The following is a 57,483-nucleotide window of genomic DNA, read 5'->3' on the forward strand; positions in this document are numbered from 1 at the left end:
AATTGATACAAAAAAAACTTATCTTTAACCGAGCTTGAATATATCGATCACTCTTGTTATTGATTTGCGATCGATTATTCAGCAAGCCCTAATTATGGACTAATGAGGGGCATGGTCTTTCAGAGTATTTGTACTCATCGCATAAGTGTTATGCTCCCGGGCTACTCAACGCGCGATCGCCAGTATTAAATCTTCGCCCAAATCTAAAATTCCGAATATCTCAGCAGCCGCATTATTTTTTCATCATCGTTCAATTCGCCGACAATTCGCCGCACGGGTTTCGGCCAGATTTTAATCAAAGTAGGAGTTGCTGAAATCTGATCTGCCTCAGCTTGTTCTGGATGTTTTAAAACATCAATTACTTTCAAAGTGTAGGGACGATCGAGGCATTGCTCTAAGAACTGGTGTAAAGTTTCGAGGGTGCGTTCGGTGCTGGGATTGCTGCCGGAAACAAAGAGGCGCAAAACGTACCCTTGAGTTTGTGGTGGTGGGGTGAGTGCTGTTTGTTTGGGAAGCGGAGTCTGCTGCGATTGCGGGAAGGATGAGGGAGATACGATCGAACCGATCGAGTCCGATCGAGCTTCGGGGCTGGCATACTGTACAACTAAGTCGTGATTTTCCCAAAGTTCGGGGAATTGTTGGTGATAAGTAGCGATCGCCATCGGTTCGCACATTTCTTCGCTGCGGGGGTGCCACACTAAGTCGCCAGTCCCAAAAATGGCATTCAGCAGGGTTTGATGTCGCAGCACCGGGGGGTAAGCCTCGGCAGCAACCCGCACCTGCCGATCGCCTGGATCGAGCCAGCAGTCAACGGTTGCGGTATAGCAAGGTATCAGAAAATGCGGCGGTTCCGACAAACCGAGGATCTCCTGTAGAGCTACGCACAACTGCAAGTGCCACCGAGTTTGCTTGCGGGAGTCTATGCAATAGATTAAGTCTCCCCCGGGTGTAAACAGCGCAATGCCTTTGAAAAATTCTGGCAAAATCGGGCGATCGACTTTCAAGGAAGTACACCAATTAAAGTTAACAGTTAACAGTTAACTGTTAACTGTTAACACTCCACCTTTAGACTCGACCTCGGAGCATCTGAGCCATTTCGTTCGGGAACGGCGAGTTCTCTACACAAAGTTCTTCAGTAATCCGACCTTCTTGATAAAGACCGTAGAGCGACTTATTCATCGTCGTCATGCCTTCATAAGTATCTTTGATCATGATTTGATTGATTTCCTCATTCTGGCCCTTGAGAATGTATTCCTTAACCACGTCGGTATTGATCATAACGTCGTGGAAAGCAGCCCGCTTCCCGTCTGTGGTTTTGCACAGCAGTTGAGCAATAATCGCCACTAGGGATTCGGAAATTGAAACCCGTATGGCATCCTGTTCTTCCGCCCCGAACATATCAAGAATCCGGTTCAGGGTCTTAACGGCACTGTTGGTGTGCAGGGTTCCTGCAACTAAGTGACCGGTTTGAGAGGCTTTGAGGGCGATTTCCACCGTCTCTCTGTCCCGAATTTCTCCTACTAGCAGCATATCCGGGTCTTGTCGCAGAGCGCCTTTGAGAGCGCTCATAAACTTGAGGGTGTGCCTGCCGACTTCCCGGTGCTTGATCAAGGATTTTTTGCTTTCGTGTACGAATTCTACGGGGTCTTCGATCGTGATGATGTTGTAGGCTTTATTCTTATTGATGTAGTCGATCATCGCGGCCAAGGTGGTAGACTTACCCGAACCTGTCGGGCCTGTCACCAAAATGAGCCCTTTGTGGTAGCCGCATATTTTCCTAAATACCTCCGGCAGTTTCAATTCCTCCAGTGTCATTATTTTGGCAGGAATTAGCCGCAGCACCATTGCCGGGCCGGCCAAGGAGTCCATGCAACTGATCCGAATGCGGACGAACCCGAAGTCGAAAGCGCCGTCAAAGTCTAGAGTTTTTTGGAAAATTTCAATTTCTTCATCGCTCATGCACTCCCGCAACCAGCCAAAAAACGTATCTAAATCCGTCGGTGGATAGCCGATGTCGGCAATCTCGCCCCGGGTGCGGAAGCGGGGAACTTCGTTTACTCCGAGGTGAAGGTCGGATACTCCTTCTTCTTTGGCTCGGATTACTAGCTCTTTCAAAGTCGGAACTCCGCCGCTGCTAGAGTTCGGGTTTTTAGGTGTGGCGAAGGATTGCGGCGGCGGTGCTGGTGCTGGTGCTGGTGCTGGTGCCGGCGGCGGTGCTGGTGGCATTCCTGCTGCTCTGGGGGGCATCCCTGGAGCTGGAGGGCGGGGTATTCCGGGCAGTGGGGGAGCTCCGGGTACGGGCGGGCGAGGAGCTGGCGGATGCTGTTGTGTCATATGCGCTACCTTAAGTTGGTGAGAAGGCTGACTCGAACAGATGATTTGTGGGAGTTGGACAATGCCGATCGCCATTGTGCGGGTCTTGCACAAAAGCTTGACTGTTCTACTCAGTCTATCCTAAGAGGGAGTCATAATGCTTCACTAATAAGGAAATATTATGCCAATTGGAGGATGCGAGCGCTCTCGCTCTACGGCGGAATATGGATTTTCTACATTTTTGGAGAATTTTTTTAATGAAAAGAGTTTTCCGCAACCAGTAAGTATAAATTGATACTTTAGCCCACTATTAAGGACTTAAACCGATGAATTCTGTCGATCGGGCTTTTACTCCAGCTCTGGAGTTGGCGGAGTCGATCCGCACCCTGGAAGTGTCGCCTTTAGAAATTGTCAATCTCTACTTGGAACGGATCGATCGATTAAACCCCGAGCTGGGCAGTTATTTTACTGTAACGGCCGAGCGGGCGATCGCCCTGGCTAAATCTCAAACCGAAAAACTAGCTGGGTTAAACAAGCCACAGGAATTGCCACCTTTTTTCGGAGTGCCGATCGCCATTAAAGACTTGACACCCGTTACCGGCGTTCCCTGTACCTACGGCACTCAGGCTTTGCTGGGTAACATCTCTGCCTACGACGAGTCAGTAGTCTGGCGGATCAAAGCAGCGGGATTTAACATTCTGGGGAAAACAGCAACCTCTCAAATTGGCTCATTACCTTACACCGAACCAGAAGGTTTCCCACCGGCGCGCAATCCCTGGAATTTAGACTATACGCCCGGAGGTTCCAGCGGAGGCTCAGCGGCGGCTGTAGCAGCGGGTTTGTGCGCGATCGCCCAAGGTTCAGACGGCGGCGGTTCGATTCGAGGCCCAGCTTCCTGCTGCGGTTTAGTAGGCATTAAACCGTCGCGGGGGCGAGTTTCCTGGGCACCTGTCGGAGATTACCTCAGTGGCATTTCTGCCAACGGCCCACTGGCGCGCACTGTAGCTGACGCCGCCGCACTTTTGGACGTGATGTCAGGCTACACAACAGGCGATCCGTACTGGCTACCCGATTCAAATCCGACGTTTCTAGAGGCTTCCCGTCAAAAGTCGAGCAAACTGCGAATCGCTTTTTCTACCACTATTTCCCCTGTGGGCGAGGCTTCGGCTACCTGTCAGCAAGCGGTACTCGAAACAGTAAAATTATTGACAGATTTGGGTCATGATGTCGAACCTGGATGCCCGGATTTTACGGGTTTAATCGAACCATTTATCGCAATTTGGCAGTCGGGGGCGGCGGCAAGCGGCATTCCAGGCCCTGCTTTGGAACCGATGAATCGCTGGCTGTTAGAAAGAACTATTTCGGCTGGGGAATATTTGCGGGCGGTGAATCAAATGCAGGTTATTTCACGGCGGATTGTGGGATTCTTTGAAAAATTTGATGTGTTAGTTTTGCCGACTTATCTGCACTCCCCCATCCGGGTTGGGGAGTGGGCGGATTTGAGTTTTGAAGAAACTTTGCAGCGGATCATTCATTGGATTGCTCCTTGTCCGCCGTTTAATGCTAGCGGTTTGCCTGCGATCGCACTTCCTGCTATTTTAGATGACAACGGCTTGCCCGTGGGAATTCAAATTATCGGGCGGCCGGCGGCGGAAGCAACTTTAATTGCTTTAGCGGCGCAGATGGAAGCGGCGAAACCTTTCCCGGTTTTAGATTTTAAATAGGGAAGAGCAAGGGATAAAAGCACGTTTCCCTTTTTTATGGGTATGCCAAATCAGGATTTGTCCGCGGGGAACAAGAAATCCGGTTTTTGGCATAAATTTCTATTGACTGTTGACTGTTTGACATTTGAACAATACCGATGCAACGGCAAACGAGAGGATTGAGAAAGGGGACAAATTTCAGGTTGAATTCTTGTAAAATATAAGGTACTTCTTATTAAATTACTTGAATTTTTTGGGAAAGAGTGTAAAATTTAGTCAAATTCATTCTAGGTCGCGGGTGTATCAAAAAAAATAGCCTATGTTTAAGACAGCAGGACTGTTTGAAGAAAACCCTATTCAGGGAAATGTTGCGGGTGTTTCAGCGGAAATAGTAGACTTATTCAGTAATTTCGATCGCTTAAATCGGATCGGCAAAATTGCCGTCGGCGATACCAATGGTTTATTTGATACCAGCTACGATTTGACTCAAAAACCCGATTGGCCGGCTGCTGCGACTGGTAGTGCGATCGACCTTTTTGAGCCATTCACCGACTTCGGTCTCCAATCGTCAGGAGGCGACAATCTTAAAGTTGATAGTAGTCTAAAATCCCAGACGGCTGTCTCCACTCAAGCTCAGACAGACGAACTGACAGGGATGGATTTTGCTGTTGGCGATAGTGGTGGCGGGCCAGAACTCACCCTATCCCAAACTTCTTCCCTATTTCCTGATGAAAACTGGGCTTTCAATTTTACAGATTACACCATCGAACACCAAGGTTTAAACACCCTAAACCTCAAAGTTGGTTACGGATTAAAACCGGGAATTACCCAGAACGAATATCCCGATTTTGTACCCATTTACCAAAGTATTGATAACTTCCTAGTTAACTACCCGAACGAAACAGATTTTTGGGAAATTGTTAACAAAAATTTGACGGAAAAGGTGCTTAATGAAAATCCGGTACTGACAGATGTTACGATTCAACTTGAAGTTTTGCCAACGGAGATATTGCCCTACGAGCTAGCAAGTACAGTTTTCCGCAGTCGTTCCGGTCAAATCAAAGAAGATGCTAATTTTTCCTTAAAAGACTACGCAATCAATCACCAAGGATTAAATACGCTCAATCTCGATGTCGCTTACCAGTATAAGCCGGGAATCGCTCCTAATGAATATCCCGATTTCGTGCCAATATACAATAGCATTGATAATTTTTTAACCACCTATCCGAACGAAACAGATTTTTGGGAAATTGTCAATAAAAACTTAACTCAAAATATCCTAAACGAAAATCCTGCCTTGGCGGCAATTAAGATAGATTTCAACGTTTTGCCAAGCCAAAACGTGCCCTACAACCAAACCAGCAAAGTTACTCGCACTCAAGCCAGCAATCCTCAAGGAACTTTCCTAGTTGGCAATAGCAGGGGAAATAATGTACTTCGGTTTGACGGCAATACCGGCAATTTTCTAGGCGAATTTATTCCAGCGGGAAGCGGCGGTTTGTCCAATCCAGATACGATCGTTTTTGGGCCAGATGGCAACGGCGATGATAAGTCGGACATTTACGTTAGTAGCGGCGAAAAGCCCGGAAATTCGGGAGAACCGACAGCATCTGCGGTATTGCGGTATGACGGAATTACGGGCGCATTTATTGACAAGTTTGTCGGCGATAATCCGAACACGGCGGTCGATGAAACTGGCGGATTGTTTCGCCCTTACGGTTTAGCTTTTGGCCCTGACGGTAATTTTTATGTCAGCAGTTTTTTGAGGGACCAAATTATCCGATATAACGGCAAAACAGGACAGTTTATTGATGTATTTGCTTCGGGAAATCAGCAAGCGGGAGGATTGAATGGCCCGAACGGTTTACTGTTTGCTCCTGACGGCAATTTGTATGTGACAACGCAGGGGAGTGTTGCGAGCAACGGTAAAGCAGATTTTAGCGCAAGTTTCCCCAGTCAGGTGCTGCGCTACAACCCGCAAACCCGGCAGTCAAGTATCTTTGCTTCGCCCGATCCTTCACCTCGGAGTCAGGGATTTGCAAGTCTTTTGGGAATGGCAATCGGGCCCGCTGACGGCGACCTTTATGTCAGCGATTTTGCTAACGATATCAGGCGCTACAATTTAAAAAGTGGGGAATTGGTCAAGGTTTTATCTACCAATTATACTGATACTTCGCCCAGTAGCAATTATGTAGGTAGTTTGGCCTTTTCGCCGATCGGCAATTTGTTTGCAGTTGGCTTTGACAACCGCGCTAATGCTAACGGTGCCGGCGCGGTTTTGCGGTATAACGGCCAGACTGACGAACCGCTGCCAATATCGGGGAATCCGGGGTCGAGTAACAGTTCTATTTTTGTCCCTCCCGACAGCAAGCTAGAGCGTCCAATAGGAATTGCTTTCTTTCCGTCCGATGCTCAACTGACGGAGAAATGGAATTTTACATTGACAAATTACCCAATTAATCATCAAGGGTTAAACAACCTGAATATTGATGTAAATTATAAGTACCAAGAGGGGATTCAAAATTATCAGTATCCTGATTTTGTGCCTATTTACAAGAGCATTGACAATCTTTTAGTTAACTACCCGAACGAAACAGATTTTTGGGAAATTGTCAACAAAAATCTGACCGAAAAAGTGCTTTCTGACAATCCGGCAATTTTGTCTGTGACGGTTAATTTGGACGTTTTACCGACCAACCAATTGCCTTACGAGCGCAGCAGTACCGTTACTCGCACTCAAGATCGTAAATTAGGCGAAGCCTGGGATTTCAAGCTTCCTAATTACTCGATCGATCACCAGGGTTTGAATAACCTCAATATTGATGTCAAATATCAGTACAAACCAGGAATTACGCAGGATGAGTATCCCGACTTTGTGCCGATTTACAAAAGCATCGACAGTTTCTTGACTAATTATCCCAATGAAACGGATTTCTGGGAAATTCTTAATAAAAGTTTGACGCAAAAGCTGCTAGCCGAAAATCCGGCTTTGGATTCGTTGCAAATTAATCTGGAGGTTTTGCCGACAAACAGATTGCCTTACGAGCGAGCTAGTATTGTGTCAATCGCTTAGCCTATAATTGAAAATTAGATGGACAAATCTTGACAACAAATACATACTTAGCTACCGTAAGGGTACGGTTAAGTAGGTTGCGTAAAAATATGGTTTTTTCGCGTCTAAGACTAACCCATTTAAATAGTCTGTTGTGATGAAAACCCCGGTTTTTTTAAGAAACCGGATTTCTGAATTAGGAGCGAGTTTGCCAAGCTGCATCTGGGGATATATGTCTGTGTCCCTTGCATTTGATACCTAAATAGTGGTGGACGCAAATAGGAGCAAAAACCTGGTTTCGGCGTTAACGTCGATCGCTCACAACCTGTTATTTTGACTCTTAATCGGCTTTTTGTGCCTCCAGACAAAAATATAGTTTTTTTAATCGGAGTTCGCGATCCACCCAATTTCTAGTCATCAAACCCATATTTTACCAATAAACCGACTTACTCGCGCCCAGTCCTACTTATTACCAATTACGCTGTAATATATTGAGAATACCTCTTTAGATTGATAGACATTTTGATTATTTCCTTTTAAATATGGTAGCAGTTCGCTGCCAATATTTAGGGTGAAATTTATGTTAACTTCCGGGCCAATTACCGCCCCCGTTCCCGTTTTTCTAGTTCTTTTAGCAATCATGCTACTCGCGCCGCTGTTATTTGAGCGCTTGCGATTGCCGGGAATAGTCGGTTTAATTATTGCTGGCGTAATTGTCGGGCCCAACGGTCTAAATTTGCTGCAACGAGACGCTACTATTGTTTTGTTAGGTACTGTAGGATTGCTGTTTTTGATGTTCCTAGCGGGACTGGAAACTAGCCTCGACGACCTCAAACTGAATGCGGACAAAGCTGTCATATTTGGGCTGGCTACTTTTTCGCTACCGATGATATTGGGGACGGGAGCGATGCTGCTGTTGGGATATAGCTGGCTGGCTTCAATTTTAGTCGCTTCTTGTTTCGCTACGCACACACTTTTAGCGCTGCCAATTCTCACCAAATTGGGATTGATGCGAACTCAGACTATTACTACGACTTTGGGCGGGACTTTAATTACGAATGTGTTGGGGCTGTTGGTGCTGGCAATTGTTGTCAAAGCTTTCAAAGGAAATCTCACTCTCGATTTTTGGCTGGTTCTGATTCCATCTCTTGCTATCTACACTTTTGGTACTTTGTGGGGAGTCCCCAAAATCGGTCGCTGGTTTTTTAAGAAATTCGGACATGACGAAAATGCCGAATTTATATTTGTATTGGCTACCCTGTTTGTAGTTTCTTACGCAGCAGAACTAATTGAGATTGAGGCAATTATTGGTGCGTTTCTCTCGGGAATTGCCATTACTCAAATTATTCCGAAAATGAGTCCGCTGATGAATCGGATTGAGTTTATTGGCAATACGCTGTTTGTGCCGTTTTTTCTGATTTCTGTGGGGATGTTAATTGACCCGCTAATTTTGGTGAAGCAGCCGCAGTCTTTGTTGGTGGCTGCGGTGATGATTTTAGCAGAGGTGGTGAGCAAGTTTTTGGCAGCTTGGCTACCGGGGAAATTATTTCGTTTTGAGTTTCCGAACATTATGGTAATGTTCGGTCTGTCTGTTGCTCAAGCTGCTTCTACTTTGGCGGCGATTACGGTTGCTTTTGACATTAAATTGGTCGATCGCGTAACGGTGAACGGCATCATTGCCATGATTTTAGTAACTTGTGTCGCTTCTCCTTGGATTGTATCTCGGTGGGGTCAACAAATGCAGCAGCCGGGGTCGAGTTTGCCGACTGGTACTTCGGGAAAGAATTCATGGGGAGATCGAGTTTTAGTGCCTGTTGCTAATCCGAGTACGGAAGATAATTTGCTGCGTTTGGCTTTGATTTTAGCAAAAAGCTCTCAGGGAACTTTGCTGCCACTGCATATTTTGTCCGATCGCGGGGAAGCAATTTCGCCCGCAGATAAAATGCAGCAAACTCAACTTTTGACGGCTGCGGAAACTGTGGCCCATGCTGCTGCTTGTGCGGTTGAACCGATCGCGAGGATAGATGATGCGATCGATCGCGGAATCCTGCGGAGTGCAACCGAACGCGAGGCTAGTTTAATAGTTTGCGGTTGGAAGGGATTTTCCACGACTCGCGACAATTTTTTTGGCAGCATCATTGACAATGTGGTAAGGCGATCGCCCGTACCCGTACTGATTGCTCGATTTCCCGATCCTATCCAGAATACAGCCAGAGTTATTTTGGCGGTCACTGACAGCGAGTTAACTCAGTTTGGATTTCAGGAAACGGTGGATATTGCTAAAAGTTTGGCCGACGAACTCAAGGCGACTTTGCAAGTGGTGTTGGTGACAACAAAACGGGAAAAAAGCAACAAAAGTGCGGCGGAGGTGGAAATTCTTTCTGAGATACCGGTAAATCGGGTGCGGGGAAATTTTATCAAGCTAGTTTCGCAGCAGTTGTTAGAACACGATTTGCTGATTTTAACAGCAATTTCTCACCAACAGAAATTGTGGGAACAACCGGGAGCTCTTAAAGAACCGGAAGCGATCGCTCGGGCTCACCCAGATATTTCCATGCTTGTTGTTTATTTTCCTGTATCTTGAGGAAGATTTTAACCGCAGATGATGTTCTGTATCTGGATTCATCTGCGGTTAAGATTTAATCCTAATGCAACGGAATTGCTAGGATAAATTCCGTTGCTTTCCCCGGTTCGGAAATACACTCGGTTTACCGTATTTTTCGGTAAGAATTTTATAGCGAATCTATAATACCAATTCGGTACTTTTCCCTTGCAGCAATTGGGCTTAATACATTAAGTAAATGGCTATCTTCCTTTGCTTGGCAATTCTATGTAATGAGTTCTCGAACTCCAAGTTTAGCTTTATAGGCGGGCAGGATTCCCACCCCACAAGCTTTTAAACAGACAGCAGCTTATACCATTTGTGCTTTTAGATTAAAGGATTGGGAATGACTGATGACCGTCTGGTTTGGAGCTTACCTACAGTTGCATTATTGTTTTTTTAACTGGTATTAGCAAATATAAAAGTATAAATAGAGACGGATAAAATTAAAACCTCTTTTCACTCCCCAAGTTTGTATTTTTACGGCTGCTGATTAAAAAATCATTCAACTCCTCATCATCATTAGCACCGACAACAGAAGTGCAATTAGGTGCGGAATGGGCGATCGGGAAGTAAATATGCCCAGAGGGCTTGACGATCGCGCCTCAAGTTAGACAATTTTTCGGCATAGGGGAAAATTTTGAGAATATGGTGATATATCTCCTCTAGTTCAATAAGGTAAAAATGAGCATCAGACCAGCTTTCAGATGGTTTTCTTCGGTGGCGAGTGTTTTGGGTTCGATCGCGATGGGTACTTTCAGTGCTGTGACATCTACTGTAAAACCGGCAGAAACGGTTGTTGTTGTCCGCAAAGGTATTTTAGAATTGTCAATATCGGTTGCAGATTTGCGCGAACTCGCAGAAACAGGGAAAGTCCCCGAAAAACTGCAAGCTTACGCCAATCTCCTGTCCTCCGAACAGCGGAGTCAAATCTTTCGAGCGCTGCAAGCAAAAATTCCCCTAAATGTAGTCGGCCTGAGCAACTTGCTAAATACCGGCATCGGCACTGCAATCCTGACGGATTTGACTACAGTCATACCCAGGCGCGACGGTGCCGGTGTGGAAGCGCTGCGATCGGCTCTGGTGCTGGGAGCCAAAGCCCCGGAAGGCTTATCGGTATTGAGTTTCATTGAATCTTATCCCAGCTCGCGCTTAGTGGTGGATCTCGATCGAGCTTTCGCTGTTTTGGGAAATTTGAACGTAAGTTTTTGGCAAACTCAGCGGTTTATGACGGCGATCGCACCTCAGTTAGCAGCGGTTAAACCTGCCCTGAACCTGCCTTTCGACCCGAGCCAGCGCGGCCCTAATTGCGTGCGGGTAAGGGCGCTAGATTTGAACGATAGCGCCCGCAATCGACCTATTCCGGTTGATGTCTACTGGTCGAGAGCTGCGACCGCCGACAAACCGACGATCGTCTTTTCTCACGGTTTGGGTTCTGTGCGCACGGATTTGCGCTACTTAGCCGAGCATTTGGCGTCTCACGGCTATGTGGTAGCAGCTTTAGAACATCCGGGAAGCAATGAAACGAATACTAATGCTGCGATCGCGGGTAAGTCTCCCTTGCTAGCTCCTCAAGAGTTTTTAGACCGTCCCAAAGACATCAGTTTTGTGCTCGACGAACTGACAAAATTGAACCAAACTGATGATAATTTGCAGGGGAAAATCGCGATCGACCGATCGGTAATTATTGGCTATTCCTTCGGCGGCGCTACAGCCTTGTCCTTGGCCGGTGCCGAACTGCAATTGAGCGGACTCAAACAAAGGTGTCAGGGGGATTTGATGGGGTTCAGCTTGGGCGAAGGCATTCAGTGCGCCGCGGCCGCATTGCCTGCTGAACGCTATCAATTGCGGGATGCGAGGATTAAAAGGGCGATCGCCATGAATCCGATCGCATCATTATTATTTGGAGAAACGGGTTTAAGTGCAATTCAAATTCCCACCTTAATAGTAGCATCTTCTGCCGACAAAACAACTCCCGCCTTAGCCGAACAAATTGCCTGCTTTCCGAAAATTCCATCTCCTAAATGGCTAGTCGGTTTTGTAGGAGGAACCCACTTAAGCGTCAAAGATCCGAGTACAACTTTAGACCAAGTTCGCAGGCCTAGTACAGGAATTACTGGCGATGAACTTGTCGGCGACCAAGCTGTTAGCATACGCAATTATATTAAAGCTGTAAGTTTGGCCACGGCCGCTCAACTAACGGCAGAAGCTGACAAATATGCAGTTTTTCTAACATCAGAATACGCGCAATTTGCTTCCACACCGGCAATCCCTGTGCGGCTGGTAACAGAAATTTCCCCGGAAATTAATGCAGTCGTGCAAACTTTTATTCAAGGGAATAAGTAGTCATTAGTCATTAGTCATTAGTCATTAGTCATTAGCTAATAACTAAGGGTTAAGACTTGTACTAAGACGGATAAACCGGGTTTTTCAACAGGAATTACACTTGCATATGTATATTTAGGGTGGGCAATGCCCACCTTATACCAATCCGCACTAAAAACCCCTTTATAAGACTCGGCGATTGAAATCGCACTCTGCACTTGCCTGTCGTCCCTCTCTGCGGACTAATAAATAAAGGAAATATTTAAGCCGGGTGTCGTATTGCGACCTAGCAGCCTTTCCTTTTGTGTGCGCCGCCGCTTAGACCCAGGGTGTATGTTTCTTCTTAAGCTGTTTCTGATATATTTTGTCCGTGCAAGGGCAAAATATAACAAAGCGCTTTCACAAACTCTACTCCCAAACTGCCATGCCTAAAAAAAATTTTATCCCGCTGTTGCTGCTGTTTGCAGTCCTGTTTACCCTTTACGGTGACACTTTAACTTTTCTCCCCAAACCTGTAAGAGATACTAGCGTAGCAAGTCGAAAGTTCTTCGTCGGGTTGTGGCCGAATTGGCTGAGACCGAGAGATTTCAACGAGCAAAGGCAACAGGATATTGATAAATTGCAAAAAAGTCCTAGTCCCAGTCCCTAGTTTTGATTTACTAACAAGAAACCAAGTTTCTCTAACAATACCTAGCCATTTTCTTGTAGGTTGAGTTAAGCAAAGCGAACCCTACGCTTCGCTTCGCCCAACCTTACAATTTTAGATTTTAGATGAGAGATTTTTTATCGACTCTCTAATCTGTAATCGATTAAACTTAAGATTTGAGATTTTCCTCCAAGCGGTAAGGTGCGCAGTGCGCACCCTACATAATTAGGTTCTGCGTTCAGGACTGTTTTAGATTGGTTGTCCCATCTAAAATCTAAAATCTAAAATCTAAAATTGATTAAGCGTGCTTTTTCAACCAGCTAAACATAGCTCGCAAATCTTTACCAACTTCTTCAATAGGATGTTCTGCTTCCTGACGGCGCATGGAGGTAAAGCCCGGTTTGCCGGCTTGGTTTTCCAGAACGAATTCGCGGGCAAATTGGCCGGATTGAATTTCGCTGAGAATTTTGCGCATTTCGGCGCGGGTTTGATCCGTGACGATGCGGGGGCCGCGAGTTAAATCGCCGTATTCTGCGGTATTGGAGATGCTGTCGCGCATTTTGGCGAGGCCTCCTTCTACTACTAAGTCAACGATAAGTTTAACTTCGTGCAAACATTCAAAATAAGCTAATTCCGGTTGGTATCCGGCGTCAACTAAAGTTTCAAATCCAGCTTTAATTAATGCGCTCAAACCGCCGCACAAAACTACTTGTTCGCCAAAAAGATCCGTTTCTGTTTCTTCGCGGAAAGTCGTTTCAAGGATGCCGGCTCTGGTGCCGCCGATACCTTTAGCATAGGCCATTGCCCGATCGCGCGCTTGACCGGAAGCATCTTGATATACTGCAAACAAACTAGGAACACCTTCCCCTTGTTCGTAAGTCCGCCGCACCAAGTGTCCGGGGCCTTTGGGGGCAACCATTACTACGTCTACATTGGCAGGGGGAACAACTTGGCCGAAGTGAATGTTAAAACCGTGAGCAAATGCTAAAACATTTCCTTCTGAAAGGTTCGGTTCGATTTGTTCTTTGTAAATAGTTTTTTGAACTTCATCGGGCAATAAAATCATGATGAAGTCAGCGGCGGCGGCTGCTTTGTCTACCGGGTGAACTGTTAAACCCGCGTCGGTTGCTTTGGCGGCAGATTTGCTACCGGGATACAAACCGACAACGACATTCATGCCGCTGTCTTTGAGGTTGAGGGCGTGGGCGTGTCCTTGGGAACCGTAGCCGATGATAGCAATCGTTTTGTTGGCTAAGAGGTCTAGGTTCGCGTCGGTGTCGTAATACATACGGGCCATAGTGCTTGTCTCCTGAGATGCAAATTGGGTGATATACTGCAAAACTCTCATTTTATCAAAGTAGGGTACTTTTTTTTGCAGAATTTTTCAGATTAAGATTTCGACGGGGGAAAATAAAGGGCGATCGTCCTGAATTTAGCAGGCTTTGTCGCCGAGTCTGCGATCGTCAAATATAATTGTTAATAGCGTGCTGTGCATTTGGAAAAACCTCACATCTTGCACCATTCTCAAGAACAGGCAAGATGCCTGTTTCACAAAGAGTGAATTTTCTCGCTTCACAGGCATCTTGCCTGTTCATAAAAAGCTGATTGAGAATGGTGCAACATCTCAGACAAACGCAACTAACTAACTTTTTTAAGATGAAAATAAAAGCAATACATCATGTCGCGATTATTTGCTCGGATTACGAAGCGTCGAAGAAATTTTATGTAGAAATCTTAGGATGTTCCATTATCAAAGAAACTTTCCGAACCGAGAGGAATTCTTACAAACTAGATTTGCGAGTCGGCAACGGCGACACCATTGAGCTTTTCTCATTTCCCCATCCTCCTGAAAGAGTTAACAATCCTGAAGCTTGCGGTTTGAGACATTTAGCTTTTGCAGTTGAGGACATAGAAGCATCCGTTGCTTACTTAAAATCCCAACAAGTAGAAGTAGAAGAAATTCGCTTTGACGAGATTACTGAAAAACGGTTTACCTTTTTTAGAGATCCAGACAACTTACCGTTAGAAATTTATGAACTTTAGAGCAACAGCCCAGGTAAAAAAGCTTAGCAAGAAAGGGAAATAATGGACAGTATTATCAGAAACACAATCACGATCGGATTGCCTGCTTTAATGCTATTTATAGCTATAGCAGCTACAGGTAAAACAGGTGACGCAGCCGTTTGGTCGGGTTTGGTCAAAGTAGGCGGTTCCTTTGGTATGCTGATCGGTTTAGGTGTGTTGGTATTTGTAGGATTTGTTGCCAATTCGTTTAGTTATTTTGTGATAGATAGCTTGCTGGTGAGATTTTATCAAAAGCGGCGAGAGTTAGAACAGCCAGAACAACTGGTAATAGAAATTGATAAATTGCCGATTACCAACGACCTCAAAATTAAGCTGAAATGGGCGGTAATGCACAGCATACCCAACAAAAACCTTAGCTTAAAGCACGTAATTTTAAAATGGTTTATTATCGCAGCAACTGTAAATGCCCTATTTTCAATAGTCGGTTATTTAGGAAAAATAAACATTTTTTTTGAATTGAGTTCTCATTTTAAACTACAATATCTGCTGGTTAGTTTCTCTACTTTGATATTCTTCGCTCTGGTGCGCTCAAAAAAAAGATGGTTGCTGGTGAGCGCATTTTGCATTATCATTAATTTGGCGGAAATTGTTCCTTGGTACTTTCCAGCGCCAGCATTTGCAGGAGCAACTCCCGCACAAAACTTGCGGATTTTGCATTCAAATGTTTTAACGAATAACCGACGCTATTCTGAGGTGATATCGCTGGTAAAAGCAGAACAACCTGATATCGCGGTTTTTGTAGAAGTCAACCCGTCTTGGGCAAAAGAATTAGCGGTTTTAAGCGAGATATTTCCTTACTCTTGCCGTTATCAAGAATCTGAGAGATTTGGCAGTGCCATCTACAGCAAGCTGCCTTTAGAAAATACTTCTGTTAAAGCCTTTTCCAAGCAAAGAAAGAGCTTGTTGGCGGATGTTCAATTTCAAGGTAAAATCATTTCTCTGATTCTTGCTCATCCGACTGTGCCGATCAAACAGCACAGTTTTATCGATCGCAACCAACAGCTAACAGCCATCGGCGAGTATGCAGCCCAAGTAAAAAATCCGCTAATTGTGGTTGGGGATTTCAATACCACAATGTGGTCGCCATTCTACAAAAATATGGTAAAAACCGGAAACCTGCGAAATGCGCGATCGGGCTTTGGCATTTTACCGACTTGGCCGACTTTTATGCCGCTGGCTTATATTCCGATCGATCACTTTCTAGTCAGCAAAGAAATAGGTGTTTTGAAAATTCGTACTGGCCGAAATGTTGGTTCGGATCATTTGCCATTAATTACAGATTTGGTCATTTGAAAACAGGATTTGATATTTCCTAACAAATTATTGATTCACTTAGGACTAAAGTTAACTGGCAGCATAAAAGTCGATTCCAGTGTGCCATTTGGTCTTAGTCCTAAAAGTAACAACAATGCGAATTTTTGACCTTCAACCGTGATATCCGAAACAGGTTCAAACGAGAGCGCTTTCCTATAGAAATCCTGGGAGCGATCGGCATCTTTCACCATCAATGCAATGGCTCGAATTTTTTGCATTTGTATAGGGGCATTATTCAACAACTTTCGAGTGCTTTATCTAAACTCCAGGCAGCTCCGATCGCAGCCAGATGCGAAAAAACTTGGGGAAGATTTCCCAATTCCTCGCCGCTAGGCTACGTTTGCTCGGCCTCAAGTCTAGATGTGCTAATTAATACAAAAGCACTTATCCTAGCCACGATGGGTTCATTGCGGTACTGTCAAATTGGTTGGTAGTTTTATACAGTTCGTATTGCCCTTTTGCCGCCGCCTCGCGAGTGCGATTCAGCATCGCCGCAACTTGTGCTCGATCCATCGGCTTAAACGTGCGAGCGGCCTCAAACGCTTGATCGAGGAGTTGCATACTATCAATGCCAGTAATCACAACTGAAGTAGGCAGATTCATCGCATAGTGGAGACATTCGATCGGACTTACTGTATTGCTTCTAAGCACGTAAGGGTCGCCCATAGATTTCATCCCCAATACACCTATTTGGTTCTTCACCAGCACCGGCAGAACTTGTTGCTCAAAACTTCTAAAATGAGCATCCATCACGTTTAGCGGCATCTGTACCGCGTCAAAACGGAAATTGTTTTGAGCGGCAATTTCCAGCACTCGTAGATGAACCAAAGGGTCTTTGTGTCCTGTAAACCCGATGTAGCGAATCTTGCCCGCCTTCTGCGCTTCTACTACGGCTTCCATAGCGCCGCCGGGAGCAAAAATGCGATCCGGGTCTTCCATCCGAATAATTTCGTGATGCTGCATCAGGTCGATGCGATCGGTCTGCAACGCCTTCAGCGACTCGTCAATCTGCATCATAGCAGCGCCCTTCGTGCGGCCGTCAATCTTGGTCATCAGGAAGGCCTTTTGCCGGTAGCCATCCTTCAGCGCTTGCCCCATCCAGCGGTGGCTGCGTCCGTTGTGATAATCCCAGGAGTTGTCCATGAAATTGATGCCGCGGTCGATCGCACTGCGAATGAGCTTAATACTTTCTTGCTCCTCTCGAAGCCGTCCGATATGGTGTCCCCCCAAGCCGATCGCAGACACTCGCTCTCCCGTGCGTCCCAGCGTCCTGTAACTCATCTCGCCGCTTTGGGTTTGAGCTTGGGCAACTGCACTTTCAGCGTATACTTGGGTCGGTTCATCTTGAGCTAACAAAGGTTTGAAAAACCCTTCGGAAGCTGCCAGCCCTGCTGCAACTAAACCCGAAGCAGAAGTTACTTTTAACAAATTGCGTCTGCTGATATTCATAAATTTCTCCTTGTAATTCCGTGTGGTTTGAGGATGTTGCAAAAACACTTTTGATGCTGGGCTGCAACCTGTCATCTAGTTAGTTGCGCGATTTCAGGAGTGAGGCGATGATCGTGCGGACGATTCGGCGAAGTCTCACCCAGTAAAGAAATCAGCAGCGCACTGAACCCGATTAAACTAAGAACGAAGTTTGCAGCGTGTGCAGATTCCCACTGGCTACGCAGCCGCAGCCAGTCCGATGGTATAGATTGAGGGGTTGCCTGCTCAATTACAACATTCACAGGCTCGATGAATAGGAAGAAGACCACCGGGAAAGCCAGCGCCAAGCAGATTGTGCCAATTAATGTCCAGTAAAAAACTTGTCGGTGTTTGCGGACAAGGAACGTTAATACGGCTGCCGAGGTCAGCATCCCAAGCGTGATGAACGCACCCGGACCGGGCATTCCAAAGTATCGGTACAGAGTATTTTGGAGCGTCACGTAGAGCGGCCCGTCATACTGCATTTTGGCTGGCAGTTCTAACGCATGGGAGAACTCCAAACCCATGAAAAGTGCAACAAGAATAATAGTAATAAAGCGCCAAATTCTCAGAAACACGGTTAATCCTCTTCTGTTTCATAAAGTAGTTTGTAGGCATTGCCCATAAATCCTTCAAAGTTTAGCGTTTACTACTCTCTTGCGTTAATGACTGGGTAAGCAAAACTGGGCGATATCCGTGAAAGCAGAGCTAAACTTTTACTTTTCCCAACCTCTATCTCAAAGCATCGCCCTCTATTCCTTTCAAAGTTTCAGGTGTGGCAGAAGTTGAGTTGCTAAAAGAAGAATTGGAGCGATGCAGTCTATATCAACTTCGCTACGAAGCTTTTCTTCTAGCTCACCTGCATGAGTATCACTCAACTGAATACGCTGCGAGATTCCTGCATTATTGATTAATAAGTTCAAATTGGGCAAATGAGCAAGAGAAGAGGAGTCGTAGGTATCGAGGTTGGCGATGACCCAACCGCCGTGGAAATAGACAAGCACGGGGAAGGGGCCTTGTCCCTGCAGCTTGTAAATACGCGCCAACAGATCACCCGCTGGGCCTGGTATGAGTTGATGGCTGAGATCGCCAACCATTTCCACTGCAGGTTGTCCGCGTTTGGCAAGCACGCCCATTACTGCATCTGTCGGCGTGGGGTTGTTGCGAGCGTTCATCGGGGACTGTTTCTCAATAGGCGGTGCTTTTTCACAAACTCCTCCAATAAATAATAATGAGCCGTGCGATCGCGTCTTTCCAAAGAACGAGCGCGCTTTGCGTGTTTGAGGCTACTTTTCTAGCATTCCAAGCAACCGCTCGCGCGATCGCCCGGAATGCCAACGCGCTTACTTCACTGGGTGACTGCGGACAGGGTAGTTCACCGCAGTGCTACAGGTTGGGCATTAATCCGAACTCGAAACAGGCTGTAGGGTTTCTGGCGCAAATCCTGACCGTTGTGATACCTGGCTTGGCGATGGAGTTGATTTGCCGTGAAATAAAGATAACCATCCTGCGCCACTGAAAGGGTGTCAGGCCACAGCACTCGCGGGTCATGCACCAGCCGTTCGATCGTGCCGTCTGGCAAACGACGCTGTATCGCATTCTGTTCGTAGTTCGTCAGGTAAATGCGGTTTTGAGCATCCGACTCCAAGCCATCGGAAGCTCCTCCCTTCTCGCCGCGATCCACTACCGTCTTTGCCACCTCTTGGTCAGACAACCGCTCATCCGCTAGCGCATCAACATCAACGCTGTAGAGCCGTCGTCCGGCAAGCGGACAGTAGAACAATTGCTTCCCATCGGCACTAATTGCAATCCCGTCGGCACCCATCTTGATTGGGCTGGGCGGTTGACCCGGTTGACGATTCATAATAGGCATCCCTTCCACACTGGGTAGAAAATTGGGGACTGCTTTCGTGGAAGGATGGTCGTTCAACCGCCGCCAACTTCTGCCGGAGTCCAAGTCAACCACAATAATTCCATTGGGCCCCTTGTCGGACGAGTCGGTGATGAATGCCATTCCAGCCTTACCTCGTCGCAGATCGAAGCGAACATCGTTCAGGTAAGTTGTTGGCAATGCCACATTTGGGGGAAAGACAATGGTTTTGAAAACCTGGTTTTGCTTGAGATCCACTCCGACCAATTTGGCTCCACCGGGCGGAGCTGGTGCAAAGTTGACGCTGCCGGTATCCAAAATCCACAAGCGATCGCGCGGGTCAACCACCACACTTTGAACCGAAAGCAGAGACTTTGATGGGTCGCTTGGGTTCGGGCGATTCATTTCCGGATTAGGATACGCAACAGTCTGACCATTTCTGACTTCGGCAACAGTGTACTCTACGCGATCGCCCCATTTGGGAAAGTTCACGAAGATGCGTCCGCTTTGGGAAACAGTAACACCTGTAGGCATGGGGCCGTTGAAGATCGCGACTGGTTCGATCTCGCCAAGCGTTTGCTCTCTGGGCAGCGTTGTTAGATCGATCTTGGCGGGTTGAGACTGGGCATAAACAGCAGAGCCGAGAAAACCGACGACTGCAAGAAATAGTAGGAGTTTAAGGAGCTTCATAGAATACCTTCTTTATATCGATGCCATGAAATTTACTAAAAGGAGATCGCGGATAAAAAAGCTTTGGACACCCCGATCGTCGATCGAACCATCAGAATCTGTTACCAAAAAAATAATGATGAAATTTCTAGTTTTGAGAGCTACTAGACCCGTCAGCGAAGGCTTTCGACTCAATAGCATCGTGACTGCAAAAAAGTCTCACGTCTTTACTGCGATCGACCTCCATCATCCACTGGTAGGCGCACAGACCCTGCGTGCAGCGTCGGTTAGCGGCATTCAGTAAACTCGCCGCCGACGCCGACACCTGCATGGATCGCGATCGCATCTACGGGTCGTCCTGTCTTGTGAATGTGTTTGTAAAGCGTCTCAACCCCATCGTCAGTGGCGAGGTCAGTCTGTAATGTTTCGACTTTGGCGCCCAGTCCCTTAAAGCTTTTAGTAGCCTCATCAATACTTGAACCTGTCGATGTCACCAAAAGATCGAAGCGGTTTCGGGCAAACTGTTTGGCGAGTTCGTAGCCGATGCCGCTAGAGGCACCCGTCACGACAGCCAAAGGCCGGGTCAACGAACAGTTTCTCACCATATAAAATCCTCTGTAATTGCTCCACGCTCGTTTGTCTAGGATTGCTTCTCTCTCTACCAGACAATCTTTGTGGAGTGTGGGCTTTCAATTCTCAATCCTAGGGAGGCAACTGTGCGCTCGCATCTTTCCCAGGGCATACCACCCAAGGACATATCGGTAGTGTCTGTTTGAGGTTACTTTTCTAGAATTCCGTCTGTGCGATCGCACGGCAACTCAAGCACTGCGAAGCGTCTTCACTCACAGCCGTTCTTCCCCAGGTAGTTCTGCATACTAAATATTATTAAGGCTTTCACTGGTTGAGAATTTCAATACCACAATGTGGTCGCCATTCTACAAAAATATGGTCAAAACCGAAAATTTGCGAAATGCCCGATCGGGCTTCGGCATTTTACCGACTTGGCCGACTTTTATGCCGCTGGCTTATATTCCGATCTATCGCTTTCTAGTCAGCAAAGAAATTGATGTTTTAAAAATTAATACTGGCCGCTATGTCGGTTCGGATCATTTGCCGTTAATTACAGATTTGGTGATTTGAAGGGATGATTCGATATTTTCTAACAAATTATTGATTAACTGTATCTGGTATTCCTGAATATTTGTCTTTAGCAGCTCTTTGCTGTCTTGAAAACAGATAACTTTTCCGGCGATTTCCTTGTAGTGTTGCAGCATAGAAAAAGTATCGGTACTGAAGCGAGCGAGATAGTTTTTAGCAGCATCGCTGCAAATTTCCGTTACTTGATTTAGATAAGCTTCTGACGATTCAGGCGGCTTTTCATTCCCAGTTCTTTTATTCAAAATATAGCTAGCACCCCCGACAACGGCAGCTCCCACAGGCCCGCCCAACAGCCAACCTAAGCCGGTGGCGATCGCCACTGGAGTTACTTCGCCCTCGATCGACTTTTGAGCTGGAGGTGGAGGTGGCTCCGGTAAACTGACTTGCGGGGATGGAGGAAAGGAAATCAAAAGTGCGCTCGGCTGTTCTTTCTCAAAGAATTCGCAAGCTTTATTTACCCATTCTGCGATGGTTTGCTGCTGATGTAAGACCTCTCGCTGAAATTTTAGCTTCCACGCATCAAAACTCCCTTCCTGGAGCGACAGCGCCATTTCCGATTGATACCGCTGTAAAAGTGTGGGCTGGTAAAGCCAAATCTCGAATTCGGAAACGCTGGCGTGAAAGCCTTTTGATATCAATTTTTCGGCTTTTTGTTTAATTTCAATTCTGTGCTTGTGCTTTTGTTGAGCTGCGGCTATTTCTGCGGTGACAGTTTCAGATTTCCCTCGGAGAGATTGGCAAATTTTAGTAGCTACAGCTTCAATTCTGGGCAACTTAACTGCTAGTTGTTCTTGTTGAGCTGCCACAATACTTTGCAAAGCCGATTCAAACGTGGCAATTCCTGTAGTTTGGGCTGCCGCGACATCTCCTTTCAGCCTCGCCCTCAAAGCCGGCAAAGCATCGACGCGGTAGATATTGCTGATATTGTTCGGTAAGTTGGAGCGAAAACTTTCGGCAACAAACAACAACCGATTGTAAACTTGTTTTTGGTCGTCTGGTTCGAGTAGATTGAGAAAATTGGCAACAAAGAGGACAGTGTTGATGTTGCGATCGCTCAACCAATCTCTCAAGTTCTCTCGTTCGCCTAAAGTCATCAATTTGCGAGCATCTAAAACCTGCACAACCAAATCAGCCGTTAGCAATTTATCCCGAACCAAATTATCCTGTTCTTCCCGATCGTTGGTTCCCGGCAAATCCAGCAATTCCACACCTGTTTTCAGGAATGGATGGGGACAGTAAACATTCACGGCCGCCACATCATCCCGCATTTGTCTTGCGTCGTCAAGGATGGCGTAGCGTTTCAAAACATCAGTCCCCGGTTCGCTAATTTCCGTGCCGTCTTTCAGGGTAATTTTTGCGTGCAATTCCTCGCCGTAGTTGACATAAATGGCAGCACCTGTAGTGGGCACTAGGTCGATCGGCAAAGCACGATTTCCCAGCAAAGCATTGAGCAAAGTTGACTTGCCGTAATTAAACGGGCCAAAGACAGCGATTTGAAAAGTTGGTTTGGCGAGATAGTCGCAGATTGAGGTGGTATCTCGATAAAGTTGGGAGTTTTTATCCAGTTCGAGGATGCCGAGTGCTGATTTGAGATTGTCGGTCAGGTTTTGATAAGTTTCGGGTTGTTGCATACTGTTGTTTTATTTCATTTCGCGGAGGCTAGGAAACCTTGATATAGCGATTCTATACTCTGCGACTGGGCAGAAACATCAGCCTCCAATTTTTTCAAACGCTCAGATTCAGCCTGACAATTAATCTCGCGAGATTCCTTTTGTTGCAGCAAATTATCTAATTCTGCTTTCCGAGAATTAATATCATCATTCATGCGATCGCCCACTTCCCGGCCGTAAACATCAAAACACTCTTTCACAGCATCGTGAATCGGCTGCCACTGCTCTTGAGCCACCTGCGGCAGATATTTCACCAGCTCTTTTTTGGCCGCTTTCACCAACTGTTTGTGAGCTCCGTCTGCTTGCAAAACCCCAACACCCATCCCCAACAAAGCCAAGTACAGCGGCCCCAAAACAATCCCCGTAAAACTAGCAAAAATCGTACTGACGCTCAACACAGTAATTAAATTAAGCAAGATATTTTTCCAGTCAAAACCCGCTCCTGCCATCGCTACGCCTGCCAGGTTTCCGCTGGTTAATGAAAATAATCCCATTGCCCATTTTGCCCAAGTTGGCGAATTATCTTCCTTCGAGTTGTTGACTGCTGCCGATATTTTTTGCCCGGTCAGTTTTTCGGTGATTTTTTCAGTCACTTTCGTGTAAGATGCTCCGTAATTTGCCGCACTTTTCGATAGCTGCGAAAATGCTGAATTCATCTCTTGTTCTGCCGTGAGAGTCCAAGCTGCTAGTTTGTCGTTGATGTACTGCTCGAATGCTCGTCTGAGCGATGCTTCAAAAGCTTCTCGCTTGTCTTGGCTGAAGAAATCCAGAAATCTCAGCTCCGGTTGATACCGCAAGAAATCTGTTTCAAAGGTATTTTCTAAGTTGAGAACGTAGGCGCGGAAAGAATCTGCGATCGCCCGCGATTTACTATCTCTAACGCCGATAATCTCTTGTTGAAATTCATCGCGAATTTGAGTCAGCTTTTTAAACTCCGGCTCAACTGAATTAATCTTTTCCTTCAACTCATTGACATCGCGATCGAGTAATGGTAAACGGCGTCCAACAGCTTCGCGGACGCGAGCAGAAATTTGACGCGCCAAAGTCCTCGCCGGACGCAATTCCGAAATCGCCCTTTCCTGGGTCAAAAACGTATTCAGTGCCGCCATGAACTCGGGAAAACCAGTTCCTGCCAAATCCGCATCCGGGTTTTTGATCCGCAACCTCAATGCCTTAATTGAAGTAATCGCAAACACTCGCTCGTCGTAAATATCGTGTCCTTCTGTCAAACAATATTCAGCCAAATTAGCTTGAAAAACCCGCCGAAGTTTCCCTTCTGCTTCTGCTAATTCTTCATAATCATCCGGGTCAATCAAACTTTCGCGCACCTGATCCCAAGCATTGATCAGAAAGAAAATGCTCAATCCGCGATTTTTGATGTAATTTTCTAGATAGCGTCTTTCACCCATCGTGCAAGGCTGAGTTGCCCTGAGTACGAACAAAATAGCGTGGCAGTTGTTGATGTAACCGAGAGATAATTCGTTGCGCGCTTCTGTATCGTTCAGTCCGGGACTGTCTACTATTTCTATGCCTTTTTCTAACAAAGGTAAGGGATATTCTACTACGGCGCAGTCGATATCGGGAAATGCTGGTTTCTTTTCTTCTTCTAAGCGTTTTGCCTCAGCGGGGTCAATTGTATAGTTCTGTTTAAAACTTTTAAAATCTAGCTCTTTTGGGTTTTTGCCGTCATTGAAATAAACGGTAACTTTTTTTTCTGAACCGTAGCGCAAAATCGTCAGCAAAGCTGTACAGGGATTTACATCGCTGGGCAGTAAGTTTTCGCCGATTAAGGCATTGAGAAAAGTGCTTTTGCCGCGTTTCATGTCGCCTAAAACTAGCAGCCGAAAGACTCCTTGGCGCAAGTTTTTACTGGCGAGATTGATGTCGGCGCTGTCGGTTTCTAAACCGAGTTTTCCCGATGCTTCAGCTCCGGCTAATTCTGATTGGTTGATGGCTGTGGCGATGTTGCTGAGGCGATCGGCAATTTCTCGGCGGACTGCGGCTACTCGCTCTAAATCGTTGAGAAAGTTGCTAGTTTCTACTTTAAGGTTCATGGGTATTTCCTGAGAATTTCCGGCTTGGGCTTTTCAACTTCTATCTTCTTCAATAAACATTTTGTAAGCGATCAAAGCAATGCCTCCAACTATCAGCGCGGCTGCCAGCCAAGATGCTATGCGAACTGCAACGATAACAGCAATAACAATGCCTGTAAATTGAGCTGCTGCTATAATTTTTCGGCGCCACTGTTTGAGTTTCCCGTTAACTTGGCTGTCTGGTTCTTCGTACTTGCTCGTTAGATGTTCTGGCACTGAGCGGTCGATTTCGGCTTCTAGCTCGCGCAGTCGAATTGCTTGTTCGCGCTTCCGCAGTTCTTGTTCTTTGTGCCGGAGTTCTCTGGCTTTTTTGTCGGGATAGTTCATAAAATTTACCCTATTTCCCACGGAAAAAATGTGTTATTGATTGTCAATGTTGGGGAGTGATAAGTTTTTTACAACTGTAACTCACATTTTCCTCGCTGTCGAGAAATGTTAAGAAATTTTAAAAAGGGCGATTCCCTACGGGATAGCTACGCTTCACGACTAATTAAGCCGATCGCCCTAGACTAGGCGCTGCACATCATCAATATCCTTCGGGGCCGATAGTAGTGCGATCGCACTCAGCTTCCGACAGATCGACCAAGCGCGATCGAAATAAGTTGCAACCCGCTAATTGAGCTTTGGTTAACTTTGCTTTATCCAAATTAGCTCGGCTCAAATCTGCATATCTCAAATCGGCATTCGTCAAATCTGCATTGTACAAATCCGCACCTTGCAAATTGGCTTTCTGCAAATTTGCACCTTGTAAATTGGCGTGGCGCAAATTTGCTCTGCATAAATTTGATCTTGATAAATTTGCTTCCGACAAGTTGGCTTGATAAAGTTGAATGTCGCCCAATTCAGCATCTTGTAAATCTGTTTTATAAAGATTGGCTTCAGTCAAATTTCCGTAGGGCAAATAAGCTCGCCTCAAAACGCTACCAGAAAGATTTATTTCTGCTAAGTCTGCTTGAAACAAGTTATCTCCACTTAAGTCAACTGCGTTAAAGTTTCGCTTGCCCTCAGCATACTGAGCGAGCAATTCCTCAGCGCTTAGCTTTTGCATTTTCACCCCTCATGACGACAGCTAATGCAGTCAATTTATAACGATAATTAATGGTTATTTTACTGCGTATTTATACTTAGGCATATTCTTATGTTAAGCTTATGTAACAACGCTCGCATTTTTTCTAATATTTTTTTTATATTTGTCAATTTCTGCCTTGCTCGACCAGTAAGCGGTTAGTAATGTCAAGATCGAGAAACCAAAGTCAATCCTCTACTGAAATATGCCAGAACTTCCTCCCTCCATTGCTCAGCACTACCACGAACGGACGAAATACGATCCTGAAACCCTTGCTGCCAAAAGCAAACAGCTAGATTGGACAGAGCAACCCGTGCCGTTCAAAGAATATAAAATAGGAGCGTATTTTGACCTCAAGCCTTATCTAAAAGACCCCTCGGATGATTCCGATGCCGATCCCGATGCGGTTTGGTGGCATCGGTTATCCAGCTTGTTGCTGTGCAGCTACGGGTTGACGGCGAAAGTGCAAACGGTAGACGACAGCTACCTGTATTTGCGATCCGCACCGTCGGCGGGCGGGCTCTACCCAGCAGAGGTTTATTTAATATCCCGCGGCACTGCGCAGTTGCCGGCCGGACTTTACAACTATCAGTGCAGAACTCATTCACTTGTTCATTTTTGGGACAGTCAAGTTTGGCCGACTTTGCAAGCAGCTTGTTTCCAGTCGCCCGCGCTAGAAAATACGCAATTGGCGATCGCCATTACCACTGTTTTTTTTCGTTCTTCTTGGCGTTACGAAGACCGAGCTTATCGGCGAATTTTCCTAGACACCGGTCATTTACTGAGCAATATTGAATTAGCTTGCGCCGTCAACGATTACCGACCTCACCTGATTGGAGGATTCGCTGACGAAGCTATCAATGAATTACTGTACATCGACTCGGAGCAAGAAGGAGCGATTTGTGTAGTTGCTTTAGCCGACTTGCTAGATATTGACCAAAACTTGCCTAAATTTAAAACAGCTTTGCCCGGAAACACCACGACAGATTACCCGCAAATTTCCGAAGGTAAACTGTTAAAATACCTTCACAAAGCGACGCATTTAGAATCCGATCCTACCGGAGCGGACGGCTGGAAACTTGATGAAAGTGAAGGGGAATTAGAGGATAAATACAACTTTCCCTTTTGTACTAAAGTTGCGACGGTCACTCCTTCAATTCCTTGGGGAGTGAACCTGGAAACTTTAGAAAACACTATGCTTAAAAGGCGTTCTACCCGTGCTTATACAGGTGCTTCTTTGAGCTTGGGCGAACTGCTAGCTATGCTCGATTTTACTTACCAGCCGCAGCACTATATCGACCAAGGATTAGACGGTTCTCCCGACTATTTCGATCTAAGTTTGATCGAGACATTTATTGCTGTTTCGGGAGTGAATGGGTTAGAAGAAGGCTGTTACTATTACGCTCCGAAAGCTCAAGAATTGCGGCAAATTCGGTTTAAAAATTTCCGCAGGGAATTGCATTTTTTGTGTTTGGGGCAAGATTTAGGCAGAGATGCGGGGGCGCTGTTGTTTCACACGGCGGATTTGAACAGGGCTGTAGCAAAATATGGCGATCGAGTTTACCGCTATTTGCACATGGACGCGGGTCATTTAGGCCAGCGGTTGAATTTAGCAGCTATTCAACTGCGTTTGGGTGTCAGCGGTATCGCGGGCTTTTTTGACGATCGCGTCAATGACGTTCTGGGTATTCCTGCGGGTGAGGCTGTGCTTTATATTACAAGTCTGGGAAGACCTCGATCGTGAGAATGAGTCAATCGATTTTAGATTTTAGATTTTAGATTTTAGATTGAAGAATTGGCGTTGCTGATTTACGGTCTGAACGACTCAATCTGCCAAACATCAAACAAGCGAGTCAGTCAATCTATCGATTTTAGATTTTAGATTTTAGATTGAAGGATTGGCGTTGCTGATTTACGGTAGGAACCACTCAATCTGCAAAAAATCAAACAAGCGAGTCAGTCAATCTATCGATTTTAGATTTTAGATTTTAGATTTTAGATTGAAGGATTGGCGTTGCTGATTTACGGTAGGAACCACTCAATTTGCAAAAAATCAAACAAGCGAGTCAGTCAATTTTCTGAAGTTTAAAGTGATAGTGGTAAAGTGAGGATTGCAAACCTGTACTATACAGGTTTTACGTAAGTCCTGCAATTGCTATTTGCCAATGCAAAACCTGCTAAATATTCTGTCTAGCACTGATTCAGTCACTTCTTCCCCCGTAACTTCCCCCAATGCTTGAATTGCACCGCGCAAATCTATTGTCCAAAAATCTAAAGGCAATTTATTGCTCATAGTATCCGTGCATTGTTCCAGAGAAATTTTAGCTTTAGTTAACGCCGCTGCTTGCCGCTGGTTGATTGCTAAGTCTGAGTTTGCTGCTTGCAAATTTTCCCCGCTAACGGCATCTAAGATTGCTGTTTCTAAGTCTTCTATGCCTCGATCGAAGGCGGCGGCTGCGGCAACTATTGGATGAACTTCAGAGGAAAAAGGTAGTTCGGGGATTGTTTTTACTAAGTCGATTTTGTTGATAATTATAATTAGCTGGCGGTGCTTTACTTGTTCGTAAATTTCCGAATCTTCCTCTGTCCAACCCGATTCCGCGTCAATTGTCAACAACACTAAATCGGCTTGTTTTGCTGCGGCGCGCGATCGCTCAACGCCAATTTTTTCTACCTTGTCTTCGGTTTCCCGAATGCCCGCAGTATCGAGCACCTGCACCGGAATTCCGCCCACAACTAGCTGCGATTCTACCACATCCCGCGTCGTACCGGGCAAATCCGTGACGATCGCCCGATCGCTCCGGCTCCACGCATTCAACAAACTCGATTTTCCCACATTCGGCCGCCCGACAATCGCTACTTTCAAACCGGTTCTCAACAATTCTCCGCGATCTGCCGTCGCCAAAATTGTTGACAATTCCGCCAAAATATGATTTATTTCCCAAGAAGTTTTAGCTTCATCTAAAGGCGGTAAATCTTCCTCAAAATCAATTCTCGCCTCAATTTCTGCCAGCACGTCCAAACAAGTTGTTCTCAATTTGCGGATCGGTGCGGCTAATTTTCCCTGCAAACCAGCCAAAGCACTTTGTGCAGCAGCAGCCGATTTTGCTCCCACCAAATCTGCAATACTTTCAGCTTGAGTTAAATCGAGCCTGCCGTTCAAAAAAGCCCGCAGCGAAAACTCTCCCGGTTGCGCTAATCTCGCCCCATGTTCCAAACACAACTGCAAGACTTGCTGCACCGCCATAATGCCGCCGTGACAGTGAAATTCCACCACATCTTCGCGAGTAAAAGAACGCGGCGCTTTCATGATTAGCAGCAAAGCTTCATCGACTAATTCTTGAGTTTTGGGGCAACGGATGTGACCGTAAAGAATGCGGTGAGACTCCCAGATTTGCCGTCCTGGGGCGCGAAACAGAGTTTCGGCAATTTTTAAGGCTGCGGAACCGGAAACTCGCACAATGCCGACGCTGCCTTGTTGGGGAACTATGGCAGTGGCGATCGCTGCGATCGTCCCTCCTTTTGTTAGTGATTCAGACATTTTTATTATTCACACATTTAAAAGTTATCTCAATCTCCTGTTTTTGAGTATCAGGCAATTGCTTCTTGGTCTTTGAGAGTATAAATCTCTAGTTCGTCATTCAAAAAATTACAATAGCCGCCCTTTTGGGCAAGCTGCACGAGTTCCTGAGTCGAAGGGTAGGGGATATTTTTTAATATCTTGCCTGCGAGCGCTAATTGCTCGTCGGCTGCGAGAGACAAGATAACTTGAATTAGGGATTCAACCAGTTGTACGTTCATTTGACTGACCTCCGGCTTGGTTGTTAAATTATACCTATCTCATTGGCAGGATAAACAATTTTAGCGATTTTTTTCTAAGATATTAGAATAGGGCTACCGCCGCGCTTGAGTTGGATCGTCAATCCGATCGCCCGTTTGCTCAGTCGGTCGATTTTAAATTTTAGATTTTAGATTTTAGATTTACTCCACAGATGAATCGGGGAGGTTGAACAAAAGTCTAAAATTTTGGGCGGCTCACGACTCCTGTCGGAAAGCAAGTATCCGTTTTTGGGCGGGAGTCACGGCCCGATCTAACTTAAATTACGCAGCCAAATGTTGGGCCTATCGTGATTTCGTGCGATAATGGAACATTAACAGGGTAGAGGGCAAAGCATGATTGGTCAACTTCTCGACAGACGTTACCGCATCATTAAAGTCACAGACTCAAGTGAGGTGGGAAAAACTTATCTAGCAGCAGATACTCACCGTCCCGGGTATCCGCAATGCACTGTTAGAGAAATGCTGCTCCCCGGCACAAGTTCGCAAACTCCAGAATTAGTCAAAGTTATATTTCAAAGAAACGCAGAAATAATTGAAAAATTGGGAAAACACGACAAAATCCCCGAATTATTGGCGTATTTTGAGGAAAATCAAAGTTTATACTTAATAGAAGAATTTATTGCCGGCTCGCCTTTAAGTCAAGAACTAATACCCGGTGAACCTTGGTCTGAAGACAAAGTAATTGGTCTGCTATCAGAAATATTAGAAATTTTGGTGTTCATACACGAGAAGGGTTTCATTCACCGCAGAATTCAGCCAGACAGAGCTATCCGGCGCGAGTCAGACGGCAAATTTGTGCTGATTGACTTTAGCTTAGACAAAGAAATTAACCCGGAACTCGCTAATTGTCATTTGTTGGCGCAAACCTCCCCCAACTCTGTTAAAGGGCCTTTAGCAAAAAAACACGAGTTGGCGGGCCAGGAGTTATACGTGCCGATCGAGCAATCGATCGGCAACCCCCGCTACAATAGCGACATCTACGCTCTAGGTACGATCGCCCAGCTTGCTGTGACGGGACTCTCACCCAACGAACTGAGTGCCTTAAAAAACAACAAAAGCGAAATTCCGTGGCGAAATCGGGCAACTTGTTCGTTTGCCCTAGCAGATATTATCGATCTAATGGTGCGCTCCGACTGCGAGGAACGCTATCAGGAGGCCGCCGAAGTTTTGGCAGACCTCAAACAAATCGCCGTAAAATGGGATGTTGAGCCGCCGCCAGCCACAATCATCACGGACGCTATGAGTAAACCGCGGAGACAGCGCCAAATCAGACTGCTGCTGCTGGCTGCAACAGCCGGAGCTTTAATGTTGACAGCAATCATGCTTTACTTTTGGCAGAGTAAAAGTCCGGCGAGGGCACAAGAATTGTTCGCTCGCGGCGTGGCCAAAGCGCAGCAAGGCGACAAAACAGGTGCGATCGCCGATTATACCCAAGCGATCGCCATGAATGCCAGCGATGCGGAAACTTACTACAAGCGGGCCAACGCTCGCTATGACACGGGCGCGACCGATCTAGCAATACAGGATTACACGCAAGCAATTAAAGTCAATCCCAGCCACACCAAAGCCATCTACAATCGAGGTCTGGCCCGCCGCGACACCGGCGACAAGCGGGGAGCTGTGGAAGATTTCACCCAAGTAGTGCGGCTCAATCCCAGCGACGGTGAGGCATACTCTCAGCGGGGTTTAGCTTACTACGATTTGGGCGACTACCGCACGGCAATTGAAGACTACACTCAAGCAATTCGGCTCACTCCCAACGATGCTACAGCTTACAGCAATCGGGGTTTAGCTCGATCGGCCGCGGGCGACAAAACAGGAGCAATGGCAGATTTTACCCAAGCGATTCAAATTAGCCCCAAACAAGCTGGCGTTTACTACAGTCGGGGTCGATCGCGGTTTAATCTGGCAGATTATCAAGGAGCGATGGAAGATTATAGTAAGGCGATCGAATTGGAACCAGAGCTAGCTGATGCTTATACCAATCGGTGCAGCGCTTACTTAAATTTGGCAATCTACGACAAAGCGATTGCAGATTGCACCCAAGGAATTCGCCTCGCTCCTAAAGATGAAGCAGCTTACAACAACCGCTGCATTGCTTATTTGAATTTAAAACAATTTCAAAAGGCCAGCGAAGATTGCAGTTTGACGATCGGACTCAACGGCAACAATCCCAAAGCATACAGCAATCGAGGATTAGCTCGATCGGCTTCGGGAGACAAGCAGGGGGCTGTGGAAGATTTTACTCAAGCCATTCGGCTCAATCCCAGCGATGCAGTAGCTTACAGCAATCGCGGTACTATTTACTCAGAACTAAAAAATTACCCTTTGGCGGTTGAGGATTTCGCTCACTCGCTGCGGCTCAACCCCAACAATGCTAGCGCTTTTTACAGCCGAGGCCTCGTCCGCCGCCAACTCAAAGACCGTGCTGGGGCGATCGAGGATTTTCAGAAAGCTGCAACGCTTTTTCTAGAACAAGGAAGAGCTGATGGTTTCCAAAATGCACAAGCACAAATCAACGATCCTAAATAAGCTATTAGTCATCAGTTATTAGTGCTCAGTCATCAGTCATCAGTCATGAGGAAAAATGAAGAATGCAAAATGAAGAAGGAAGAAGGAAGAAGGCTAAACAACCAATCACCAATTCTCAATTTCCAATTTCCAATTTCCCATCCCCAATCACTAATTCCCAATTCTCAATTCCTGATATGAACATGGTTGGTCAACTTTTAGACAGGCGTTATCGCGTAGTACAAATTCTCAGTTCAGGAGCTTTCGGACAAACTTATTTGGCTGTCGATACTCGCCGCCCTGGCCACCCTCAATGTGTAGTGAAACAACTGCGCCCTCCCAGCAACACTTCCACAGTTCTCAAAACAGCTTACCGCTTATTTAAACAAGAAGCAGAAATATTAGAAAAGCTGGGTAAACACGATCAAATTCCATTTTTACTAGCTTATTTTGAAGAAGGAAATCAATTCTACCTCGTCGAAGAGTTTGTGCCCGGACACGCCCTAAATAGGGAAATTGTGGCCGGTCAACCTTGGCGGGAAGAACGAGTGCTGGATCTGTTGGAAGAAGTCTTACAACTTCTCGCTTTCGTACACTCTCAGGGAGTGATTCACCGCGATGTTAATCCCTCCAACTTAATCCGCCGCAAACCAGACGGCAAATTAGTTTTAATTGACTTCGGCTCGGTTAAAGAAGTTGCCAGCCACGTCAGTGACTACGATACAGAATTTCCGCGCACCATTGCTACTGGAACTCCGGCTTATATGCCGATCGAACAATTTCAAGGCAACCCGCAATTTAGCAGCGACCTCTATGCAGTCGGGATGATGGCAGTCCAAGCTATCACGGGTTTGCCCGGTACGGATTTGCCAAAATTGCAAGATCCGAGTCCTTCTCACACGGGGGAAATTGTTTGGCGGAACCGATCGCAATGTTCTGCGGGACTAGCCAATATAATTGACAAAATGGTCTGTCACCAATTTGGCAAGCGCTATCAATCTGCGGAGGAAGTTTTGGTAGATCTCAGCAAGTTGAGACACCGCCTAGAGCCGGTGAATAAGGCTCCAAAGAAAAGTATTTCTCCGAGCTTACTGTCTTCTGAGAGTTTTTCGTCACGTTTTAAAACTCGGTTTTGGTGGCTGATTTTGGCTGTTTTTGGGGCAGCAATAATTCTGGTATTTCTGTTTAGTTATTTGAGCCGACCGAATCCGATTAAAGCTAAGGAATATCACGAACAGGGAGTGGAAAAGTCTCGCAATCAAGATGCCGCGGGAGCTTTGCAAGCTTTTAATAAGTCAATTCAATTAAATCCTAACAATCCTGAGAGTTTTTATCGCCGGGGTAATGCTAATTATGATTTACAAAAATATCAAGAAGCAATTGCGGATTATTCTCAGGCGATCGCTCTCAATCCTAAATATGTTCAGGCTTATTTTAACCGCGGGCTAACCCGTCACGATTTTAACGACAAGCGCGGGGCGATTGAGGACTACACTCAAGCTTTGAATCTCCAGCCCGACGATTTTGATACCTATTATGAAAGAGGAGTTGCTTATTTAGAGCTGCAAGATTACAAGGCGGCTATTCAAGATTTTACCGAAGTAATTCGGTTGCAGCCAAACCTGGCTAAAGGTTATCATTCGCGGGGGTTGGCTCGCGCTGCGAGTGCAGATTTGCAGGGGGCGATTGGAGATTATACTGAGGCAATTAAACTTGATGCTAAGAATGTTGATGCTTTCTACAGTCGGGGGAGAGCTCGCTTTCACTTAGGAGATTATCAGGGAGCTTTGGCGGATTATTCTCAGGTAATTGCGATCGATCCCAAGAGTGGAGATGCTTACGCTAATCGTTGCAGCACGCAGTTGAATTTGGGAGCTCATCAAGCCGCAATTGACGATTGCACTCAGGCAATTTCGCTGAGCGATCGGGATGGGGTTCCTTACAACAATCGCTGTATTGCTTATTTAAATTTGAAGGATTATCCGAAAGCAATTGCCGATTGCACTCAAGCGCTGAAAGTTAATCCGAATGATTATAATGCTTTTAACAATCGTGCTTTAGCTCGCAGTGCTGGGGGTGACGCGCAGGGGGCGATCGCAGATTTTACAGCAGCAATCGGGTTCAATCCCAACAATGCTGAAGCTTACGCCAATCGGGCTAAGATTTACCAGCAGTTAAATAATTACAACAGTGCGATCGCCGATTACGTGCAAGCTATTCGGATCAATCCGAATTATGCTGCTGCTTACTACGGTAGAGGCATCGTTCGCCGCTCATTGGGAGACAAAGCAGGAGCGATTAGCGATTTAGAAAAAGCTGGTAAAATGTTTCTCGATCAAGGACTAACTGGCGGTTACAAAGATGCACAATTTGAGATTGAAAAGCTCAAGTAGTTATTAGTCAGTTGTCATTAGTCATTAGTCATTATTTCTCGGTGTTATATTTCTTATGTGGCAAATTTTTATAATCTCATATTGCTCCGGGGCGGGTTCACCTTAATCTTTAATACAAACAGAAAATGCAGGTGAGTCGGCCCCGGAAGGCTATTAATGCCAGCTATTATCAATCAATTTTCTGGGTTTTGAATTCGTTTAACCAATTCATAAAACGGTTCCCAATTATCCTCAATAGCTATGGGTTCCCAAACAGCCTCAATCGTCGGTCTCAACAGCGATTGTTCGGGATTGTGCCGGAGCAACCTGTCCGCCATTTTGTCCATATCATCCGCCGACAAACTTTGCAAAACGTGATAATAAAACTGCCGCCAAGGTGCTATCAAGTCCGCCGGTTCCGCCTCAGCAAAAATTTGACTAGCATCATCTCGCCAAGTGCGATCGAACTGTCTTCGCAGTTCAAAAAAGAAATCGTGATAGCCTACTTGAGACTCCGCCAGCATTTTAATTGTCACCTTTAACAACTCATCTCCCTCCGCCTCTGGCAAATCCTCAAATCCCAATCTATTTAGCATCAACTGCCGGTAAGCTGCATTATAATACTCGCCAAACTTTTCCAAAGCAGCATCCATATCAGCTTGAGGAATCGCGGCTGCTAGCGGTTGCTGGAGCTTCTCTAAATTCCCCTTACAAATAAACGGTTGATTGCCGTAACAATAAAGACCGTAATGGTCGAAATAAGCTGCTGTAAATTCCGGCTTGTAAGTTGGGATAAAAGCGAAAGGCCCGTAATCGAAACTTTCTCCAGTAATCGACATATTATCAGTATTCAGCACTGCGTGGCAAAATCCTGCCGCCATCCACTGAGCGACTAATTCGGCTACTCGCTTGACTAAATCTGCATAAAATAGCGCATACTTTTCCGGCGGCGAAACACCCGCATTACTTGCTTCTAAATGCAGTTCTGGATAGTAATATTCAATAACAAAATCTAAAAGTTTTTTAGTTAAATCCGGCCTGCGGATGTAGTGCAATCTTTCAAAAGTTCCAAACCGGATGTGAGAATGACTGAAACGCACCATTACGGACGATCGCGTGGGTGATGGTTCGTCGCCCCGCCACAAAGCCTCGCCCGTTTCAACTAAACTAAAACAGCGAGATGTCCGAACTCCCAACCGGTGCAAAGCTTCGGCGGCTAAAACTTCGCGAATTCCCCCTTTGAGAGTGAGTCTACCATCAGCGTGCCGCGAGTAGGGCGTGCGGCCGGAACCTTTAGTGCCGAAGTCGTAAAGTCTGCCGTCAGTGCCGCGAACTTGGCCGTACAAAAAGCCTCTACCGTCGCCTAAATTCGGGTTGTATTCGTTGAATTGATAGCCGTGGTAACGGAGTGCGAGAAAGGGACGGACACAATGAAATTCGCCGAACGCTTCGATGAAATGTTGGTCGGTTACTTGTGCGGCGTCTAAACCCAGTATCGGCAATAATTGGTCGTTGCGGAAGCGGAGAATATGCTGCGGAAAATCGGCCGCCGGGACTTCATCGAAATAGTCGCCGCCGAGGGATTCGATGGCGGGTTCGTAGTTGAGGGAAAGTAAGGGATTTGACATTTTTCTATTATATCTTGAAATTGGCGAGCGCTCCAAATTATATACGGGTAAGGTGCGGACTGCATTGGTGTCAACAATTGCCTCAGACCCTTTGTCTCCCTCATTTATAGCCGAGTTCGATACCCCTCGCATCCCAGCAGGGCTGTTTCGTTTTAAACTTTTAGCATAGCTAAAGTTTGAGCATGAAACATTAGTGTCTTCCTCGAATGCGGAAAAATTTTACTGTCAATAAAATTGATAGTTTAATTAACCGTTTTCATTGCTGAAAAGGGGGTTTAAGGCGTAATTTATTTAAATTTTAGTGGGATTCATCAGCTAATATACCAATTCCCTATTTAAAATTGGTCAACACCCCGTAAATCGCCCAAATAGCCATCGCCCGCAAATAGTGACTCGCCCGAAAAGTCCCCCCCGCCGTAATCGCTTCCGGCGTGCGAAACTGCAACCCATTTTCATAAATCTGCTTCACCACCGCATCCGTCAATTTAAACGCTTTCTCCTCCATTCCCATCTGTACCAAAAAAGCGGCCAACCCAAAATTAATCCCCGTCCAAATTTCCAAAGGATGAGTTGCATTGGGATTTTCCGGCGAACCGTTCAGCATCACCCCATTTGCCGCACCGAACTCGCCATCGTTGAACTTCAAAAAGCAAGATTCGTACACAGTCTCTAAAGCGCTGACTGCACATTCCTGCGGCACAATATCCGGCAATCCTAACAGCTTCGCGTAAAATTGACCGCACAGTTGGTCGGCCATCACCACTTCGGAGTTACTCTCGCTGTCCAAACGGTAATATTGACCGTTCCACAGTTTTTCTTGATAGCTCGGTCTTGCTTGTAACAGCCAACTGTGATATAATGCTATCTTTGCTTGAGGGTTAGGAATTATCTGCGGTGCTGCATCTTCCAAGATTTCGCCGATCGCGATCGCAGCCTCCAGCGCCGCCAACCACAAACCCGCGCAATAGGCACTTATCCCCCGCATTTGCCAGTCATCAAACGTCTGATCCGGTGCTCCCGAATTCTCAGGAATTCCGTCCCCATCCTCATCAAAAGTTTTCAGATAAGCCAAAGCCTCAACAATTGCCGGCCAACACTCTTGCAAAAACTCGCAATCTGTGCCGCCAGTCAACAGGAAATCCCGATAAACCTGCAACACAAAATCGCAAGGCAAATCCTTCCACAAATTACAATCTTGATAGCTAGTATAATTCGTTTTCTCCCAAGGATGTTCGTTGGGAGCACCCAAATCGTGCGGCGTCGCCCCGACAGCTTTTCTAATAGCAGATGCTTGATTCCAGCCAATAATTCTCGGCGTATCGTCTCCGGCAGAAATTGCCCTAGCGAACGCTAAAACCACCGACTTTTCCAAATCCGGCCACAGCATTAACAAAGCAAAAGAACCGTAAAGCCGCACGTCCAAACTTTCGTACCAGCGATAATCAATGCACTCCAAAACCGCAAATTGTCCCTTCGGATCGCGTTCGTCAGCCGCACTCCAAAGAGTACCGCCATCTGTCAGGGCGTATAACTCGTTAAACAGCGCCATTTTAAAAATGTCTGACAAATCTTTCCGTTCTAAAATCGGTTTTTGCCAAGCTTCAATATTTTCGCGCCAAGTATCGGAATGCTTCATTGCAGTGCGAATAATCGGCCAAGCATTTTTGCCGTTGCGGCCGAAGAAATCTGTATACCGGCGGTAGTACCAAACTCCCGATGCAAACTCAGTAACGGGCAAATCCCAAGCTATAATAAAGGGAATTTTGCGAGTTTTTCCTGGTCGAATAGTAAAGCGAACTGCGATCGCACAAGCCAACTGTTCTCCTGCGGCTGCGGCTGTCTCGTCTTTGTCATCCAACAAGAAACCTTCAGCAGAAAAGTTGCGCCAAATATCGTCGCCATTCCCCGCCGGGTTCCAGCGAGTTTGATAGAATACTTCTACCGCCGGATTAGTAATAGTTGCGATCGCCCATTGTCCATCCCCCTCTTGCGGTTCGTCCTCAGCAGTCAACCGCGTCATCACGCAACCGATTCGGTGAAAATCTTCCACCAACAAATTCAAATTTCCGGCACTTTCTCCCCACCGGGGTTGATAGTCATAAAATGGACTGCCATCATCTCGAACCATCACTTTCGGCGACTTATTGGCATTAGTAAACCAACCGACAATATTCTCCCAAGTCAGCATGATGCTGAGAGTAATCGGCGCATCTGTAGGATTGTGCGCCACCCATTCAAACATGGCAACTGGATAACTGCTTTCCTGATAATTGTTCGGCAAAATTGGCGAAAATTGCTCGCAGCTTAATTGAGCCTGAAACACATTTTCGTAAACAAACCAACTGCGCGGATACAAAGCATGATAACTCCCCGAAGAATTAGACTCTTCCCCTGTTCTTTCTTCTTCTTCCCTTCTTCCTTCTTCCTTCTTCCTTCTTCCTTCCGATGGATACCATTTCCAACTAGATAAACTGCCATCGGTAGGCGGTTCAGTGGACAGTGCAAAAGCTTGTTTCTTGCCTTGAGTTTCTTCAAAAACGCTGAACTGACAAGCGGGCAAACTGCGAAAAATGTGCTCGCCGCCGTCAATGTGCCAGAGGTTGAAGTCGCCGCGGGAAGATCGCCCGATGCAGCCGGCACCGAACCCGCCCAGAGGCATTCCGTGCCAGGGGCCGTCGTCGAGATTGCTTGCGTAGCGGACTGTATAGGGATTCTCCCAACCGAGGCCGATGGGACGTTTCCAGGCCTGCGGGGGGATGTTTGGAGTAGATGTGCGATCGTTCATGATAGGTGTTAGTGGCAAGGGCGATCGGTGCGATTCCGGCACAGCTTTAATAGTATATATAGGACTTACACAAAAAACCCAGTTTCTGATTTAGATTTTAGATTTTAGATTGCAGCAAGGCACTTTATCGGGGCAGAATATCACCTAAGCTTAGATTGACAAACTCCGCAGGTATCGTTTAACATTTAATTAGATGCTAATTTCATGTTATCGTTATGATTAACCTTTCAAGAGACATACATTCTCTCACCGATTTTAAACGTAATACGACTGAGTTTGTGCAGCGGCTCAAACAAACAAAACATCCTTTAGTTCTAACTGTCAACGGGAAAGCAGAGTTAGTTATTCAGGATGCTGAATCCTATCAGAAACTTTTAGATGCAGTTGAGTTATTAGAGACTTTAAAGGGAATTAAACTGGGTTTGGCACAAATGGATCGAGGGGAAGGGCAAAAAGCGGAGGATTTTTTCAATCAACTGTTTGATAAGCTAGACAGTTAGCGATGAATCAGAAATATCAAGTCATTATCCAACCCGCAGCGCAAAAAGCGATCGAGGAATCTTATTTTTGGTTGAGTAATCATTCTTCTCAGAAGGCTAGAAATTGGTTAGAAGGCTTGTACAAAGCTATCTTATCGCTAGAAAATATGCCTTCTCGTTGTTCCTTCGCGTTTGAGAATAGTTTTTTTGACGAAGAAATACGACAACTTGTTTACGGCAAGGGACGAAATGCCTATCGGATTCTGTTTACGATTGTTGATGATACAGTTCAGATTATTTTTGTGCGACACGCTGCCCAAAAACCGATGATAGATGAATCAGAATAAACTCCGTCGAAGTGTCGAAACCCTGACTACCCGTGCGTAATTCCTATATTTAGTTTGACACCCCCACTTTATCGGGGAAGAATATCATCTAACCGAAGTTGCAAGTTCTTTAGCAGAGGAGAAATAATCGGTTGACCGAGGCGAAATTGTTGCTGGATGTAATCTTGGTCAATCAGTTGGCAAACGGTGATAGTAGGTTGTTTTGGTTTACCGATAAAAGCCACGCCTCCCAATCCGCGATAATCAACGATCCAATATTCGGGAATTCCTAAAAGAGCATACTCTTCAACTTTTCTGGCGTAATCTGTTTCCCAGTTAGTGCTGACTACTTCTACCACCAATTTAATAGATCGCCCCAGCGTAATCACAGGTTCTCTTTCCCAAAGAGGTTCGCTGACAATAGCAGTTTCATCTAATACGACAATATCGGGACGGCGGGCAGTAGCTGCATCTGAAAATGGACGGATCAAACAAGTGCGCGGAATGAACCAGGGTAGTTTTTCGGCTGCGAGAACGATGCCGATTTGAGTTGCCAGTTTACCGCTGACGGTTTCGTGGGGGCCTGTGGGTTCCTTGTCAACTAATTCTCCGTCAGCGAGTTCGTAGCGGAAGTTGTCACAATATCGATCGAGGAATGTTTCAAAAGTGAGGATTTTTTGCGCGGTGTAAGCCATTGGAAACTAATAGTTTTTTGCTTAAAATCTTATTCTATCAACTAACCAAATCCCAACTCAGAACCTTTCCCCGCGTGAACCAAAGCCAACTTTTCGTAACGCTTAGCGTGTTCCACCAACTCCGCAGCTTCTTCCTCAGAGACATCCCGGAGGCGTTTGGCAGGCACTCCCGCAACTAGCGTGTGAGGGGGAACGTCCTTGGTGACAACCGCCCCTGCACCGACGATAGAGCCTGTTCCGACCCTCACTCCATCGAGGACGATCGCCCCAATCCCGATCAGGCAGCCCCGTTCAATGTAAGCTGAGTGAATCACGGCTCGGTGTCCGACTGTCACGAAATCTTCCAAAACGGTTGGTTTTCCCGGATCGCCGTGCAGAATTGCTCCATCTTGGATATTAGTAGTTGAGCCGATCGCAATTCGCTCTATATCCGCCCGCACCACCGCCCCGTACCAGATACTAGCGCCCGCAGCCACCTCTACCCTGCCGATGACAACAGCACCTTCAGCGACAAAAGCCGCTTGGGATAGATCTGGTCTTGGCCAATAGGAAGGAAGTGCAGGCAGAGATTCGTTGAGATTGCTCATTTGTTGGTCGATCGTTATACTTCTAGCAGATTAGCTGGTTGTTGATACGGGATATAATAAAAGTATTTGGCACTTTTGCAGAGAAAATATGCTGGGACGCAAATAAATGATTGAAGTTGCCTTGCAATACCCGATGTTTGGCCCGGAAATTCAGTGTCCCCACTGTCGCCAAACAATTCCGGCTCTAACGCTCACGGATACCTATTTGTGTCCGCGTCACGGGGCATTTGAGGCAGATCCAAAAACTGGGGAACTGGTTCACCTTCAGTCTGGGCGGCACTGGCGCCGCTGGGAGAGTGAATGGTATCGCCAGCACACGCACCCGGACGGGATTCGGTTTGAAATTCACGAAGCGCTCGATCGACTCTATACTCAAGGCTACCGAGCAACTCGCGTGATCGTTGCTCAACGCTATCGGGACTTAATCAGCGCTTATTTGGAACGCAGCACGCCTTGGCGGGGCCAGTCGGAATCGCCGCGGCCGAGACTGTACGGTTTGCCTGTGGATTTTAGCCCCGATCCCCAAGAAGACCCTTGTTGGGAAGTGATTAATTTTGATTTGGAAAAAGAGCCGGGAGTTCCGATTAGATATCCCTATTTTCGGTTGTTTGAATAAGTGAAGGAAGAAGGAAGAGGGAAGAAGGAAGAAGGAAGAGGGAAGAGGGAAGAGGGAAGAAGGCTCTATTGCTTTCGCACTAAAGATGCGACCGTTTTTAATTCCCAATTACGAATTTACCCTCTAAAATCTAAAATCCTAAGCCGGAATTCCTACTTCCCTTCTAAAATCTAAAATCTAAAATCTAAAATCTAAAATCTAAAATCGAATGCACCACGCCTCGATTCGCACTGCTAACATTCACCGGGCGATCGCCTTTTACGAACAGTTGGGATTTACTGTGAGCGATCGCTTTACCACAGGTTACACCCTAGCCTGTTGGATGGAAGGTCTCAACGGACGCATCGAACTAATTCAAATCCCGGAACCCAAACCCGCACCGGATGCTTTCGGAGACGAGCATTATGTTGGATATTATCATTTATCTTTCGATTTAACTGAAGCGACAACTGACTTGCCTAGTTGGTTGCAGTCTCTGAAAGAGGGGTTTGAGGAAGCTGCTAAAGACCAACCAAATCAGTTTCAAGCTTTGAAAGTTTTATTAGAACCGACTCAACAGGCGATCGGGCAAAATGTTTACGAAGTAGCTTTTATTGCCGATACTGATGGTTTGCCTTTAGAGTTTATCCGGCGGCTTAATTAGTTAATCACTAACGACTATGGATAATCATTCTCTCTCTCAATCGGAAACTGAGAATAGTTATTACTCTTAATCCCTAGTAACAGTCCCTACCAACTTAACAATATATTTATAAAATATAGTAGATTTTTAATTAAAAATCTACTATATTTTATTTTTGACTATACAATATGAATATCTATTCATACTATCATGTGTTAGAATAAACCCAGGAAAAACCATGCAAAAAGCCAAATCGAGCGATTCCGGCTGCTGTAGTCACGACGACCACCACGAACACAGCCATGAGAATCATAACCACGACCACGACCACGGCCACGGGAACGGAGATTTTAACCTCAAGCAAGAATTGATTCCTGTGATATTGGTTGTTGTACTATTTGTCGGCGGTTTAATTTTTGAAGAAAAACTGCACAACACGCCCTATTCTATAGGTGAATATCTAGTTTTCATCCCAGCCTATCTTTTAAGCGGATGGAATGTTTTAACCAGTGCGGGTCGCAATATTCTGCGAGGTCGATTTTTTGATGAAAATTTCTTAATGACTATAGCAACACTGGGCGCTGTAGCCATTCACAAACTCCCTGAAGCAGTCGGGGTGATGTTGTTTTTCAAAATCGGAGAACTTTTTCAAGAATTTGCGATCGGGCGATCGCGTCAATCGATCAAATCGCTTTTAGAAATTCGCCCAGATTATGCCAACCTCAAGGACAACGGCGACATCAAAAAAGTTTCGCCAGAAACCGTAGCCGTCGGCGATATCATCCTTGTCAAACCGGGAGAAAAAATTCCCTTAGACGGTGAAATTATAGACGGCAACTCTCAGATTGACACGTCTGCGCTAACTGGAGAATCAGTACCTCGAACCGTGAAAGCTGGAGAAACAGTTTTAGCAGGAACAATTAACCAGACAGGAGTTCTCACCGTCAAAGTTACCAAACTCTTCGGTGAATCTTCAATCTCCAGAATTCTGGAATTAGTAGAAAATGCCAGAAGCAAAAAAGCTGAAACTGAGAAATTTATCAGCAAATTTGCCAGTTACTACACGCCTTTTGTAGTATTTGCATCGCTAGCAGTGGCTTTAATTCCGCCTTTGTTCATTTCAGGGGCAACTAATGCCGATCGCTTTTTATGGATTTACCGCGCCCTAGTCTTGTTAGTTATTTCCTGCCCTTGCGGATTGGTGATTAGCATTCCTCTGGGATACTTTGGGGGAATTGGCGGTGCAGCCAAGCGCGGTATTTTGGTTAAAGGATCGACTTTTTTAGATACCCTGACAGCAGTCAAGACAGTTGTTGTGGACAAAACAGGCACTCTGACAAAAGGAGTTTTTCAAGTAGCACAAATTGTGCCTACAAAGGGTTTTTCACAATCTGAGTTCATGGAAATAGCGGCTAAAGTAGAATCTCAATCCAATCATCCTGTCGCGAAATCTATTCTGGAAGCTTACGGCGGAAAAATAGATTCATCGGATGTGAAAAATTACGAAGAAATAGCGGGACACGGCATCCGAGCAAAATTAAATAATCAAATTGTGCTGGCGGGAAATGACCGTTTGCTGCACCGAGAAAACATTGCTCACGATGTCTGCAATGCTGAAGGTACGATCGTGCATTTAGCGGTAGACAACCGCTACGCTGGGTATATTTTGATTGCTGACGAGCTTAAGGAAGACGCAGTACAGGCTATTCGCGACCTCAAGAAACTGGGTGTTGAGCGAATCGTGATGCTCACAGGAGATAATCAAGCTGTAGCCGATAGTGTTGCGAAAAAGCTCGGTTTAGATTCCTATTTAGCCGAGTTATTGCCCGAAGGAAAAGTCGAGGCGATCGAAAAACTTATTAGCCAATCTAGAAAAGGCGATAAAATTGTCTTTGTCGGAGACGGAATTAATGATGCACCAGTGCTTGCTAGAGCTGATGTGGGCATAGCGATGGGGGGTTTGGGTTCGGATGCGGCGATCGAAACTGCCGATGTTGTAATTATGTCAGATGCACCGTCAAAGGTGGCTGAAGCCATCCAAATTGCCCGGAAAACTCACAATATTGTCTGGCAAAATATCATTTTTGCCATGTTAGTCAAAGGCATATTTATTGCTTTGGGTGCTTTTGGGTTAGCTACCATGTGGGAAGCAGTTTTTGCTGATGTTGGGGTGGCTTTAGCTGCTATTTTCAATGCTACTAGAGTTTTGAAATAGAGTATTCGCAGACAATGGTGATTTTTGGCGATCGACCTCATCATAGTCGATCGCACGCACCTCGGTTCAGGCTCAAAATATAGACAACTTAATATATACGGTGACTCTGCCGGATTTGGATCCGACTGATGAAATTCCGCTACATTTGTGAGATTATGAAAAGAATATGAAAATTATTTAACGGTAAAACCAATGACTGACCCCGAAAACAGACCCAGCCTTCCAGAGGTTCACCGCAGCATCCCCGTTCCCAACAGCAAAGATTTCTGGCGTACGATGCTGGCTTACGCAGGGCCTGGATATTTGGTTTCAGTGGGTTACATGGACCCCGGAAACTGGGCGACTGATTTAGCGGGGGGAGCAAAGTTTGGCTATGCGCTATTAAGTGTGATTTTGCTATCTAATTTGATGGCAATTTTGCTTCAATCACTCTGCGTGCGTTTGGGAGTGGTAACGGGACGAGATTTGGCACAAGCTTGTCGAGATTATTTCAGTCCGCGAGTTAGTTTTTTGCTGTGGATACTTTGTGAAATTGCTATTTCGGCTTGCGATTTAGCGGAACTTGTTGGTAGTGCGATCGGACTGCAATTGCTATTTGGCATACCCTTAGTTTGGGGAGTGTGCATCACTGCGCTAGATGTGATAATGGTGTTATTTTTACAAGGGAAAGGCTTTCGTTATATCGAAGCTTTGGTAATTACGATTATTGCAATTATTGGCGGTTGTTTTATTGCCGAAATATTTTTTGCCAAACCAGATCCCGGAGGAGTTTTACTCGGTTATGTTCCGAAGCTAGAGATTTTGCAAAATCAGGGAATGCTTTATATTGCGGTTGGTATTTTGGGGGCAACTGTGATGCCGCACAATCTTTACTTGCATTCGTCGATCGTGCAAACTCGTGCTTGGCAAGAAACTTCCGATAAAAAATGGGAAGCAATTAAATTTAGCACAATTGATTCTACCGTAGCGCTGTCAATAGCTTTGTTTATTAATTCAGCAATTCTGATATTGTCTGCTGCAACATTTCACTTTTCGGGCTATCAAGAAGTAGCTGAAATTCAAGATGCTTACAAACTGCTTTCTCCGGTGCTGGGTGTGGGTTCAGCCAGTGCCATTTTTGCCTTTGCTTTATTAGCTTCGGGGCAGAACTCAACCTTGACTGCAACTCTAGCAGGACAGATTGTGATGGAAGGGTTTTTGAATTTTCGTCTGCGGCCTTGGTTGCGGCGGTTGCTGACTCGACTGGTGGCAATTGTACCAGCTTTGATCTCTATTATCCTGTTCGGTGAAGGCAGTACAACTAATTTGCTGGTTTTCAGTCAAGTGATTCTCAGTTTGCAATTACCTTTTGCAGTAATTCCCTTGGTAATGTTTACCTCAAACCGCCGCTTAATGGGAGAGTTTGTGAATCCATTTTGGCTCAAAGCAGTAGCTTGGTTAGTCGCTAGTATTATAGTAGGATTAAATAGTTGGCTGTTATTACAAACTCTTTTCTAGTAATTAGCAATTATAGTCCAGCCCCGCAAAGGGGAAGTTTTGTCTAACAATTTACACTGCGAATCCTTAGCCACAAGACTCCGTTGTCTCAAAAGGCTGTCGAAAGTCTTTTCCAACAATAAATCGCGTTGAATTTAGAGGATAAGTCTTCACATAAACCAGACAACCAGTTGCCGACGACGGACTGTAGGGAGAATTGGGTGAATACCGCAGCCAACTACCAGTTGGGTAATCTCCTAACTCATCACTCCAAGCGCCTTCGATGACAAAGATTTCTTTCACCTCAGATTCAACTACGTTCGACAAGGCTGTGCCAGGTTGCCAGCGTTCCACCCAAACTTTTTCAGGAAAACCCTCTTGCTCGTAAAGTGGCTTTACTTCAATTTGGGGAATAGCACCGGGCTGCCAGGACAACTCGTAAATATTCGTTTTCACCTGCTGGCGAGTGGTTCCACCATGTTGCCGTAATTTAACAAATGTCAGGCAACCTTCATCGCTATAAGGACGATGGATAAACCCTTCGGGATTGAGCATATAAGATCCTGGAGGATACACACCGGTTTCATCAGCGAAGTTACCCTGGAGTACCAAAATTTCTTCTCCACCCGGGTGTCCGTGTAGCGGGAAAAAGCCACCCGGATCGAAGCGAGTCAGCATGGTGACGGGATGATCTTGAACGTTATCGTCGGACTCAAAGCCACCAAACCAGATTCCACTAAAAGTGGTCTGATGCCAGGTTAGCGATGACTGCAAGACTGCGGCTCGACTTGATATGTCGTTGTGAATTGGTTGAGGTTGCCACTGAAGTTGAGAACGCATGATTCTTGAAATTTCCGATGAATTTAACGTTGATTTAATATTAATTCCTGATTGTTAAGTACGTCAACCTAATTAAAAGTAAAACGCGAGATATGTTAGATGCCCAACTTTTTTAAGAAGTCAGAGTTTTAGTAACACCAGTCAGGAAGGCTAAAGGTTGATTGTCTTTCGTCGCAATGACTGTATCGCTCTGGAGAGGGGTACGATCGCTTGCTCCTTCTTCCTTTTTCCTTCTGCTATAACTAATAACTAAAAAACAAAACCCGCCGGCGCGGGTTTTATCTTAAAGCTAATTGTGAATGACTGCCAATTTGAACTATTTTTTGACAGGAACAAGCTCGTTAGCAACAACCGGACGGGCAGACGAAGCGGTAGTTTGCAAAAGTGCGATCGCCTGCGCGTAGCAAGGATCGTCCTTAGTCGCCACCAACGTCGGTTTGTTAGCTAATTTCAGCTTTTGTTCGTCAGTTACTTCGACCTTAACATCGGGAGTAACCCCCTTGTGGCTGATATCCGTACCGTTGGGAGTATAGTAGTGAGCGATCGTCACCGCCAATCCCGAACCGTCAGCCAAAGAATGCACCGACTGCACCAAAGCTTTGCCAAAAGTTTGGCCGCCCATCACAGTTGCGCGCTTGTTGTCCTTCAGAGCACCGGCCAAAATCTCGCTGGCGCTGGCCGAGTTGTCGTCCACGAGCACCACCAAAGGCTTGTCAGTGATTGCAGTGCGGTTTGCCCGCATTTCCTGAGAATCGCCCGCGCGATCGACTGTGCGGACTATCGCCCCGGTATCCATCCACATCCGAGCGATATCAATGCTGACTCGCAGCAAGCCGCCGGGATTGCCCCGCAAATCCAACACAAAAGCGTCAGCTTTCTGATCCGAGAGCTTTTTAATCGCCGCCTGCATTTGTTCGCCCGCGTGGGAGCTAAACTCTTGCAAGCGGATGTAACCGACATTCTTACCGCCTTCATTCTTGAGGCTGTAGCGAACCGCTGCTACCTCAATTCTCGCCCTAGTCAGAGTGATATCAAACTCGCTTTTGCCCTCACGAGCAATCCGCAGCGTGACTTTCGTGCCTTCAGCGCCCCGAATTATCTGAGCCGCATCCGAGACAGTCATTCCTTTGGTAGCTTTGCCGTCAATCACCAAAATCGTATCGCCCGCTTGAATCCCTGCCTTGAGGGCCGGGGAATTTTCCATCGGCTCGACTACCCTAATCGCTTTCGTTTTCTCGTCTTCTTCCAGCCTCATCCCCACCCCTGTCAGTTCCCCGGAGGTTTGATTCGTCAGCGCTTCGTACTGCTTCGGGTCCATGAAGCGCGTGTAGGGGTCGTTTAATTTCTCTAGGGCTTTGCGGAGGGCGGTGTAAGCAGCTTCGCGAGAAGTATAATTTTTGCTCAGCAAGTCTTGGCGAGTTACTTGCCAGTCAGTCTTGTTAAAGCTGCCATCAACATACTCTCGATTCACAATTTGCCAAGCTTCGTCTAAGACAGCTTTGGGGCTATCTTGAAGCTCGGCGCGGACTGATTGACTCAGGCCCGGAACGAGTAAAGATATCGAAGCGGTTGTTGCCATCGCCCCACTGAACAGGGCTGCCTGTAACTTAGAAAAGCGTCTGCGGGCTTGATTCATTGAATTTGGCTCAATTCGATTTTAGATTTTTGATTTGAGATTTTATATTGCTAAAAAATCTCACACTACTACTTAAACTATTGTGTGGAGGCTCCACGATCCCTTTCGACAGTTTAACTAGATTCTTAGTCGATCGCCAACCAATTACTACTCTCTTTTAATAAACTTAATTTAAAACTTGGATTTAAATGTGCCGTGGAAGCTAAAATCGAACAATTTTCGCGTAAGTGGTTGAGCCTGCTCGTTAATGGAGTTATCGGTCTAGCAGCGCTGGCGGGGGTCGTTGCCATGCAGTCGAGCGGGGAGTTGGGCGGAATGCCCTCTGCTGGCGTTCAGGGGCAAAAGCCGCTGTCTGCAATTTCTGCTGCCAGTTTCAAGCAAGCCGCACAGCAAGAAGCGCAGCAAGAAGCCCTGCGGCTGAAAATGCTCAAAACTATCCCTAGTTTTGGGTTTGACAATTTAATTGCAGATTGGACATTTCTCAAATTTTTGCAGTATTTTGGCGACGACGAAGCGCGAGATGTAACGGGCTACAATCTGAGCCAAGATTATTTTGACATAGTTACGCAGCGCGACCCGCGGTGGTCTGACATCTATCTGTTTCTTTCCACAGCTATTTCTTTTTATCAGGGAAAGCCTGAAACTGCTGTTAATTTTATAGAGCGCGGTACTAGGGCCCTTGCCCTTTCGCCGCAAATTCATTCCCAATCGTGGATAGTGTGGCGAACTAAAGGTCTTGATGAGTTGCTGCTGTTGGGGGATATTCCCGAGTCAATTCGCTCTCACGAAATGGCTGCTGATTGGGTGCAAGGAAGCCCGGAATGGTCGAAATTGGCGCCGATGTTTCGAGCAACTGCTGAGTATTTGCGCAGAGATCCCGATAGCGTGCCGGTGCGGTTTATTGCTTGGAGTACGGTTTACGATCAAACAACTGATAAGTTGGTGCGTCAAAGGGCGAAACAAGCTCTTGTCAAGTTGGGAGCTCAGGTGAAAAAAGATCGGAATGGAAAGGAGAGTTTTATTTTGCCGCCTCGAAAGTAAGCAGAAGGAAGAAGGAAGAAGGAAGAAGGAAGAAGGAAGAAGGAAGAAGGAAGAAGGAAGAAGGAAGAAGGAAGAAGGAAAATGCAGCCACAGTCATAGTTTCAACTATCAAGAATGTCCTAACCGTCAAGACTGTTAACTGTAATTCTCAAATCTAAAATCTAAAATCTAAAATCGGCTTGAGTTAGTTCCCGCCATTCACCGGGTTTGAGGCCTTCCAGACGCAAATGCCCGATCGCACTCCTGACTAGCCGCAGCGTCGGAAACCCTACTGCTGCGGTCATCCGGCGCACTTGGCGGTTGCGGCCTTCTGTCAGGGTGATTTCCAGCCAAGCTGTCGGTATGTTTTTGCGAAATCTAATCGGCGGTTCGCGGGGCGGCAAAGGTGGTTCTTCTAACAATAATTGCACTTTTGCCGATCGAGTCCGATAATCTTGAATTGTGACACCTGTCTGCAAAGCTGCGATCGCACTTGCATCAGGAATTCGTTCAACTTGCACCCAGTAAGTGCGGGGATGAGCGAATTTCGGGTCACTGAGGCGGTGCTGCATTTGTCCGTCATCGGTTAGCAGCAACAAACCTTCACTATCGCGATCGAGCCTTCCTACTGCATAAATGTTAGGAATAGGAATATAGTCTTTGAGAGTGCTGCGTTTAGTCTCGCTGGAGTTGTCAGTGAATTGAGTTAAAACGTCGTAGGGTTTGTAAAAGAGAATGTAACGATAGGGCATGACAATTAACAATTAAAAATGTACGGGCGGGTTTTAATATTAAGTAAGTTGGTATAAACTAACATCTTGCACTAATGCCAATAATCCTGTATTGCCGGGTTTCACCGACAATAATTGCCTAAAACCCACAATCTCCAAAACCCGCCCCCACGAACACGGCAATATGAATAAACCTACACCTAATTTTACCATGCCCGAAGCCACACACCGCGTTTGCATCGTCTTAGGAACTCGCCCGGAAGCGATTAAACTAGCCCCAGTAATTCAACGGTTCAAAAATTCGCCAACCTTTGACACCCAAGTAATTTTAACCGGTCAGCACCGAGAAATGGTCGAGCAAGTAATGCGAATGTTCGATCTAAAAGCCGATCGGGATTTAGCAATTATGCAGCACCAGCAAACCTTGACGGATATTACTTCCCGGAGTTTGCAGGGTTTGGAAGCTTTGTTTAAAGAATTGCAGCCAGAAATCGTGTTAGTTCAGGGCGATACAACGACTGCGTTTGCCGCTGCTTTGGCTGCATTTTACCATAAAATACCCGTAGGTCACGTAGAAGCAGGATTGCGGACAGACGACGTGTTCAATCCTTACCCCGAAGAGGCTAACCGACGGTTAATATCTCAGCTCACACGGCTGCATTTTGCCCCGACAGCGCTTGCCCAAGAGAATTTAGGGCGATCGGGCGTTTTGGGAGAAATTCACCGTACAGGCAACACAGTAATCGATGCTTTGCTTGCAGTAGCTAAACGCGAACCAGAATGCAATATTCCTAACTTAGATTGGAGCAAATATCGCACTATCTTAGCAACTGTTCACCGCCGGGAAAATTGGGGAAAACCTTTAGCAGGAATTGCTCAGGCATTTCTCCAAATCTTAGATAATTTTCACGATACAGCCTTGCTCTTACCTCTACACCGAAATCCGACAGTTCGAGAACCTTTGCAAGCTCTTTTGGGCGACCATCCGAGAGTATTTTTAACTGAACCTTTAGATTACGCAGAATTAGTAGGAGCGATGCAGAGAAGTCATTTAATCCTCACAGATTCCGGCGGCTTGCAAGAAGAAGCACCTAGTTTGGGCAAGCCAGTTTTAGTATTACGAGAAACCACGGAAAGACCTGAGGCAATTTCTGGGGGGACGGCTAAACTTGTGGGTACGAATTCTGATACAATTTTCACAGCAGCGGCAGAATTGCTCAGCAATTCCGCAGCTTACAACGCAATGGCAATGGCAATTAATCCTTTTGGTGACGGTTTGGCAGCCTCGCGGATTTTGAAAATTGTAGCAGAGTATTTTAGTCAGAAGACAGTTGACAATTGACGGTTGACAGTGAGTCGAAAAACTGCAAACAGATTCTCAACTATTTATTGGCTGAGTCCGACCTCTATGGGAATCTCAATCACAAACTTCGTGCCTTCGCCCAGAGTGGAATCACACCACAGTTTTCCTCCATGCTTTTCCTTCACCACCTGATAGCTAATGGATAAGCCTAATCCTGTCCCCTTTCCTACGGGTTTAGTAGTGAAGAAGGGATCGAATAGGCGCGATCGCGCTTTCTCTGGAATGCCCGTACCGTTATCGGCGATCGCAATCTGCACCCACTGTTGTTCTGTTTTGGTAGTCTTAATCCAAATCCGATTCGGTTGGTCAGCAATATCCGTAAAACTACGTCCTTCATTGCTATCTTCCAAAGCATCGATCGCATTTGATAGCAAGTTCATAAACACCTGATTAAGTTGACCTGCATAGCATTCTACCAACGGTAACTCGCCATATTCTCTTACTACTTCAATGGTTGGGCGTTCTGGCTGGGCTTGAAGGCGATGTTCTAAAATCATCAAGGTGTTATCAATGCCTTCATGGATATCGACAGCCTTGAATTCTGAGTGATCCAGACGAGAAAAGCTACGCAACGAAACCACAATGTCCCGAATGCGACTGGTGCCCATTTTCATCGACTTAAGAATCTTAGTGAGATCCTCTTGTAGGAAGTTTAGATCCACATCGTCTAGGTCATCTTGAAGTGATGGGGACGGGTTGGGATAGTGCTTTTGATAGGCATCTAGTAATCCCAGTAAGTCATGGATGTGATCGTTGAGATAAGACAGGTTGCCGTAGATAAAGCTGACCGGGTTGTTAATTTCGTGCGCTATCCCTGCCACCATTTGCCCCAGTGCCGACATTTTTTCGTGATGCACCATCTGACTCTGGGTGCGGTGCAGTTCTTCAAGGGTACTCTCTAGTTGTTGCAACTGTTGGTTCAGTTGCCGATCGCGAGCCATAAGCTGCTCTGCCATACTTTTAAATCCCTGAGCTAAAAGCCCCACTTCATCCTGACTATCAACCGGAATACCAATGGCTAAATTGCCTCTGGCCAATTCCTGGGTTGCCTTAGTCAGTCTTTGAATGCGAAGGCTCAGAGCTTGGGTCAGACGCAAACCTCCGATCATCACGACTGCGATCAGGACACTTCCTAATAGACCAAAGCCGCCCACCACAAACCATAAATGGTGTTCTGCTTCGTCTATTTCCTTAGCAGACTTGAGTACAGCAATTTGGAGAGTTGCCCCATCAAAACTTTGTAATTCGATTGTTGCGATCAGGTATTCTTCACCTGCAATCCTAATTTTGGTGGGCAACCCGTCTGGCTGTCGAAATTGCCAAGGTCGATCGCGCGGAAGTGGCAAAGTAGCAGCCGTCACCCTCTCCCCCTCAAAAGCCACCAAATGTATGGATGTGTCGCCACGAATTGACTTTAGCGCTGTGTCGTCGATGGCTACTCCCGCAGCCAAGCCACCTAGCACTTTTTTAAATGATTTGATCGAGATGGAGGCAATCATCGAAGAAGGAGCCCCGTTTTCTGCTAGGAGAATGCCTGATAACTCTAGTCCAATGCGGGCGGCACGGTTGACAGAGGCATCCTGCAATTTCGCCTGCCTTATTGCTCCCAACTGTGAAGACACTAAGACTTGACCATTAGTGTCAACTATTCTGATCAAATCCAGTTTTAAACCAGCTTGGATTGGTAATACAGTTCGCAGTAATAAAGCGCGATCGCCCTCACCTACTGCTCTGATGACATCATTATCCTCACTCACGGAACGGGTTTTCACACTGAGTGATTCTTGCCTTTGCTTGAGAGTTTCCCGCAGCATACTAGCCAGATCCACCATCTCGTTTCGTGCTATCTGTTCTAAATTGATTCTAGCAAAATAACCAAAACCCAAGGTTCCGAGAGTCCATAGACTCAGAAATGCCAACAACAGAGGCGATAACAACTTGGCGGAAACGGGTAACCGCCGGTATCTCGATCGGATGGCCACAGCTCTTAATTCTTGGCGGATTGGGTCACGGAAATAAAGCCAGACTGCTCCATCGCGTTGATTCCTGGCGGACTAGAGATGTATTCAAGTAGCGCTTGGGTAGCCTCTGAAGGTTTTTTGTGCCAGAGAATTGAAATTGTCCGAACCATCGGATACTTGCCCGCTTTGACATTTTCTCGTGTTGGTTCAACCCCGTCGAGGCTGAGGCGGTTGACAGGTAGTTTATCGGAAATGGCGTGAGCCAGGGAAAAGGTACCGATGCTGTAAGGAGTGCTTTGAATTGCCTCGATCAATTCCCCTTCTTTCCGAAATACTACTGCTTCTAATGAATTTTTTAAATCTGCTCCTAGGTAATATTTCCGCAATAGCCGCTTAGCAGATTCATCTTCTGGGCGATCGAGCAGCACAATTTTAGCATCGGTTCCTCCGAGTTCTTTCCAGTTGGTGATAGTGCCGCTATAAATGCCTTTGATGTCTTCAGTAGTGAGGTTTTTCACCCCTGTGACGCTGGAATTAGTGGCCACTAAAAGGGCATCATGGGCAACATCACGAGACTCTAAAGTGCCATCATTTTCTTCTGGCTTTAATGTTCTTGATATTGCACCTACATCGACTAATGTCTGTTTAACCCCATCAATTATATTTTCTGACTGCCCTGGTTCTAGGTTGGTAATTTTGACGTTTTTTGCGCTAGCTTCGTAGTTGGTTTGCAGCACCTTAATCAGACCCAAAGTGCTGCTTGACGCCCCAACTTTAATCGAGGTTTGGGTTTGTGTTGCCGCAGTCGTGGGCGCTGTTGTCGTGGTGGCACTGCTGGTCGTCGTACTGCAACTGGGCAGCCCGAGGAGGACGATCGCACTTAAAGCTACCGTAACTAAATTCGGTTTCATTAAAAAATTCCTATGCTATTTAAAAAGATGAGCTGGGTAGTAGAAACTCAAGTTTTTGATGATTTTATAGTGAACCCAACTCAAGCAATTTTTTAGGTTGGGATAAAAAAAAGGAGTTGATATTTCACGGTTGATTTCACCCTTAATAAATCTTATGCTAAATAATTAAAATTTGCAATGAGTCATCGCAACCTTTTGTCATGCTGTTTGATAGGATTAGCGATCGCATCCTACTTATTATAGATGCGATCGCACACAATGGAGCCTAACTGATTAGCAATTACTGTTACAGGTCAATCTGGAAGCTGTTATCCTGACTAATTTATCTTAATTGCAAGTTACAGATAAGTATTTGTTGTTGAGCTTGGTAGATCGATTTGCGATGGATCTAAAACGACGAAAATCAGAAATCCTTTGATTTAAAGGGACTTATAGCAAAACTGAGGCGAAAATGGCTTCAAACCTAGATGGATTGGATAAAGACTTTCAGCTCGAATAGGCATAAATCTAGTATTTACAGGGGTTTCAGGCATTTTTAAGTAAGTCGTCGGCCTCTTTCCTTTACAAGCGAGAGGTTTTCAGCCCCTAGAGGGAAGGGCTGTTTCCTTCTCGGATTTTAGCACAGCTAAAATTTTGAATGAAAAGATTCATGTGCTCGTCGGACACTAAAAAATCAACTATAAATTTTATTTATAGTTGAATAAACTGTTTTCATTTCTGTGAATAAGTTGAGGAATTTTAATTTTTAAATTACGAGCTAATAATTAAGCCAATATATCTTTTTAATTAAGTAAAATCATCAGCTTTTCTAGCTTCTAGTTTAGCCATCTTTGACCATTGGTGACAATTTAAGACTTAATTGCATTTGTCAATCAGTAATATTAATCAAAAAAACTGCTTTTTTAGGAGTGGAAAATTCACGATTTAAGAGGGAGTAAGTATAAATATCACCCTCGGCATGATTCCTCGATCGCCCAAATCTCAGTTTTATGCCCAAAATCCGAGTAAATGTTGAGCATAATTGCTGATTGACAAATGCTTTCTTAGCTTAACTTGTTACCAACGATCTTTGACCGCAGGTTAATGAGGAAAACCTAAGAATCGGTAAAGATTAAGAGCGATGCTTGTCAGGACTGATAAATTAGTGACTGCTATGTAGTTATGTCGAGGCCATATATTTTCCTTGAAAACTACATTTTTTACCGAATGTAACTGATTTTTAATTAGCCAATGACCTCGGATTTTTGACGCAAATATTTCGGCTGATACCGATAAGCTGCTGATGTAATACGCAAGGTGTTTATAATCTTTTTTCCCACGAGTACCGCTGATTTCCACTTTAATTAAACTGGTAACTACACCCTGTTTAATTGATCGATATTCTTTAGTTTATGGGCAGGAATATCAAACACAGATACCTTTCTGACTCTGGTGACGACAATGACTAATATTTACGATCTCGTTTGAATTCTAGATGGTTAATTTTCTGTAATTTGCATAGCGTGTTTAAATTTTTTTTAATTGCATTTAAGAGCAAAAATATAATCTTTTTTAATCAGAGAAATCAAAGTATTTGTCTCTTTATGATAATGCAAAGCATCCAATGTAAATACGTTTCCTCGATGAATATAACCCTTTACTAGCTCTTGTACCTGTCCGATTTCTGAACTTTTTTTGTTATCAAAATTTTGCAATCTGAAAACCAAACCAGGGTGCTGACTAAATAAGGACACAATAGACACACAATTTTGAGAGTTCTTCGGGAAGTTTTGGCAGGTAGTTCTGAGACCTTTACCATCAATCGAGACCCAATCAGTTAAATCAATTGAGGTAGTTAGCTGACTAGCCCATTGATTAAATGTGTCGATTAAATTAGAGATGTCAACTAACATCATTGCTCGTCTAATACTATAATAACATTGATTGTATTTTATCATTAGCGAGTGAGATAAAATGTCTTAAAGATTAGTTTTTGGTGGATTTAGCACTGGTATTTAAGAGATATTTTTCTATTCAAATAACCCAAATTTGACCACTATAACTAATAGTAAAATCCGTCCTAGTAGATGTTTTTTATCTAATTTTGGGCGTGGCTCATTGATGTTTTCTAAGAAATAAGATTAGAGTCGGCATATATGTTTTTGTTGAGCGAACGCTAAAAAGCTTATGAGATAGGCGATCGCTTTTACTTTTGATCGTACCCGAAAATAAAACAGCCCTGCCTCGCGAGTGGGGCGCTGGAAACTGCAACTACACAAACGAAGTCCCCGCAGAGGGGGACTAATTCCTGTTAAAAAAACTCGGTTTCTGCCTCCATTCCCGAATTACCAATCCCCACCGCCACCCCCACTACTAGAGTCGCTGCTACTACTGCTACTGCTGTAGTCGCTACTGCTACTGCTGCTGCTGTAGTCGTTACTGCTACTGCTGCTGTAGTCGTTACTGCTACTGCTGCTGCTGTAGTCGTTACTGCTACTGCTACTGCTACTGCTGCTGCTGTAGTCGCCACCCGCATCGCCACCGCTGGAGTTGCCACCGCCAAAGCTACGCCCGTAGTCGGGACTGCTAATGCTGCTGCTGTAATCGCCACCCGCACCGCCACCGCTGGAGTCGCCACCGCCAAAGCTACCTCCGCAGGCGGGACTGCTAATACTGTAGTCGCTGCTATTAGTGCTGTAATCGCCACCGCAATCATCGCTATTACTGTTAGTGCTGTAGTCGCTAGTGCTACTGTAATCGATGCTGTTATACCAATTTCCTAAAGTCATGCTACAGATAGAGCATCTAAAATAAATTCCCATCCCGTCAAAGAAGCAATAACTTCCAACGTCAACTT

At 45.7% G+C, this 57,483-nt stretch carries 47 protein-coding genes; 21 read left to right on the forward strand and 26 right to left on the reverse strand.

The window, feature by feature from the left end; all coding sequences use genetic code 11:
• Positions 1-203 precede the first annotated feature (203 nt).
• A complete protein-coding gene (locus E5S67_RS11135) occupies positions 204-1,004 on the reverse strand; it encodes a circadian clock KaiB family protein (RefSeq protein WP_172187105.1) in 801 nt (266 codons plus the stop codon).
• A gap of 61 nt (positions 1,005-1,065) precedes the next feature.
• Complete coding sequence (locus E5S67_RS11140) at positions 1,066-2,334, reverse strand: type IV pilus twitching motility protein PilT (RefSeq protein WP_172187176.1); 1,269 nt, start codon at positions 2,332-2,334, stop codon at positions 1,066-1,068.
• A gap of 305 nt (positions 2,335-2,639) precedes the next feature.
• Here E5S67_RS11140 and E5S67_RS11145 point away from each other — a divergent pair, with 305 nt between their 5' ends.
• The 5 genes from E5S67_RS11145 (at position 2,640) to E5S67_RS11165 (ending at position 12,644) form a co-directional block, all read left to right on the forward strand.
• The gene (locus E5S67_RS11145; RefSeq protein WP_172187106.1) at positions 2,640-4,037 is read left to right on the forward strand and encodes an amidase; all 1,398 of its coding nucleotides are present in this window, start codon (positions 2,640-2,642) and stop codon (positions 4,035-4,037) included.
• 298 nt (positions 4,038-4,335) lie between these two features.
• The gene (locus E5S67_RS11150; RefSeq protein WP_172187107.1) at positions 4,336-7,089 is read left to right on the forward strand and encodes a Vgb family protein; all 2,754 of its coding nucleotides are present in this window, start codon (positions 4,336-4,338) and stop codon (positions 7,087-7,089) included.
• Between the two features lie 559 nt (positions 7,090-7,648).
• On the forward strand, positions 7,649-9,652 hold the full coding sequence (locus E5S67_RS11155) for a cation:proton antiporter domain-containing protein (protein WP_172187108.1): 2,004 nt from the start codon (positions 7,649-7,651) through the stop codon (positions 9,650-9,652).
• Positions 9,653-10,354: 702 nt separating this feature from the next.
• Positions 10,355-12,016, forward strand: a complete 1,662-nt coding sequence (locus tag E5S67_RS11160; RefSeq protein ID WP_172187109.1) for an alpha/beta hydrolase — start codon at positions 10,355-10,357, stop codon at positions 12,014-12,016.
• 403 nt (positions 12,017-12,419) lie between these two features.
• Complete coding sequence (locus E5S67_RS11165) at positions 12,420-12,644, forward strand: hypothetical protein (RefSeq protein ID WP_172187111.1); 225 nt, start codon at positions 12,420-12,422, stop codon at positions 12,642-12,644.
• A 295-nt stretch (positions 12,645-12,939) separates the two neighbouring features.
• Here the strand turns inward: E5S67_RS11165 and ilvC are convergent, their stop codons facing one another.
• Positions 12,940-13,989, reverse strand: a complete 1,050-nt coding sequence (gene ilvC / locus E5S67_RS11170; protein ID WP_172187113.1) for a ketol-acid reductoisomerase — start codon at positions 13,987-13,989, stop codon at positions 12,940-12,942.
• Between the two features lie 308 nt (positions 13,990-14,297).
• On the opposite strand from ilvC, the gene gloA2 reads away from it, so the two are divergent.
• Both gloA2 and E5S67_RS11180 read left to right on the forward strand, forming a co-directional pair.
• Positions 14,298-14,684, forward strand: coding sequence for an SMU1112c/YaeR family gloxylase I-like metalloprotein (gene gloA2, locus E5S67_RS11175; RefSeq protein WP_172187115.1), 387 nt, complete (start codon positions 14,298-14,300; stop codon positions 14,682-14,684).
• Positions 14,685-14,726: 42 nt separating this feature from the next.
• Complete coding sequence (locus tag E5S67_RS11180; protein ID WP_172187117.1) at positions 14,727-16,019, forward strand: endonuclease/exonuclease/phosphatase family protein; 1,293 nt, start codon at positions 14,727-14,729, stop codon at positions 16,017-16,019.
• 35 nt (positions 16,020-16,054) lie between these two features.
• Here E5S67_RS11180 and E5S67_RS11185 read toward each other — a convergent pair whose 3' ends face one another.
• The 5 genes from E5S67_RS11185 to E5S67_RS11205 form a co-directional block, all read right to left on the reverse strand.
• The gene (locus E5S67_RS11185; RefSeq protein ID WP_216670358.1) at positions 16,055-16,258 is read right to left on the reverse strand and encodes a VOC family protein; all 204 of its coding nucleotides are present in this window, start codon (positions 16,256-16,258) and stop codon (positions 16,055-16,057) included.
• Between the two features lie 166 nt (positions 16,259-16,424).
• The gene (locus E5S67_RS11190; protein ID WP_172187121.1) at positions 16,425-17,489 is read right to left on the reverse strand and encodes an aldo/keto reductase; all 1,065 of its coding nucleotides are present in this window, start codon (positions 17,487-17,489) and stop codon (positions 16,425-16,427) included.
• A gap of 71 nt (positions 17,490-17,560) precedes the next feature.
• Positions 17,561-18,085, reverse strand: a complete 525-nt coding sequence (locus E5S67_RS11195) for a DUF1772 domain-containing protein (protein ID WP_172187123.1) — start codon at positions 18,083-18,085, stop codon at positions 17,561-17,563.
• A 183-nt stretch (positions 18,086-18,268) separates the two neighbouring features.
• Positions 18,269-18,682 carry a hypothetical protein gene (locus E5S67_RS11200; protein ID WP_172187125.1) on the reverse strand — a complete coding sequence of 138 codons (414 nt, stop codon included), beginning with the start codon at positions 18,680-18,682 and terminating at the stop codon, positions 18,269-18,271.
• A 200-nt stretch (positions 18,683-18,882) separates the two neighbouring features.
• A complete protein-coding gene (locus E5S67_RS11205) occupies positions 18,883-20,067 on the reverse strand; it encodes an L-dopachrome tautomerase-related protein (RefSeq protein ID WP_172187127.1) in 1,185 nt (394 codons plus the stop codon).
• Between the two features lie 115 nt (positions 20,068-20,182).
• Here E5S67_RS11205 and E5S67_RS11210 point away from each other — a divergent pair, with 115 nt between their 5' ends.
• Positions 20,183-20,350: a hypothetical protein gene (locus tag E5S67_RS11210; RefSeq protein WP_172187129.1), complete on the forward strand. Its 168-nt coding sequence runs from the start codon at positions 20,183-20,185 to the stop codon at positions 20,348-20,350.
• Here E5S67_RS11210 and E5S67_RS11215 read toward each other — a convergent pair.
• Positions 20,334-20,651: an SDR family NAD(P)-dependent oxidoreductase gene (locus E5S67_RS11215; protein WP_172187131.1), complete on the reverse strand. Its 318-nt coding sequence runs from the start codon at positions 20,649-20,651 to the stop codon at positions 20,334-20,336. The genes E5S67_RS11210 and E5S67_RS11215 overlap by 17 nt on opposite strands.
• A gap of 340 nt (positions 20,652-20,991) precedes the next feature.
• Here E5S67_RS11215 and E5S67_RS11220 point away from each other — a divergent pair, with 340 nt between their 5' ends.
• Complete coding sequence (locus E5S67_RS11220) at positions 20,992-21,186, forward strand: exonuclease/endonuclease/phosphatase family protein (protein WP_246276733.1); 195 nt, start codon at positions 20,992-20,994, stop codon at positions 21,184-21,186.
• Here E5S67_RS11220 and E5S67_RS11225 read toward each other — a convergent pair.
• The 4 genes from E5S67_RS11225 to E5S67_RS11240 form a co-directional block, all read right to left on the reverse strand.
• On the reverse strand, positions 21,153-22,835 hold the full coding sequence (locus tag E5S67_RS11225) for a dynamin family protein (protein ID WP_172187133.1): 1,683 nt from the start codon (positions 22,833-22,835) through the stop codon (positions 21,153-21,155). The two genes, E5S67_RS11220 and E5S67_RS11225, sit on opposite strands and share 34 nt — an antisense overlap.
• 14 nt (positions 22,836-22,849) lie before the next feature.
• Positions 22,850-24,928 carry a dynamin family protein gene (locus E5S67_RS11230; protein WP_172187135.1) on the reverse strand — a complete coding sequence of 693 codons (2,079 nt, stop codon included), beginning with the start codon at positions 24,926-24,928 and terminating at the stop codon, positions 22,850-22,852.
• Positions 24,929-24,961: 33 nt separating this feature from the next.
• Positions 24,962-25,294: a hypothetical protein gene (locus tag E5S67_RS11235; RefSeq protein ID WP_172187137.1), complete on the reverse strand. Its 333-nt coding sequence runs from the start codon at positions 25,292-25,294 to the stop codon at positions 24,962-24,964.
• 199 nt (positions 25,295-25,493) lie between these two features.
• A complete protein-coding gene (locus tag E5S67_RS11240) occupies positions 25,494-26,015 on the reverse strand; it encodes a pentapeptide repeat-containing protein (RefSeq protein ID WP_172187138.1) in 522 nt (173 codons plus the stop codon).
• A gap of 223 nt (positions 26,016-26,238) precedes the next feature.
• Here E5S67_RS11240 and E5S67_RS11245 point away from each other — a divergent pair, with 223 nt between their 5' ends.
• Positions 26,239-27,777, forward strand: a complete 1,539-nt coding sequence (locus tag E5S67_RS11245) for a SagB/ThcOx family dehydrogenase (protein WP_172187139.1) — start codon at positions 26,239-26,241, stop codon at positions 27,775-27,777.
• Positions 27,778-28,188: 411 nt separating this feature from the next.
• On the opposite strand, the gene mnmE is transcribed toward E5S67_RS11245, so the two are convergent.
• Positions 28,189-29,574, reverse strand: coding sequence for a tRNA uridine-5-carboxymethylaminomethyl(34) synthesis GTPase MnmE (gene mnmE / locus E5S67_RS11250; RefSeq protein ID WP_172187140.1), 1,386 nt, complete (start codon positions 29,572-29,574; stop codon positions 28,189-28,191).
• 50 nt (positions 29,575-29,624) lie between these two features.
• Positions 29,625-29,834, reverse strand: a complete 210-nt coding sequence (locus tag E5S67_RS11255) for a hypothetical protein (protein ID WP_172187141.1) — start codon at positions 29,832-29,834, stop codon at positions 29,625-29,627.
• Positions 29,835-30,206: 372 nt separating this feature from the next.
• On the opposite strand from E5S67_RS11255, the gene E5S67_RS11260 reads away from it, so the two are divergent.
• Positions 30,207-32,405: a tetratricopeptide repeat protein gene (locus E5S67_RS11260; RefSeq protein WP_172187142.1), complete on the forward strand. Its 2,199-nt coding sequence runs from the start codon at positions 30,207-30,209 to the stop codon at positions 32,403-32,405.
• Between the two features lie 182 nt (positions 32,406-32,587).
• Entirely contained in the window at positions 32,588-34,777 is a 2,190-nt protein-coding gene (locus E5S67_RS11265; RefSeq protein ID WP_172187178.1) for a tetratricopeptide repeat protein, read from the forward strand.
• 173 nt (positions 34,778-34,950) lie between these two features.
• Here E5S67_RS11265 and E5S67_RS11270 read toward each other — a convergent pair whose 3' ends face one another.
• Positions 34,951-36,384: a protein adenylyltransferase SelO gene (locus E5S67_RS11270; RefSeq protein WP_172187143.1), complete on the reverse strand. Its 1,434-nt coding sequence runs from the start codon at positions 36,382-36,384 to the stop codon at positions 34,951-34,953.
• Between the two features lie 331 nt (positions 36,385-36,715).
• The gene (locus E5S67_RS11275; RefSeq protein ID WP_172187144.1) at positions 36,716-39,169 is read right to left on the reverse strand and encodes a GH116 family glycosyl hydrolase; all 2,454 of its coding nucleotides are present in this window, start codon (positions 39,167-39,169) and stop codon (positions 36,716-36,718) included.
• Positions 39,170-39,384: 215 nt separating this feature from the next.
• On the opposite strand from E5S67_RS11275, the gene E5S67_RS11280 reads away from it, so the two are divergent.
• Positions 39,385-39,669, forward strand: a complete 285-nt coding sequence (locus E5S67_RS11280; protein ID WP_172187146.1) for a type II toxin-antitoxin system Phd/YefM family antitoxin — start codon at positions 39,385-39,387, stop codon at positions 39,667-39,669.
• 2 nt (positions 39,670-39,671) lie between these two features.
• Positions 39,672-39,995: a type II toxin-antitoxin system RelE/ParE family toxin gene (locus tag E5S67_RS11285; RefSeq protein WP_172187148.1), complete on the forward strand. Its 324-nt coding sequence runs from the start codon at positions 39,672-39,674 to the stop codon at positions 39,993-39,995.
• A gap of 68 nt (positions 39,996-40,063) precedes the next feature.
• Here E5S67_RS11285 and E5S67_RS11290 read toward each other — a convergent pair whose 3' ends face one another.
• A complete protein-coding gene (locus tag E5S67_RS11290; RefSeq protein ID WP_172187150.1) occupies positions 40,064-40,669 on the reverse strand; it encodes a Uma2 family endonuclease in 606 nt (201 codons plus the stop codon).
• Positions 40,670-40,710: 41 nt separating this feature from the next.
• A complete protein-coding gene (locus tag E5S67_RS11295; protein WP_172187152.1) occupies positions 40,711-41,256 on the reverse strand; it encodes a gamma carbonic anhydrase family protein in 546 nt (181 codons plus the stop codon).
• Positions 41,257-41,362: 106 nt separating this feature from the next.
• Here E5S67_RS11295 and E5S67_RS11300 point away from each other — a divergent pair, with 106 nt between their 5' ends.
• The 4 genes from E5S67_RS11300 (at position 41,363) to E5S67_RS11315 (ending at position 46,206) form a co-directional block, all read left to right on the forward strand.
• Positions 41,363-41,872 carry a TIGR02652 family protein gene (locus tag E5S67_RS11300; protein WP_172187154.1) on the forward strand — a complete coding sequence of 170 codons (510 nt, stop codon included), beginning with the start codon at positions 41,363-41,365 and terminating at the stop codon, positions 41,870-41,872.
• A gap of 208 nt (positions 41,873-42,080) precedes the next feature.
• Positions 42,081-42,515: a VOC family protein gene (locus E5S67_RS11305; protein ID WP_172187156.1), complete on the forward strand. Its 435-nt coding sequence runs from the start codon at positions 42,081-42,083 to the stop codon at positions 42,513-42,515.
• A gap of 217 nt (positions 42,516-42,732) precedes the next feature.
• Positions 42,733-44,709, forward strand: coding sequence for a heavy metal translocating P-type ATPase (locus tag E5S67_RS11310; RefSeq protein WP_172187158.1), 1,977 nt, complete (start codon positions 42,733-42,735; stop codon positions 44,707-44,709).
• A 192-nt stretch (positions 44,710-44,901) separates the two neighbouring features.
• A complete protein-coding gene (locus tag E5S67_RS11315) occupies positions 44,902-46,206 on the forward strand; it encodes an Nramp family divalent metal transporter (RefSeq protein ID WP_172187160.1) in 1,305 nt (434 codons plus the stop codon).
• Between the two features lie 66 nt (positions 46,207-46,272).
• Here the strand turns inward: E5S67_RS11315 and E5S67_RS11320 are convergent, their stop codons facing one another.
• Together E5S67_RS11320 and ctpB are read right to left on the reverse strand one after the other, a co-directional pair.
• Positions 46,273-47,025 carry a cupin domain-containing protein gene (locus tag E5S67_RS11320; RefSeq protein WP_172187162.1) on the reverse strand — a complete coding sequence of 251 codons (753 nt, stop codon included), beginning with the start codon at positions 47,023-47,025 and terminating at the stop codon, positions 46,273-46,275.
• A 316-nt stretch (positions 47,026-47,341) separates the two neighbouring features.
• Positions 47,342-48,661 carry a carboxyl-terminal processing protease CtpB gene (gene ctpB, locus E5S67_RS11325; RefSeq protein ID WP_172187164.1) on the reverse strand — a complete coding sequence of 440 codons (1,320 nt, stop codon included), beginning with the start codon at positions 48,659-48,661 and terminating at the stop codon, positions 47,342-47,344.
• 195 nt (positions 48,662-48,856) lie between these two features.
• Here ctpB and E5S67_RS11330 point away from each other — a divergent pair, with 195 nt between their 5' ends.
• Both E5S67_RS11330 and E5S67_RS11335 read left to right on the forward strand, forming a co-directional pair.
• Positions 48,857-49,702, forward strand: a complete 846-nt coding sequence (locus E5S67_RS11330; RefSeq protein ID WP_172187166.1) for a hypothetical protein — start codon at positions 48,857-48,859, stop codon at positions 49,700-49,702.
• Positions 49,665-49,841: a hypothetical protein gene (locus E5S67_RS11335; protein WP_172187104.1), complete on the forward strand. Its 177-nt coding sequence runs from the start codon at positions 49,665-49,667 to the stop codon at positions 49,839-49,841. Before E5S67_RS11330 ends, E5S67_RS11335 begins: the two co-directional genes overlap by 38 nt.
• Before the next feature lie 22 nt (positions 49,842-49,863).
• On the opposite strand, the gene E5S67_RS11340 is transcribed toward E5S67_RS11335, so the two are convergent.
• Positions 49,864-50,433, reverse strand: coding sequence for a pseudouridine synthase (locus tag E5S67_RS11340; protein WP_172187168.1), 570 nt, complete (start codon positions 50,431-50,433; stop codon positions 49,864-49,866).
• Between the two features lie 163 nt (positions 50,434-50,596).
• Between E5S67_RS11340 and wecB the strand changes: the two genes are divergently transcribed.
• Positions 50,597-51,754 (forward strand): non-hydrolyzing UDP-N-acetylglucosamine 2-epimerase, encoded by a 1,158-nt coding sequence (gene wecB, locus E5S67_RS11345; protein WP_246276735.1) that lies wholly within the window; start codon positions 50,597-50,599, stop codon positions 51,752-51,754.
• Positions 51,755-51,798: 44 nt separating this feature from the next.
• On the opposite strand, the gene E5S67_RS11350 is transcribed toward wecB, so the two are convergent.
• From E5S67_RS11350 to E5S67_RS11365, 4 genes are all read right to left on the reverse strand, one after another.
• The gene (locus E5S67_RS11350; protein WP_216670359.1) at positions 51,799-53,712 is read right to left on the reverse strand and encodes a sensor histidine kinase; all 1,914 of its coding nucleotides are present in this window, start codon (positions 53,710-53,712) and stop codon (positions 51,799-51,801) included.
• A gap of 50 nt (positions 53,713-53,762) precedes the next feature.
• Complete coding sequence (locus tag E5S67_RS11355) at positions 53,763-54,647, reverse strand: substrate-binding domain-containing protein (RefSeq protein ID WP_172187172.1); 885 nt, start codon at positions 54,645-54,647, stop codon at positions 53,763-53,765.
• Positions 54,648-56,164: 1,517 nt separating this feature from the next.
• Positions 56,165-56,584, reverse strand: a complete 420-nt coding sequence (locus E5S67_RS33305; protein WP_422614742.1) for an ISAs1 family transposase — start codon at positions 56,582-56,584, stop codon at positions 56,165-56,167.
• 353 nt (positions 56,585-56,937) lie between these two features.
• Positions 56,938-57,342: a hypothetical protein gene (locus E5S67_RS11365; protein WP_216670361.1), complete on the reverse strand. Its 405-nt coding sequence runs from the start codon at positions 57,340-57,342 to the stop codon at positions 56,938-56,940.
• Between the last annotated feature and the right edge of the window lie 141 nt (positions 57,343-57,483).

The organism is Microcoleus asticus IPMA8 (genome assembly GCF_013179805.1).
GTDB classification, from domain to species: Bacteria; Cyanobacteriota; Cyanobacteriia; order Cyanobacteriales; family Microcoleaceae; genus Microcoleus; species Microcoleus asticus.

Bases quoted from the DNA above. Each gene is read 5' to 3' on its own strand.
- E5S67_RS11140 (WP_172187176.1), bottom strand. From the start codon at position 2,334: ATGACACAACAGCATCCGCCAGCTCCTCGCCCGCCCGTACCCGGAGCT.
- E5S67_RS11145 (WP_172187106.1), top strand. From the start codon at position 2,640: ATGAATTCTGTCGATCGGGCTTTTACTCCAGCTCTGGAGTTGGCGGAG.
- E5S67_RS11150 (WP_172187107.1), top strand. From the start codon at position 4,336: ATGTTTAAGACAGCAGGACTGTTTGAAGAAAACCCTATTCAGGGAAAT.
- E5S67_RS11155 (WP_172187108.1), top strand. From the start codon at position 7,649: ATGTTAACTTCCGGGCCAATTACCGCCCCCGTTCCCGTTTTTCTAGTT.
- E5S67_RS11160 (WP_172187109.1), top strand. From the start codon at position 10,355: ATGAGCATCAGACCAGCTTTCAGATGGTTTTCTTCGGTGGCGAGTGTT.
- E5S67_RS11165 (WP_172187111.1), top strand. From the start codon at position 12,420: ATGCCTAAAAAAAATTTTATCCCGCTGTTGCTGCTGTTTGCAGTCCTG.
- ilvC (WP_172187113.1), bottom strand. From the start codon at position 13,989: ATGAGAGTTTTGCAGTATATCACCCAATTTGCATCTCAGGAGACAAGC.
- gloA2 (WP_172187115.1), top strand. From the start codon at position 14,298: ATGAAAATAAAAGCAATACATCATGTCGCGATTATTTGCTCGGATTAC.
- E5S67_RS11180 (WP_172187117.1), top strand. From the start codon at position 14,727: ATGGACAGTATTATCAGAAACACAATCACGATCGGATTGCCTGCTTTA.
- E5S67_RS11185 (WP_216670358.1), bottom strand. From the start codon at position 16,258: ATGCAAAAAATTCGAGCCATTGCATTGATGGTGAAAGATGCCGATCGC.
- E5S67_RS11190 (WP_172187121.1), bottom strand. From the start codon at position 17,489: ATGAATATCAGCAGACGCAATTTGTTAAAAGTAACTTCTGCTTCGGGT.
- E5S67_RS11200 (WP_172187125.1), bottom strand. From the start codon at position 18,682: ATGAACGCTCGCAACAACCCCACGCCGACAGATGCAGTAATGGGCGTG.
- E5S67_RS11205 (WP_172187127.1), bottom strand. From the start codon at position 20,067: ATGAAGCTCCTTAAACTCCTACTATTTCTTGCAGTCGTCGGTTTTCTC.
- E5S67_RS11210 (WP_172187129.1), top strand. From the start codon at position 20,183: ATGATGAAATTTCTAGTTTTGAGAGCTACTAGACCCGTCAGCGAAGGC.
- E5S67_RS11215 (WP_172187131.1), bottom strand. From the start codon at position 20,651: ATGGTGAGAAACTGTTCGTTGACCCGGCCTTTGGCTGTCGTGACGGGT.
- E5S67_RS11220 (WP_246276733.1), top strand. From the start codon at position 20,992: ATGGTCAAAACCGAAAATTTGCGAAATGCCCGATCGGGCTTCGGCATT.
- E5S67_RS11225 (WP_172187133.1), bottom strand. From the start codon at position 22,835: ATGCAACAACCCGAAACTTATCAAAACCTGACCGACAATCTCAAATCA.
- E5S67_RS11230 (WP_172187135.1), bottom strand. From the start codon at position 24,928: ATGAACCTTAAAGTAGAAACTAGCAACTTTCTCAACGATTTAGAGCGA.
- E5S67_RS11235 (WP_172187137.1), bottom strand. From the start codon at position 25,294: ATGAACTATCCCGACAAAAAAGCCAGAGAACTCCGGCACAAAGAACAA.
- E5S67_RS11240 (WP_172187138.1), bottom strand. From the start codon at position 26,015: ATGCAAAAGCTAAGCGCTGAGGAATTGCTCGCTCAGTATGCTGAGGGC.
- E5S67_RS11245 (WP_172187139.1), top strand. From the start codon at position 26,239: ATGCCAGAACTTCCTCCCTCCATTGCTCAGCACTACCACGAACGGACG.
- mnmE (WP_172187140.1), bottom strand. From the start codon at position 29,574: ATGTCTGAATCACTAACAAAAGGAGGGACGATCGCAGCGATCGCCACT.
- E5S67_RS11255 (WP_172187141.1), bottom strand. From the start codon at position 29,834: ATGAACGTACAACTGGTTGAATCCCTAATTCAAGTTATCTTGTCTCTC.
- E5S67_RS11260 (WP_172187142.1), top strand. From the start codon at position 30,207: ATGATTGGTCAACTTCTCGACAGACGTTACCGCATCATTAAAGTCACA.
- E5S67_RS11265 (WP_172187178.1), top strand. From the start codon at position 32,588: ATGGTTGGTCAACTTTTAGACAGGCGTTATCGCGTAGTACAAATTCTC.
- E5S67_RS11270 (WP_172187143.1), bottom strand. From the start codon at position 36,384: ATGTCAAATCCCTTACTTTCCCTCAACTACGAACCCGCCATCGAATCC.
- E5S67_RS11275 (WP_172187144.1), bottom strand. From the start codon at position 39,169: ATGAACGATCGCACATCTACTCCAAACATCCCCCCGCAGGCCTGGAAA.
- E5S67_RS11280 (WP_172187146.1), top strand. From the start codon at position 39,385: ATGATTAACCTTTCAAGAGACATACATTCTCTCACCGATTTTAAACGT.
- E5S67_RS11285 (WP_172187148.1), top strand. From the start codon at position 39,672: ATGAATCAGAAATATCAAGTCATTATCCAACCCGCAGCGCAAAAAGCG.
- E5S67_RS11290 (WP_172187150.1), bottom strand. From the start codon at position 40,669: ATGGCTTACACCGCGCAAAAAATCCTCACTTTTGAAACATTCCTCGAT.
- E5S67_RS11295 (WP_172187152.1), bottom strand. From the start codon at position 41,256: ATGAGCAATCTCAACGAATCTCTGCCTGCACTTCCTTCCTATTGGCCA.
- E5S67_RS11300 (WP_172187154.1), top strand. From the start codon at position 41,363: ATGATTGAAGTTGCCTTGCAATACCCGATGTTTGGCCCGGAAATTCAG.
- E5S67_RS11305 (WP_172187156.1), top strand. From the start codon at position 42,081: ATGCACCACGCCTCGATTCGCACTGCTAACATTCACCGGGCGATCGCC.
- E5S67_RS11310 (WP_172187158.1), top strand. From the start codon at position 42,733: ATGCAAAAAGCCAAATCGAGCGATTCCGGCTGCTGTAGTCACGACGAC.
- E5S67_RS11315 (WP_172187160.1), top strand. From the start codon at position 44,902: ATGACTGACCCCGAAAACAGACCCAGCCTTCCAGAGGTTCACCGCAGC.
- E5S67_RS11320 (WP_172187162.1), bottom strand. From the start codon at position 47,025: ATGCGTTCTCAACTTCAGTGGCAACCTCAACCAATTCACAACGACATA.
- ctpB (WP_172187164.1), bottom strand. From the start codon at position 48,661: ATGAATCAAGCCCGCAGACGCTTTTCTAAGTTACAGGCAGCCCTGTTC.
- E5S67_RS11335 (WP_172187104.1), top strand. From the start codon at position 49,665: ATGGAAAGGAGAGTTTTATTTTGCCGCCTCGAAAGTAAGCAGAAGGAA.
- E5S67_RS11340 (WP_172187168.1), bottom strand. From the start codon at position 50,433: ATGCCCTATCGTTACATTCTCTTTTACAAACCCTACGACGTTTTAACT.
- wecB (WP_246276735.1), top strand. From the start codon at position 50,597: ATGAATAAACCTACACCTAATTTTACCATGCCCGAAGCCACACACCGC.
- E5S67_RS11355 (WP_172187172.1), bottom strand. From the start codon at position 54,647: ATGAAACCGAATTTAGTTACGGTAGCTTTAAGTGCGATCGTCCTCCTC.
- E5S67_RS33305 (WP_422614742.1), bottom strand. From the start codon at position 56,584: ATGATAAAATACAATCAATGTTATTATAGTATTAGACGAGCAATGATG.
- E5S67_RS11365 (WP_216670361.1), bottom strand. From the start codon at position 57,342: ATGATTGCGGTGGCGATTACAGCACTAATAGCAGCGACTACAGTATTA.